Origin of the sequence: Breoghania corrubedonensis (genome assembly GCF_003053845.1) — a bacterium.
Taxonomy (GTDB): Bacteria; Pseudomonadota; Alphaproteobacteria; order Rhizobiales; family Stappiaceae; genus Breoghania; species Breoghania corrubedonensis.
In genome coordinates, this window is sequence record NZ_QAYG01000003.1 from 1 (window position 1) to 56,656 (window position 56,656).

The following is a 56,656-nucleotide window of genomic DNA, read 5'->3' on the forward strand; positions in this document are numbered from 1 at the left end:
TATTCCAGGCATCCCTCCGGCGTGCCGGGATTGAGTGAGACGCCTGCCTTCTTGCCAAGATTGCGGATGGCCTGCAGCGAGCGGTCGAGATGGGCGCCTGCCTCGGCATGCACGGTGATGATGTCTGAGCCGGCCTTGGCGAAGGCCTCCAGATACGCATCGCAGGGCGCAATCATCAGGTGTGTGTCGAAGATCTTGTCGGTGTGCGGGCGCATGGCTGCGATGACGTCGGGCCCGAAGGTGATGTTGGGCACGAAATGGCCGTCCATGACATCGAGGTGGATCCAGTCGGCGCCGGCGCCGTCCACGGCCTTGATCTCGTCGCGAAGGCGCGAGAAGTCGGAGGCGAGCATTGAGGGGGCGATCAGTGTCGAGGTCATGGGCGTGTGCCTTGTCGAACGAGCGGGGACCATTGCCCGCTAGCATGGCAGGGCGCTTCCGGCAATGACAGAAATCAGCGATCCGCCGTTGCCGGGGCGCCATCGGCCGCCGCCATCCGCCGCGCCAGCGGCTTCAGGATCAGCGGCAGCATGTAGATCGGGAACTGGCCGAGTGCGAAGTAGAGCCAGGTGAGATCCGGCACCGCGCCGCCCATGGCGGCCACCATCAGCCCCATGTTGCGGTTGCCCGCGGCCAGCGCGATGGTGAAGGCATCCGCCCGCCCGATCCGGCGAAGGCCGAGGTAGGTCACCGCGATCTGCGCGAAGGCGACAGCGAATGTCAGCGCCGTGATCGCGACGATGAGCATCGGATCGCTCATGAACCGATCCACCACCCCGTCCATCGCCATGACGATGAAGGCGAAGAGCAGGATCACGTTGATCCCGTCGATCTCGCTCCTGGCCGCCGCGATGCGGGTGCGCCCTGCCATCCGCCGAACCGCCCAGGCAACCGCGATGGAACCGACGAGCAGCCCGCCGAGGTTCATCGCCAGCGTCAGCGGTTCCAGCGGCAGCGCGTCGGCGAGCAGGAAGCCGGCGACGAAGGGCGCGGCGAGCGGCGTCAACAGCACGCAGGCGACCATGACGGTCAGGCTCAACGCCCCATCGAGCCCCATCAGGAAGGCGAAGGCCGGGGCCGACATGACGGGCGGGGCGGCGGTCACGATGAAGAGCGCCAGCATCATCTGCGGCGCTAGGGTTTCCAGGTGAAAGGCGTGCGCGACGAGGCCCGCGCCGAGCGGAATGGCCGCCATCATCCAGACGACGGCCACCACGATGATCATCGGCCGGGTCAGCCGCCGCGCCACGCCCGCCGGCTCCACCCGGAGGAAGGCCAGCACCAGCAGCGCGAAGATCGCATATGGAATCCAGGGCCTGAGCGTTGCGGAAAAGGCCGGCAGCATCAGCCCCGCCACCGCGCTTGCCGCTGCCGCACGCGCGCCGTGCCGGCCGAGGAAGTTCAGCGCCGCGCGCGGTGCCGCGAGAGCCTTTCGGGCGGTCGGGGCGATGCTGCGAAAATTCATCGGGTATGTTCCGTAACTGGTTGATCTTGCTCTTGGGCGACGTTTGCGCACACTATCGCAAAACCTCCTGAGGCTTGACGGGATTCTCAATGGTGCAGAAAGTCGATGCGCTTGTGCTTGGCGCCGGCATTGTCGGCGTGTCGGCAGCGCTGCACCTCGCGAAGCGTGGCCGAAACGTTGCGCTCATAGATCGCCGACAGCCCGGCGAGGAGACCTCGCACGGCAATGCCGGGGTGATTGAGCGCGACGGCTTCGTGCCCATCACATTCCCCGATTCGCTGACAAAGCTCATCCGCTATGCGCTCAATCGCGCACCCGAAGTGCATTATCACCGCGCCACCATCCGCTCCGCGCTGCCCTGGCTGATGCAGCTGCGCGCCCATTCCGGCCCCATCGCCATCGACCGTTTCGCCCGTGCCGTCGATCAGCTCGAACGCCATGCGGTGGAGGAGCATCGCGCCTTCGCCCGCGCGGCCCATGCCGGCCGCTATTTCCGTTCCACCGGCTGGCTGCGGCTCTACCGTTCGCCGCTGAGCTTCGCGGCAACGGATACGGAAATGCACTATGCCCGTATCTTCGGCGCCCGCTACGAGGTGATGGAACCGGATGCCGTGCGCGAACTGGAACCGCACCTGCGGCCCGTCTTCCACAAGGCGGTGCACTGGCAGGATACCGAATCCGTTTCAAGTCCCGGTGCCGTCACCAAGGCCTATGCGGAGCATTTCGTGGAAGGTGGCGGCCGGTTCCTGATCGGCGATGCCGCGAGCCTCGAGCCGAAAGCCGGCGGCTGGGTGGTGACGACCAGCGAGGGCCGGTTCTGGGCGGAACAGGCCGTCGTGGCGCTGGGGCCGTGGTCGCCGGACGTGCTGAAGCCGCTGGGCTACGACTTCCCGATGCTGGTCAAGCGCGGCTACCACATCCACTACCGCGCGCTCGGCGGCGCCTATCTCTCGCGCCCCGTCGTCGATGTCGACAACGGTTATGTGATCACGCCGATGGAGCGCGGGGTGCGGCTGACCACCGGCATCGAGTTCGCCGACCGCGACGCCCCGCCCACGCCCGTCCAGATCGCCCGCACCCGGCCGATCGCGCGCACGCTGTTTCCCATCGACTTCGAGGTGGACAGCGCGCCGTGGGTGGGCTCCAGACCCTGCTTTGCCGACAGTCTGCCGATCATCGGCCGCGCGCCCAGCCACGAAAACCTCTGGCTCGATTTCGGTCACGGCCATATCGGTTTCACCACTGGTCCCATTTCCGGCCGTCTCATCGCGGAAATGATGACAGGCATGCCGCCCCTCATCGATCCGGCTCCCTATTCCGCGAGCCGCTTTCTGCAGGTGTAAAAGGCCACGGCCGGCCGGAAGCCATTTTCCGGTCCTGCCCCGATATTGTCCGATAATTGTTTGATATATAAATCAGAAGACGTCGGGAATGGAGATTCGCCATGTCTGAGACGAACCTGACCTCGCCTGTCGGAACACGTCGCATCCAGTTGCGCGCCGGCCTTGTGGAGCGTGCCGCAATGCCCTTTCTCGACATTCCCGTTCCCGCACAGGCAAGTGCCGCCGCCCTGCGCGCCGGCATCGCCGAGGCGTACCCGGAGCTGGCGGATGTGCTTGGCGGATGCCTGCTCATTGCCGGCGACCGCGTGCTCGGAGAGGACGAGACGGTCTCCGCCGGCATGCCGCTTGCGCTGGTGCCGCCGATGCGCGGCGGCTGAGAGCGCGCCGGGCGTGTGTGCTGAGTCGAATGAACGCCGCCGCCGGTCCATGGCGGCATTCCGGTTGAACCCACGATGGAGAACAAGATGGCAGCAGTCGAACGCGAAATCCCCGCAGCAGTGCCCGCGCGGCGCAGCGTGATGGTCGACACCTTCACCAACGGCATTCTCGATCCGGACCAGCCGATGCTTGGCCCTGTTCAGGATGGCGGCACCATCATCGCCAACACCGCGCCCGGCTGCTGGGGGCCGATGATCACGCCGCGCCTTCGCGGCGGCCACGAGGTCACCCGTCCGGTGGCGGTGGAGGGCGCCGAACCCGGCGATGCCATCGCGCTGAGGATCCGCGACATCACCGTGACCTCGCTCGCCACCGCGTCGGGCCACGACACTTCGCCGGAGGGTTACTTCCTGGGCGACCCTTACGTCGCCGCCCGTTGCCCCACCTGCGACAAGCTCTGGCCGGAAACCCATGTCGAGGGCATCGGCCAGAAGGCGGTCATCTGCGACACCTGCGGAAACCCGGTGACGCCCTTCCAGTTCGAGCACGGCTACACGGTCGCCTTTGACGACACCCGCGCCGTCGGCCTGACCCTGCCGAAAAAGGCCGCCGACGAGATCGCCCACGCCGCTCCGCACTACGCGGCGCTGCCGGACAATTCGGCCCAGCACCCGATCCTCACCTTCGCGCCCTCCGACATGGCCGGCGTGATGATCCGCATGCGGCCCTTCCTTGGCCAGCTCGGCTCCACGCCGTCCAAGGCCATTCCCGACAGCCACAACGCGGGCGATTTCGGCTCCGCCCTCATCGGCGCGCCGCACCCCTATGCGCTGACGGCGGAAGAGCTGGCCCAGCACCGCACCGACGGCCATATGGACATCGACGCCGTGCGCGCCGGCTCCATCCTCGTCGTGCCGGTCAAGACCGCCGGCGGCGGCATCTATATCGGCGACATGCACGCCGCCCAGGGCGATGGCGAGATCGCCGGCCACACTATGGATGTCGCCGGCTCCGTCACCATGCAGGTGGAAGTGGTGAAGGGGCGCACGCTGGAAGGCCCCGTGCTGTTCCCATTGGTGGAGGATCTGCCGCCGCTCGCAAAACCGTTCTCGGAGGCGGAAAAGGCCAAGGCCCGGGTTCTGGCGAAGCGCTGGGGCGTCGACGAGGTTGAGGAGAGTGCGCCTATCTCCGTGATCGGCACCGGCCCGGACCTCAATGCGGCGACGACCTGCGGTCTCAACCGCGCGGCCCGGCTTCTCGACATGACGGTGGCGGAGGTGATGAACCGCGCCACGATCAACGGCGCCATCGAGATCGGCCGCGAGCCGGGCGTGGTGCAGGTGACGTTCCTCGCTCCGATGTCGAAGCTCGAGGCCGCCGGCCTGGGGGCCTTCGCGAAGGAACAGTACGGCGCCTGAGGGGTGACGAACCTTGCGGTGCCGCCACCCGGCGGCATCGCTCCTGTTTTTTCTCCCCCGATAACGCTGGACCGCGCTTTCCTCGGTTTGGGCCTGTGCCAGTATCTTCGAACGCCTGTCTTTTCGGTAAATCTCTCGAGTGTCATCCCGGACGCGATGCGGCGCGAAGTGCCGCTTCGCAGATCCGGGATCAACCCTCGGTGCGTGCCGCTCGAGGTCCCGGGTCTGCACAGCAGCACTGACGTGCTGCGGTGCGCCCGGGATGACGCTGGAGAGATCGATTCACCAATAGGGAATTTGAACCGGACAGCAATGGCCGCACGTCTGCGCCGGTGCCGAACTCGGGGCAGCCGGCCTTGCACCCTTCACAGGACTGACAATGCCTTCACTTCGGGGCTTTTCCAACGTGCCCTGAGTTGCGGGGAGCCGCCCCTCAATCCGTCCCGATCTTGCCCGACCTCAGCTTCTTCACTGCTCCGCGCTTGGTTTTTGACTCCAGCCGTCGCCGCTTGGCGGCCTTGGTCGGCTTGGTCTTGACCCGGTAGGCCTGCCGTTCGCTGGCCTTCTGCAACAGCTCCACCAGCCGTTCGATCGCATCCCCCCGGTTCTGCTCCTGCGTGCGGAACCGCATGGCCTGGATGACGATCACGCCATCCTTGGTGAGCCGGGAGCCCGCCAGCACTTCCGCCTTGCGTTTCACGTAGTCGGGAAGCGAGGGCGAATGGCGGATGTCGAAGCGCAATTGCACCGCGCTCGAAACCTTGTTGACGTTCTGACCGCCAGGTCCGGCGGAGCGGATGAAGACTTCTTCGATCTCGCTTTCGTCGATGGCGATGGTGTCGGTGATCGCGATCATGGCTCGACCAGTTGGATGTGCGCGCGAAGGTGAATGAAACGGATGGACGGTCCCGACCTCGCCATTGTGCCGCAACGGCAAGGCTGCCATTCTCGCGAGACAAGGGCCGTCTTTGAACAACCGACAAGCCGGAGCATGCCACCGGCGAAATAGCCCATCGGGAGGAAAAACACCATGACGATCGGGAACGCGGAACGCGAGAGCGACGCGGAGCCGCTAGAGGAGGGCGATGTCGACCTGCCCAAGATCGGTTCGCGGGCGCGTTACGATCCGCTGATGGCGGTGATGAAGAACCGCGTCACCGCGCGTGCCTTCGATCCGGCCTTCACGGTGCCGGCCGAGCACTACGACCTGATCCTCGAGGCCGCGCGTCATGCGCCGTCGGGGGCCAATTCGCAGCCGTGGCATTTCATCGTCGTGCGCGATCCCGAGATCAAGCGCCGCATCGCCGATTATTTCGTCGACGAGCAGCGCGCACGGGCGAAAATGAAAATGAAGTTCCCCACGCCCGATTACCGCGGCCTCGCCACCGCGCCCGGCTTTATCGTCGTCGTTTCGGATTTCCGCTGGGTGCAGGCGTTTCCCGTGCTGAAGGACGATGACAGCGACCTCAACCGCATGTACCGGGAGAACGCCGAGCGCATCCTGTTGCAGTCGGTGGCGGCCGCCACCATGTCCGCGCATCTGGCCGCCGCCAGTCTGGGCTACGCGGTGTGGTGGGTCACCGCCATCGGCCAGGAAAACGCCCAGACCGCGATGAGACCGCTTCTCGGCATTCCCGACGAACTGTCCGTTCTCGACATCTTCGCCTTCGGCCCGCCGGCCCGCCCGCCCTACAAGCGCTGGAAGAAGCCGCTTGAGGAAATCTCCAACGTCGACCGTTTCGACCCCGCCCATTTCATGAGCGACGACGAGATGGAGGACTGGATCCGCAACAAGCGCCACAAGGTGATGTTCAAGGACGCGGGCAAGGTGGATTGAGGGGAAGACGTGACGGGCGAGCAAAGGGAGCGCGGCCCGAAAATCCGTCCATCCCTCACCGGATCAGCAGCGTCACCCCGTAAATCCCGGCCGACAGCAATGCTGCGACGGGCACCGTTACCACCCAGGCGGCGACGATCGTGGTGAAATGGGCGCGGCGCACCAGCTTGCGGCGTTGCAGTTCCTCGTGCGGGGCCAGGCTGTCGTCCCAGCGGTCGGCCGCCCCCTTGCGCTGCTTGCGCATGTATTCGCGCCGGCGCCTGGAATGGGCGGTGTAGTACTCGCGGAAGAAACCCACGCCGAACACCGCTCCCACCGCGATATGAGTGGAGGAAACCGGCAGGCCCAGCGCGGAAGCAAGGATCACGGTGAATGCGGCCGACAGCGCCACGCAGAAGGCGCGCATCGGGTTCATCTTGGTGATCTGCTGGCCGACCATGCGAATGAGGCGCGGCCCGTAGAGAAATAGGCCGAGCGAGATGCCGACCGCGCCGATCAGCATGATCCAGATCGGAATGTTCACCTTCGAGCTGAACTCGCCGAACTCCACCGTATGAACGATCGCGGCGAGCGGTCCGACCGCGTTGGCGACGTCGTTGGCGCCGTGGGCGAAGGAAAGCAGAGCGGCGGAACAGATCAGCGGCAGATGGAAGAGCTTGCGCAGCGACTGGTTGCGGTTCTCCATGCCTTCCGACTGGTAGTAGACCCAGGGCCGGGTGGCGATGAAGGTGAGCGCGAAGACCGACACGCCGAGGATGGCGATTTCCAGCGCATCCGGGTGCCAGACTTTCTTGAGCCCCTTCACGGCGAGATAGCAGGCGAAGGCCGCTGCCATCACCGCCATCAGAAGCGGCACCCAGCGCCGGGCGGCCGCGATCTTGTCGTCCTGGTAGACGATGTTGATCTTGATGACCGCAAGAAAGCCGGCCGCAACAACCCCGCCGAGCAGCGGCGAGATCACCCAGCTTGCCGTGATCGTGCCGACGGTCGCCCAGTTCACGGCGGAAAATCCTGCCGCCGCGATGCCCGCGCCCATCACCCCGCCCACGACCGAATGCGTGGTGGAAACGGGGGCGCCGATCCATGTCGCCACGTGCACCCACATGGCGGAGGAAAGCAGCGCGGCCATCATCGCCCAGATGAAGGTGTCGCTGTCGGGAACGAGCGCGGGATCGACGATGCCCTTCGATATCGTCGCCACCACGTCGCCGCCGGCTACCAGCGCGCCGGCGGTCTCGAAGGTCGCGGCGATGACCAGCGCCCCCACCAGCGTGAGCGCCCGGGCGCCCACCGCCGGCCCGACATTGTTCGCCACATCGTTCGCGCCGATGGTGAGCGCCATGTATCCGCCGAGCACCGCGGCCACCACGATGATCAGCGTGGTGGACGAAAGGCCCATCGTCAACCCGGCATAAAGACCGGCAAGGACGAGGAACACCAGCGCCAGACCGGGCGCGGCAAGGCGGGCGGCAACAGACCGTCCGGCCTGCTCCAGCGTCATGAATTTGTTGAGGTCCTTGTCGAGCGACGTCTTCTTTGTCGCCGCGCGCCTCTGCGGGGCCGTGTCGTTCACGGTCATCCTCATCCGCCTGTTTTCACGCGCCGGCGCATAGCGTGCCGGCATTCCTGCGCCTGTGTAAGGTCGGCCGTCCCGTCGGCGGGGCAGCGTCGGTTGCCACGGTCATAGGCGGATGAAGGTTTTATGACAACGTGTCGATGTTACGGACGTTCGCAATCGACAAGGGCATCGCGTCGCGCTCAGGCGGGGTTGGTGGTCTCGATGCCCAGCAGAAGCGCGGCAAGCTGCGGTTCCTCGACAAGTTGAGCCGCTTCTTCCGGGCTCATCCAGCGCCGCTCGCGTTCCTTTTTTTCCGGCCAGGTCTTGAGTTCGTCCTTCACTTTCATGGGAAAGACGCCGACTCGGCACAGCACATTGTGCCGGTCGTCGAGCCGCTTGATGTAATCGTAATGGCCGATCTCGTCGCGCTCGATCTTGCCGCGCACGCCTGCCTCCTCATAGGCCTCCAGAAGAGCGAGCTTGTGCGGCGCGGTGCTCTTCTTCGGCCAGCCCTTGGGGATGATCCAGCGCCGCGTGTCGCGGCTGGTGACGAGCAGAACCTCCAGCTTGCCCCTGGTCGTGCGGAAGGGCAGGGCCGCAAATTGCCGCTTGCGCTTCATCTCCGGCGCGGTTTCCAGCGTCGCCGGGCGGATGACGGCGGACACGACCTTGAGAAATGAGTTCATGGGCAGTCTGTGTTGTCTTTCGTGGCTGGGAGAACATCCGGCATGCGAACGCAAGGCGCGGGAGCGGACAAAAGGCTTCGAATGAGCGAATTCGTCGACGTGATCCGGCACGTGAAACACACGCGACCGGGGATGCGAAATCCCGCCGGAAAACTCGAATCATCAAAAGCTAGACTGCAATTATGACAGAAGTGCAGGCTTCTGTATTCGCACGTAGATGTGGCGCAAAACCGGGTCTCGGGGGCTCCGGTCAGGCGAGCCCGGGGATGGGAATGCCGAAGGTCTGCACCAGCAGCACGCCGTTGAGCGACAGCACCAGCATGGTGCCGAAGATGGCGATGGCCTGCGTCAGGCGCGAGTTGCGGAACTCGCCCATCACGTCGCGCCGCCCGGTGGCGATCACCAGCGCGATCATCGGGATCGGCAGCACCAGCGACAGGATGACCTGGCTGATGACGAGGGCCTGTGTCGCGTCGACGCCGATGGCGATGACGATGAAGGCCGGCACCATGGTCACGAGCCGGCGCAGCCAGATCGGAATGCGGAAGCCGATGAAGCCCTGCATGATCATCTGCCCCGCCATCGTGCCGACGACGGAGCTGGAGACGCCGGAGGCGATCAGCGAGACGAGGAACACCGCGGCCGCCGCAACCCCAAGAAGCGGCGTCAGCGTGTGATAGGCGGTCTCGATCTCCGCAACGTCGGAATGGCCGAGATGAAAGGCGGCGGCCGCCATGATCACCATCGCCATGTTGACGAGCCCGGCGATCGCCAGCGCGACGATCACCTCGCGGTTGGAATAGTTGACGAGCTTGCGCTTCTGCTCGGTGTCGACAGGACCCGCACGGTGCTGGGTCAGGCCGGAATGCAGGTAGAGCGCATGCGGCATCACGGTGGCGCCGACGATGCCGACGGCGATGGTCAGCGCGAAGGCGTCGGGGATCTGGAACCCGGTCATGCCGGCGGCCGCGCCGCCCCAGTCCACCGGTGCGATGAACAGCTCAACCACGTAGCAGGCGCCGATCAGCGTCACCAGGGCGCCGATGATCAGTTCCATGGCGCGAAAGCCGGATCGTTCGAACAGCAGGATCGCGTAGGTCACCACCGCCGTTACCGCCATGCCCCAGATGAGCGGCATGCCGAGAAGAAGGGCAAGCCCGATGGCGCCACCCAGGAATTCGGCGAGGTCGGTCGCCATGGCCGCGATCTCGCTCGCCACCCACATGAACCAGACGACGGGACGGGGAAACTCGTCGCGGCAGAATTCGGCGAGATTGCTACCCGTGGCGATGCCGAGCTTGGCGGAAAGCGCCTGGAACAACATGGCGACAAGGTTGGCCGCCAGCACGACCCAAAGCAGCGAATAGCCGTAACGGGCGCCGGCCTGGATGTTGGTGGCGAAGTTGCCAGGGTCCATATAGGCGATGGAGGCGATGACGGCGGGGCCGGTGAACAACAGGATCGAGCCACGGGTACGCCCCGCGAGAACGTCGCGAATGGCGGCGGTGGTTCGTGTCGAAAGATCCATACGCTCAACCCGTGAAAAATCGTTCATGCCCATCCTCTGCACGTCGCCGGTTCTCACCGCCCGATACGTTCGCACTGGTTGCCCCTTACGGCATGAGGCATCCAGGAGACGTCGACTTCGGTGCCAGTTTAAGATGGTTCAAATATAGCAATTGCTATGTTACATTGCAAAGCCAATTATCAACCGGTTTCTGAAAACCTGAAGCTGGAGGGTGGGGAGTGCCGGTCGCGGCGGGGAGGCTCGCCAGGGGGTGGTGTAAACCTTGCCGCGGCCGGCCGGTCCGGCTGTGAGGGGCGGGCGATGGATATGCGATACCGGGGATGGTGGCAGCCATTCGTTTCTGGCGCGCGTGGGCGCGCCGCGTTAAAGCTGTCGGCGAATCTGGAACGGTCCACGGTGTGCGTGGCAGCCGCGCCGCCATCGCGGTGCATTCGCGAGCTTGCACGAACGGGACGGATTGCGACCGGGAAGAGAGCGTGCCCGCCGGGGCGCGGGTCGCAGGGAGGGCATTGCGAAGGAAAGGACGGTCGGCATGAGGGCTGACAAGGGGAAGACGTCCCTTGAAAAGACGCTCATTGACGAGGAGGCGCATCGCGCCGGCTTTTGCAAGGTGCGTGCGGCGCGCCGCACCGAACTCGCCGAAGACTATATCGAGCTGATCGACGATCTTCTCACCCATCGGGGCGAGGCGCGCCAGGTCGATATCGCGGCGCGTCTCGGCGTGACCCAGCCCACGGTTGCCAAGATGCTCCGCCGTCTGGCCGAGGAGGGGCTCCTGGAATCACGGCGCTATCGCGGCGTGTTTCTCACTGAGGCCGGCCGGACCATGGCCCGCGAGAGCCGTCGCCGGCATGCGGTCGTCGAGCGTTTCCTCATCGCGCTCGGAGTCAGTTCCGACACAGCCCGCCAGGATGCCGAAGGTATCGAGCATCACGTCTCCGGTGAAACGCTGGCCGCCATGCGCCGTTTCGCCGACGAGCGGGGCTGACGCGCCTGCGCGTCGGCAATGTTTTCAACAGTGACAATTGGCGTAGGGCGATGCCGCAACGGGAGTTGGCCGGCGGCGATTGACCCGGCGCGCCGGGCGGCTAGGTTACAGAACCGGAAAAGTCGCCTTCACTACAGGCGAACCGAGTAAAATGGGGTATCCACCTATGGCCGAAGTGACCAAGGAAGCCGTTCTTGACCGGCTGTCCAAGGTAAAGGGACCGGATCTTGAGGGGGACATTGTCTCTCTCGGGCTGGTCTCGGACATTTTCATCTCCGAAGGACGTGTCATTTTTTCGATCACCGTGCCGGCTGAGCGGGCCGAGGAGCTCGAGCCTCTGCGCCAGGCCGCGGAAAAGGTCGTCTCCGAGATTCCGGGCGCCGGCAAGGTCATGGTCGCGTTGACCGCCGAGAAAAAGCCGGGGGCTCCGCAAGCCGCCGCCGCGCCCGTCCGTCCCGCACCGTCTGCGGCACAGGCCGGCGACGTGCCGCCGCCCATGGCGGGAAAAGCCGCGGCGCGGGGCGAGCCGCAGAGCAATTCGCAAAAGCCGGGCATTCCCGGCATCAAGGCGATCATCGCGGTCGCGTCCGGCAAGGGCGGCGTCGGCAAGTCCACCACCGCCGTCAACCTGGCGCTGGGGCTTCAAGCGAACGGCCTGAAGGTCGGCGTGCTCGATGCCGACATCTACGGCCCGTCCATGCCGCGCCTTCTCCACATCTCCGGCCGGCCGGAACCCGTGGAGGGCCGCGTCCTCAAGCCGATGGAGGGCTATGGTCTGAAGGTCATGTCCATGGGCTTCCTGGTGGAGGAGGACACGGCGATGATCTGGCGCGGGCCGATGGTCATGTCCGCGCTCACCCAGATGCTGCGAGAGGTCGCCTGGGGCGAACTCGACGTGCTCGTGGTCGACATGCCCCCCGGCACCGGCGACGCGCAGCTCACCATGGCGCAGCAGGTGCCGCTGGCCGGCGCCGTCATCGTCTCAACGCCGCAGGATCTGGCGCTGATCGATGCTCGCAAGGGGCTCAACATGTTCCGCCGCGTCGATGTGCCGGTTCTCGGTATCGTGGAGAACATGAGCTACTTCCTGTGCCCCCACTGCGGTGAGCGCTCCGATATCTTCGGTCACGGCGGCGCCAGGGCGGAGGCCGAAAAGCTCGGCATTCCCTTCCTGGGTGAGATCCCGCTCCACATGGACATCCGCGCCAAATCGGACGCCGGCACGCCCGTCGTCATCTCCGATCCCGACGGTGTCCATGCCCGGCTCTACAAGGACGTGGCTTCCGGCGTCTGGGCCGAGGTCGAGCGCAACCGCGAGGGTGGTGAACGTGCCGCTCCGGCGATCGTCTTCGATTAGGTCGCGTGCGTCCGGATCCAAGAGATCCGATCGGCACGACCATGCGCGACACGATGTGGACGGGCGGGCTTCGGCCCGCCCTGCCTTTTCACGACAAGCCATGCCCCCGCGCGCGGACGAACAGGACCGGGCCTGGAGTTTCGCCCGGATCCGGGCCCTGCTTCGCCACACGGATGCGGTTCTTGAAGCCGTGGCGACGGAAAATCCCGCCCCGTTTTCAACTATAGAGAAACGATAGCCGCGATTTTCCCTGCGCCTCGGGCGGTGTGCGGTGTGGTCGTCGCGCTCCTGCGCGCTGTTCCCGCCTGCGTACCGTGTCGTTTTGTTTTCTTTTTTTCGAAAAACCGGCGCAAATGGCAGGAAACGCAGTCACAATCATCGCTGGTATTTTCCTATAAGTCTTTGCAATGCAATATATTTTCGACTTGCCTCAAGGGAATGCCCGCGCCTAGAATTGACGCGGGAGAGATTGAACATGACAGCAACCACCGCGCGAGCGGATGTGGATGGAGCGTCAGGCGCGCTCGCCTTTGCAAGCGAGGAAGATGCGCTGCGTGCGCGTTTCTATGGGCTGATCGCGAATTTGCTGGCCGCGCCGCCGGATGCGGCGATGCTGGCGGAACTCGCGCATCTCGAAGGCGACGAGAGCGATCTCGGCCGCCCGCTTGGCACGCTTGCCGCCGCCGCCCGCGAAACGGTGCCCCAGGCCGTCGCCGGCGAATTCCACGATCTCTTCATCGGAGTGGGGCGCGGCGAACTGCTGCCCTACGCCTCCTATTACCTGACCGGCTTTCTCAACGAGAAACCGCTCGCCAGGTTGAGAGGCGCGATGCGGGCGCTTGGCATCGAGCGCGGTCCCTCGGTGAAGGAACCCGAGGATCATATCGCCGCCATCTTCGACATGATGGCCGGTCTGATCTCTGGCCGGTTCGGCCAACCCGCCGAGCTGGCGACCCAGAAGGCCTTTTTCACCGCCCACCTTGCGGATTGGGGCCCGTATTTTTTCCGCGACCTCGAAAAGGCGTCCGCCGCGCGCTTCTACGCGCCGCTCGGGGCGCTCGGGGGCACGTTCATCGCCATCGAGCAGGCCGCTTTCGGCATGGTCGAATAGACGGACGGAGGAACGCATGACAGGCAGGATGGAGCAGGAGGACGCCATGTCCGAGCGAAACACGCGACCGCACGAGAACCGGGACGGCGATGCCGTGACCGACCGCCGCGGCTTCCTCAGGCTCGCGGGCCTCGGCACGCTGGCTGGTGGAGCGGCTGTCGTCACCGGTGGAGAGACCGTGGCGGGCGAGCCTCTCGAAGAGGGCCGTGCGGGCGGCTACCGGCTCACCGCACATGTGCGCCAAGCCTACGACACCGCGCGCTTCTGACACGGCGCAAACCGGTCGACAAGCCTTTCAGGGAGATTATGCGATGCTCAGGAAGAAGACGAACGGCACCGCCGAAAGGGGCCCTCTTTCCGCGGCCCTGCGCGACATGAGCGCGGGCGCCATCGACCGGCGTAGCTTTCTCAAGCGTTCTGGGGTTGCCGCCGGCGGTATAGCGGCGTTCTCTGGCCTTTCGAGCGGCATGGTGCGCAAGGCCGAGGCGGCGGACTCTTCGAATGTCGATGTGAAGATCCACAAGTCCGTCTGCACCCATTGCTCCGTTGGCTGCACCGTGCTGGCCGAGGTCCAGGACGGCGTGTGGATCGGCCAGGAGCCGGGCTTCGACAGCCCCTTCAATCTCGGTTCGCACTGCGCCAAGGGCGCTTCCGTGCGCGAGCATGCCCATGGCGAGCGGCGGCTGAAATATCCGACCAAGCTCGTCAACGGCAAATGGCAGAAGATCTCCTGGGAACAGGCGATCGAGGAGGTCGGCGACAAGCTTCTCGAGATCCGCGAAAAGTCGGGTCCCGACAGCGTCTACTGGCTGGGCTCGGCCAAGCATTCCAACGAGCAGGCCTATCTCGTCAGGAAGTTCGCCGCCTTCTGGGGCACCAACAACGTCGACCACCAGGCGCGCATCTGTCATTCCACCACGGTCGCGGGTGTTGCCAACACCTGGGGCTACGGCGCGATGACGAATTCCTACAATGACATCCACAATTCGCGCGCGATCTTCGTGATCGGCGGTAACCCGGCCGAGGCCCACCCGGTCTCGCTGCTGCATCTGCTGAAGTGCAAGGAACAGAACAACGCGCCGCTGATCGTCTGCGATCCACGCTTCACCCGCACCGCCGCGCACGCGACCGAATATGTGCGCATGCGGCCCGGCACCGACGTGGCGCTGGTGTGGGGGCTGCTCTGGCACATCTTCGACAATGGCTGGGAGGACAAGGAGTTCATCCGCCAGCGCGTGTGGGGCATGGACGAGATCCGCACCGAGGTTTCCCGCTGGACGCCCGAGGAAACGGAACGCGTCACCGGCGTGCCCGGCTCGCAGCTCAAGCGCGTCGCCCGCACGCTCGCCAACAACCGCCCCGGCACCGTGATCTGGTGCATGGGCGGCACCCAGCATACCAACGGCAACAACAACACCCGCGCCTACTGCATCCTGCAGTTGGCGCTGGGCAACATGGGGCGTGCCGGCGGCGGCACCAACATCTTCCGCGGCCATGACAACGTTCAGGGCGCCACCGATCTCGGCGTTCTCGCCGACACGCTGCCCGGCTATTACGGCCTCACCAACGGCTCCTGGGCGCACTGGGCGCGGGTCTGGGACGTGCCGGTCCAGTATTTCCACGACCGCTTCGCCAAGACCGGTGAAAAGGACAAGGACGGCAAGGATGTCTCGATGATCAACGCGGTCGGCATCCCCGTCTCGCGCTGGTTCGACGGTGTTCTGGAAGCCAGGGAGAACATCGAGCAGCCCGACAATGTGAAGGGCATGGTGTTCTGGGGCCACGCGCCCAATTCGCAGACGCGGCTTCCCGACATGAAGAAGGCGATGGAAAAGCTCGACATCATGGTGGTGATCGACCCCTATCCGACCGTCTCCGCCATTTTGTCCGACCGCACCGACGGCGTTTACCTGCTGCCGGCGGCCACGCAATTCGAAACCTACGGCTCCGTGACCGCGTCCAACCGTTCGCTGCAATGGCGCGAGAAGGTGGTCGAGCCGCTGTTTGAATCGAAGCCCGACCACGAGATCGTCCATCTTTTGGCGAAAAAGTTCGGCTTCGCCGACGAGATGTTCAAGCACATCGAGGTCAATGGCGACGAACCCCTGATCGAGGACGTCACCCGCGAGTTCAACCGCGGCATGTGGACGATCGGCTATACGGGTCAGTCGCCGGAGCGGCTGAAGGCCCACATGGCCAACCAGTACACGTTCGATCGCACGACGTTGAGGGCGAATGGCGGTCCGTGCGATGGCGATTTCTACGGGCTTCCCTGGCCATCCTGGGGCACGGCGGAGATGAACCATCCCGGCACCGCCAATCTTTATGACACCTCGATGCCGGTCGCCGAGGGCGGCCTGTGCTTCCGCGCCCGCTTCGGAGTGGAGCGCGACGGCGACAATCTGCTGGCCGAAGGGTCGTGGCCGACCGGCTCGGAGATCGAGGACGGCTACCCCGAGTTCACCATGGCGATGCTTATCAAGATGGGCTGGGACAAGGATCTGACCCCCTACGAGCGGCGGATGATCGAATGGGTCGCCGGCATGCACGATGCCGAGCCCAAGGCCGAAGAGGTCGGCGAAACCTCGCAGACCGGAGATCTGCCGTCGGACTATGACAAGAAGGTCGGCGGGGTGAACTGGAAGACGGATCTTTCCGGCGGCATCCAGCGGGTGGCGATCAAGCATGGCTGCGCGCCCTTCGGCAACGCCAAGGCCCGTGCGGTCGTGTGGACCTTCCCCGATCCCGTGCCGCTCCACCGCGAGCCGCTCTATACCAACCGGCGCGATCTTCTCGACAAGTACGCGACCTACGACGACAAGACCTTCTGGCGGGTGCCCACGCTCTACAAGTCCATTCAGGAGAAGGACTATTCCGGCGACTTCCCGATCATCCTGACATCGGGCCGTCTTGTGGAATACGAGGGCGGCGGCGACGAGACGCGGTCGAACCCGTGGCTGGCCGAACTGCAGCAGGACATGTTCTGCGAGATCAATCCGTACGACGCCCACAACCATGGCATCCAGGACGGCGACATGGTCTGGGTACACGGGCCGGAGGGCGGCAAGGTCAAGGTCATGGCGATGCTGACCGAGCGTGTCGGCAAGGGGGTGGCCTTCATGCCGTTCCACTTCGGCGGCTGGTACGAGGGCAAGGACCTGAGGTCGAAATACCCGAGCGGGGCCGACCCCTATGTGCTGGGCGAGTCCAGCAACACGGCCCAGACCTACGGCTACGATTCCGTCACCCAGATGCAGGAAACCAAAGCCACGCTCTGCCGGATCGAGCGGGCCTGAGGAGGAGCTGACCCATGGCACGGATGAAATTCCTGTGTGACGCCGAACGCTGCATCGAGTGCAACGCCTGTGTGACGGCCTGCAAGAACGAGAACGAGGTACCCTGGGGCATCAACCGGCGTCGCGTGGTGACGATCCAGGACGGCAAGCCGGGTGAGCGGTCGATCTCGGTCGCCTGCATGCATTGTTCGGATGCGCCCTGCATGGCGGTGTGCCCGGTGGATTGTTTCTATCAGACCGAGGAAGGTGTGGTGCTGCACTCCAAGGACCTGTGCATCGGCTGCGGCTACTGCTTCTATGCGTGTCCCTTCGGGGCGCCGCAGTATCCGCAGGCGGGCAATTTCGGCTCGCGCGGCAAGATGGACAAGTGCACCTTCTGCGGCGGCGGCCCGGAGGCCGACAATTCGGCGGCCGAATTCCAGAAATACGGCCGCAACCGTCTGGCGGAGGGCAAGCTGCCGCTGTGCGCGGAGATGTGTTCCACCAAGGCGCTTCTGGCGGGCGACGGCAACGTGGTTTCGGAGATCTACCGCGAGCGCGTGGTCGCGCGCGGCTTCGGTTCCGGCGCCTGGGGCTGGGGCACGGCCTACGAGAAGAAGGCCGGCACGCTGTAAGGCTTGAAGGCGGGAGCGTCCGTCTTCCGCCTTGAAGGCTCTCTCCACCGTCATCCCCCGGCGAAGTCCGGGGGATTCATTGGCCTCTCCGGTCCTGTCGCACTCGGTGACGGATTGCCTGGACCAAGCCGGGCAATGACGAGCGGGAGGTTTGAGGTCGGCACTGACGCCCTCGCGGGCAGGCTTGCGCGGGGCGTTGCGGGGCTCATCCCATACGTCATCCTGAGGGAGCCTGAAAAGGCGGTCTCGAAGGATGTGCCGCCTGATGAACGCGGGCCTGTCCCGAAATCCGCTCGCGTCCCCATATCTCCTGAAAATCACCACCCGAAATCACCATCCTTATCGCCCTGAGGCCTTGGCTGCGTGGGGGCGGTCAACCGCGCCTGTACCCAATTGCCCTTGCGGCAACCTGCAAATGACTGCACACTGTGCTCCGTCTAGGGAGAGCGCGCACGAAAACACGTTAAAAGAGCGCGCCGACGACCGAAGGGAATGCGATGAGCGTCGAGGGAGAGGGCGTTCTCTCGCGCTGGTCCCGGCTGAAACGCGGCGAAAAGACCGTTCGTGAGCATGCCGGTGAGACCGAACGCGAGGTTGCGCGAGACGCAGGGAAAGACACCGGGAGAGACGCCGGAAGAAGCGCCGGGCGAGGTGGTGTGCAGGAGGCTGCGGGCGACGTTACGCCTGCGGACGTGCTCCCGTCATGCGGGATCGAGGTGCAAGACGCCGGATCTGCCGCCGGGGTGGTGGAAAATGCCGGGTCGGTTCACGATTGCGAGAGCGATGACGATGCGGCGCGCGTGCCGGTCCGCATGCTCGGCGAAGACGATCTTCCCGCTATCGACAGTTTGACGGCTCGCTCCGATTTCACCGTCTTTCTTCAGCGAAACGTGCCGGCGCATCTGCACAAGCTCGCCATGCGCAAGCTGTGGCGCTCCGATCCGGTGCTCGCCAATCTCGACGGTCTCAACGACTACGACACCGATTACACGATCAAGGAAGTCTGGGACATAGCGGCCCAGTCGGCCGACGATCTCGCCCGTGGCGCCAAACGGCTTACCGTCTCCGACTTGCGTGCGAAGGAGACGGAGGCACGCCGCAAGGCCGAATTCGAAAGGCGCGGCAAGCCGGCCGCCTCCGGCCGCAAGGCTGAAGAGGTGCTCAGCAACACCCCGGATCGCGAACCGCGTGCGATCGCCGATGTTGAACCACACATGGCGGAAAACGGGCGGCTTTCGCAAATCGAGCGCGAACCCCCGCCGCAAGCCGATGGAGAGGCCGATGGCTGAGAGTGCGCGCAGCGTTCATGTCCGTAATCCAGGGGCGGGGGCTCTCGCCCTCGAAGCCGACCTGCCGGCGGAGGAGATCGGCCGGGCAGAAAGCTATCGTCTTCTGTCCCTGCTTTTCGCCGGTCCCCTCCCGGGCGATCTCGTCGCCACGCTGGGAAACGCCGACCCGGACGACACCGCCCTCGGCCGCTCCCTCGCCAGGCTCGGGGAATGTGCGCGCGATGCAGGACGCTCCGGCATCGCTGCCGACTATTCGATCCTCTTCATCGGCGCGCCATCGCCCCGGCTGATGCCCTACGCCTCCTATTATCGCGACGGCCATCTGTTCGGTCACACGCTGGCGGATCTGCGAGCCGATCTCACAGATCTGGGCATCGCGGCTTTTGAAGGGGCGAGCGAGCCGGAGGATCATCTGGCCACGCTGTGCGAGGTCATGGCCGGACTCATCCTCGGCAGCTTCGGCGAGCGCGCGCCGATCGCTGCACAGAAGAGCTTTTTCGAGCGCTACCTCCTTTCCTGGTGCGATCGGTTTTTCGACGATCTGGAAGAGGCGGAGGAAGCTGACCGCTTCTACCGCGCAGTGGCCGGCCTGGGGCGCACGTTCTTCAATCTGGAGGCGGAAGGTTTCCGCATGGTCGCATCCGGACGCTGGTCAGAACGAAAATAACATGATAGATTAAACATGCAAAAACATGCGTATTTTTCTCATAAAAGAATAATGTGACGTAAGGGACATGAAGTAACATAGATTTTAATATTGTTGCGATGCACAATATTTTTTCTGTCGACTGTGTGATGTGATTTTGATTCGCGAGAGGGCTGGCGGCAACGGGTGCGTTGTCGTGTTGTTCTGGCAGGGTGGTGCCGAGACGTCCAAGCCGTGTTTCTGGGGCCGGATATTCCGGGGGGCGGAGTGCCGGAGCGTGGGAGCCGCCGGCAGCCGGGCCTGCTGGGGCGGGGGGTTCGGGAGGGGCGTCGGGACGCTCCGTTTTCGAGGTGGAGGAAGCAGGGCGCTCCCTTGCATCCGTACCGCCGATCGAGGGCGAGGAGAGGATTTCAGGATATGGCTGACCAGCAACGGCGCGAAAGCGTCGACAGACGAAGTTTCCTCAAGTTTGCGACCTTGGGCGGCGGCGCGGCCGCCGTTGCGTTCGTCGCCGATAGCGGTGCGGCGGCGGCCGAGGCGGATGCTGCCACACCAGCCGGCGGCTACAGCGAAAGCGCGCATATCCGCGCCTATTACGATTCGGCACGGATGTAGCCCGGCCACGCGAAGGGAGAGATGCGGGGTGGACGGATCGGGTCGGGCCGTGGATCGGGACAGGCGGTCCGGACGCGTCTTCCATTTCCGTGGCGCCTGCCCATTCCGGTAAGTGCCGCCGGTTTTTGAGACAAGGGGCGGCTTCTTGCTGAAGGGGGAGTTTCTCGACCTGAACAGGGAGCTTTTCGGCGAACGTGCCCCGTTTCTTGATGAACAGATGAACTGACGAACTGACCAGATGGCGCGCCGCGTTTTTCGCGCAGCCACGGCCCGAGTGGCGGATCCGCCGGTACGAGGGCCAAAACCACGCATTCAGACGGACGCCCTTTTGTTTTCACATCGCGATGGGCGTCCTCGAGTCGATTGGTGTCCTCAAGTCAAGGTATCCGTGCGGTTCGCTGAAAATTGGCCAGGAGGGGCCGCGAACGCATCCGGAGCCTCAAGCCAAGGGGTGGGAACGATGCTCAGGAAGAAATCCGAACAAGGCGCAGACCGTGCCGGCCAAGGCAGAAACGGCACGCCGGGCCGCATGACGCGGCTTCTCAGCGATGTGGCGGGCGCCGCCATCGACCGGCGCTCGTTCCTCAAGCGTTCAGGCCTTGCGGCGACCGGGCTCGGCCTCGCCGGCCTGCCGTTTTCCCACGTCCGCAAGGCGCAGGCCGCGTCGGAAAATTCCTCCGGCGCGGTGGAGATGAAGACCTCGGTCTGCACCTTCTGCGCGGTCGGCTGCACGGTGAAGGCGGAGGTCAAGGGCGGGGTCTGGATCGGCCAGGAGCCGGCCTTCGACAGCCCGATCAACATCGGCGCCCACTGCGCCAAGGGCGCAGCGATCCGCGACGAAACCATCGGCGAGCGTCGCCTGAAGCAACCGATGAAGCTCGTCGACGGCAAGTGGCAGGCGATTTCCTGGGACGACGCCATCAACGAGATCGGCGACGAGATGCTGAAGATCCGTCAGGAGAGCGGCCCCGACAGCGTCTACTGGCTGGGCTCGGCCAAGGTTTCCAACGAGCAGGGCTATCTCTACCGCAAGTTCGCGGCCTTCTGGGGATCGAACAACGTCGATCACCAGGCCCGTATCTGCCATTCCTCCACCGTCGCCGGCGTCGCCAATACCTGGGGCTACGGCGCGATGACCAACTCCTTCAACGACATGCACAATTCGCGGGGCATCATTACCTTCGGCGGCAATCCGGCCGAGGCGCACCCGGTCTCCATGATGCATATTCTGCGGGCGAAGGAGCGCAACAACGCGCCCTTCATTGTGGTGGACCCGCGCTTCACCCGCACCGCCGCGCACGCGACCGAACATGTTCAGCCGCGCCCGGGCACCGACATTCCGGTGATCTGGGGCATCCTCTGGCACATCTTCGAAAACGGCTGGGAGGACAAGGAATTCATCCGCGCCCGCGTCTGGGGTCTCGATGACGTGCGCAAGGAAATCGCCAAGTGGACGCCGGAGGAGGTCGAGCGCGTTTCCGGCGTGCCGGGCTCGCAGTTGCGCCGGGTGGCGCGCACGCTGGCGCAGTCCAAGCCCGTGTGCCTGACCTGGACGCTGGGCATGACCCAGCACACGATCGGCAACAACAACACCCGCGCCATGCCGATCCTGCAGCTCGCGCTCGGCAATATCGGCAAGTCGGGCGGCGGCACCAACATCTTCCGCGGCCACGACAACGTGCAGGGCTGCACCGACATGGGCGTCCTGTGCGATACACTGCCGGCCTATTACGGGTTGACCGAAGGCGCCTGGAAACACTGGGCACGGGTGTGGGGCGTCAGCTATGATTATCTCGCCGGCCGCTTCGCCTCCAGGGAACTGATGGAGGCCGCCGGCACGCCGATCTCGCGCTGGTACGAACTGGTCAACATGTCGAAGGACGAGATCGACCAACCCGACAACCTGCGTGCCATGGTGTTCTGGGGCCACTCGGTCAATTCGCTGACCCGGCTTCCCGCCCAGCAGGACGCCTTCACCAAGCTCGATCTGCTTGTAATCGTCGACCCTTACGTGCCGGCCTCCGCCCTGATGGGCGAGCGCAAGAACGGCACCTATCTCTTGCCCGCCGCCTCTCAGTTCGAGACCTACGGCGCGGTGACGGCGTCGAACCGCTCCATCCAGTGGCGCGAGAAGGTGGTCGAGCCGCTGTTCGAATCCAGGCCCGACCACACGATCATGCACCTGTTTGCGAAGAAGTTCGGCTTCGCGGACGAGATGTTCAAGAACATCGCGGTGAATGGCGAGGAGCCGCTGATCGAGGACATCACGCGCGAGATCAATCGCGGCTTCTGGACCATCGGCTACACCGGCGCCTCGCCGGAGCGTCTGAAGGAGCACATGAAATATGCGCATACCTTCGACAAGACGACGCTGAGGGCCAATGGCGGCCCGCTCGACGGCGAATATTACGGCCTGCCATGGCCGGTCTGGGGCACGCCGGAAATGAAGCATCCCGGCTCGCCCAACCTCTACGACCCCTCAAAGCCGGTGGCCGAGGGCGGTCTGCCCTTCCGCGCGCGCTACGGCGTGAATGCACCTCAGGACTGGGGCGGGGCCAATATACTGGCCGAGGGCGACGAGGAGGGTGTCTCCTATACTGTCGGCTCGGAAATCCGTGACGGCTATCCCGAATTCACCATGGCGATGCTGATCAAGCTCGGCTGGGACAGGGATCTGACCTCCTACGAGCGCCGGATGATCGAATGGGTCGCCGGCATGCACGACGCCGAACCCGGCAAGGAGGAGGTCGGCGAGGCGTCCGAACAGGGGGAGCGGCCGTCAGATTACGATACGAAGGTCGGCGGGGTGAACTGGAAGACGGATCTGTCCGGCGGCATCCAGCGCGTCGCCATCAAGCACGGCTGTGCCCCCTACGGCAACGCCAAGGCGCGCTGCGTGGTGTGGACGTTCCCGGACCCGATCCCGATCCATCGCGAGCCGCTCTATACGCCGCGGCGCGATCTGGTCGCCGACTATCCGACCTATCCCGACACGCGCCGTTTCCGCCTGCCGGTCAAGTATGCCTCGATCCAGAACCAGGATCACTCCAGGGAGTTTCCGCTGGTGCTCTCGTCGGGCTGTCTGGTGGAAATGGAGGGCGGCGGTGCCAAGTCCTTCGCCAATCCGTGGCTTGCCGAGCTCCAGCAGGACATGTTCGCCCAGGTCAATCCGCGCGACGCCAACAACGCCAACGTACAGAACGGCGACATGATGATGCTGGAGAGCCCGGAAGGCGGTTCGATCAAGGTGATGGCGCGGGTCACGGAGGCGGTGGCGCCGGGCAACATCTGGATTCCGTACCACTTCTATGGCCGCTTCGAGGGCGAGGACATCGCCGCCAAGCTGCCGCAGGGAACCGGGCCTTATGTCGTGGGCGAGTCTGGCAACATCACGCTCACCTACGGCTACGACTCGGTCACCAACATTCAGGAAAACAAGGTTTCGATCTGCCGGATCCGGGCAGCGTAAGGGGGAGACGAGATCATGGCACGGATGAAATTCCTGTGTGACGCCGAACGCTGCATCGAGTGCAACGCCTGTGTGACGGCCTGCAAGAACGAGAACGAGGTACCCTGGGGCATCAACCGGCGTCGCGTGGTGACGATCCAGGACGGCAAGCCGGGTGAGCGCTCGATCTCGGTCGCCTGCATGCATTGTTCGGATGCGCCCTGCATGGCGGTGTGCCCGGTGGATTGTTTCTATCAGACCGAGGAAGGTGTGGTGCTGCACTCCAAGGACCTGTGCATCGGCTGCGGCTACTGCTTCTATGCGTGTCCCTTCGGGGCGCCGCAGTATCCGCAGGCGGGCAATTTCGGCTCGCGCGGCAAGATGGACAAGTGCACCTTCTGCGGCGGCGGCCCGGAGGCCGACAATTCGGCGGCCGAATTCCAGAAATACGGCCGCAACCGTCTGGCGGAGGGCAAGCTGCCGCTGTGCGCGGAGATGTGTTCCACCAAGGCGCTTCTGGCGGGCGACGGCAACGTGGTTTCGGAGATCTACCGCGAGCGCGTGGTCGCGCGCGGCTTCGGTTCCGGCGCCTGGGGCTGGGGCACGGCCTACGAGAAGAAGGCCGGCACGCTGTAAGGCTTGAAGGCGGGAGCGTCCGTCTTCCGCCTTGAAGGCTCTCTCCACCGTCATCCCCCGGCGAAGTCCGGGGGATTCATTGGCCTCTCCGGTCCTGTCGCACTCGGTGACGGATTGCCTGGACCAAGCCGGGCAATGACGAGCGGGAGGTTTGAGGTCGGCACTGACGCCCTCGCGGGCAGGCTTGCGCGGGGCGTTGCGGGGCTCATCCCATACGTCATCCTGAGGGAGCCTGAAAAGGCGGTCTCGAAGGATGTGCCGCCTGATGAACGCGGTCGAAGAGGACGAGACGAAACGGGTCTCTGCAATACCCTCCGTCCGCCGTGGTCCGGATGGAGCTTTGGAGCGCGAAGGACCCCGGGCCTGTCTTTTCCTGCGTTTCGTGCGCCTCGGCCGCAGGGATCGCGCAGGAATGCCATCTTGGAGAGGCGGTGGGCGAACCGGTATACTTCAAGGCAGTGCCGGGATCTTGAACGAAGGCGCGAGACCGCGCGGCAGGAGGAGGCCGACGGAGGCCAATCGGAGCCATGGTTTTCGGGCCCACCGGAACATGACGACGACGCGTGAGGGGAGAAACGGTGTCGGCTGGTTTTTCGAACATGTTGAAGGTGCTGGCGCTTGTCGCGCTGGTTGTCGGGCTTGGTTCGTGCCGCGAGCACGAGCAGGGTCGCCCGCTTGTCTATGAGCAGGGCCAATACGGCGGCAAGAAGGATACGCCGCTGACCGCAGAGCAGGACCGCGCGTTGGAGTTGCGCGGCCGCAAGCAGGATTTCTGAAAGCCGGATCGCCGCCGCTCGGGTGAGGCCTGACGGGGTGAGACGTACAGAACAGGCATGACGGGATACGAAAGGCCCGGCCGGTTTGTTGCGACGGGTGTCGCGCAGCGGCGTTCGGGTCGGTTCACGAGATCGGCGACATCAGAAGGGAGAAGGCTGATGGGGCACGCGTTTGGCAGCGGTCGTCACGGGCGGCGAGAACCCGCGATACAGGCCGGCGGGCTGCGTCTGCAGGCGGGCGGCCGGTTCCAGCGGATCGGGCGGGCGTTGCTGCTGACCCTTGCGGTTTTCGGGGCGGCACTGGCGGGCGGGCTCCTCGCGGGTCCGGCGCAGGCGCAGCGCCAGACCCCGCCGGAACTCCAGCAGAGCCCGACCGGCGGCCATGTGCCGGGCGATGCTCTGGGCACCGCGTCGGACGCCGATCTGTGGCGCGCGGTACGCGGTGGCGTGTCGGGAACCGTCAACATTCCTGACAAGAAGGCGGCGCTCCTCATTCAGTCGCAGGGCGACAACTGGCGGGCCTTTCGCAACGGGCCGCTTTCAACCTACGGCGCGTGGGCGCTGCTCGGCACCGTCATCATCCTGGCGCTGTTCTTTGCGCTGCGCGGGCGCATCATGATTGAAAAGGGCCCCGCCGGCGTCACCATCACCCGCTTCTCCTGGATCGAGCGCACCGGCCACTGGCTGGTCGGCGTCTCGTTCATCGTGCTGGCTGTGACCGGCCTCAACCTTCTCTATGGACGGTATGTGCTGAAGCCCGTCATCGGGGCGGATGCCTTCGCGCTGATCACCCACTGGGGCAAGTACGCGCACAATTACCTGGCCTTCGCCTTCATCGCCGGGCTGGTGATGATCTTCGTCATGTGGGTCTCTCACAACATTCCCAGCCGCATCGACATCGCCTGGATCCTGAAGGCCGGCGGGCTGTTTTCGAAGAACGTCCATCCGGATTCGCGCAAGTTCAACGCCGGGCAGAAGATCATCTTCTGGGCCGTCATCGTGGGCGGCGTGTCGGTGGCGGTGTCGGGGTGGGCGCTGCTGTTTCCTTTCACCACGCACCTGTTTTCGGGCACGTTCGAGGTGGTGAACGCGATCTTCGGCACCAGCCTGCCGACCAACCTCGCGCCCATTCACGAACAGCAGCTCGCTCAAGGCTGGCATGCCATCCTGGCGCTGCTGCTGACCTGCGTGATCCTGGCCCACATCTATATCGGGTCGGTTGGCATGGAAGGCGCGTTCGATGCCATGGGCTCCGGCGAAGTCGATCTCAACTGGGCCAAAGAGCACCACAATCTGTGGGTGGAGGAAGTGCAGGAGCGCGAAGCCGGCCGGGCGGAGGCGCAGCCGGCGGAGTGAAGGGCGAGAGCGGGCCCGCATGAAGGTCCGAGCGAAGGCAATGCGGGGGCGGGCGGATTTGTGAAAAGGCCATGGAGCGGTTTGGGTCGCGCGAAGGTGCTGGTCTGCTTCCCCCGGGCGCGTCTGCTCCTTCGCGCGCTCGGTTTCGCCGTGCCGCCCTTGCCGTGTTTCTGATGCTCGCTCCGGCAGCGGGCAACGCCATGCCGCAGCATTTCAAGGGTCATGGCGGACCGGTGAAATCGGTGGTGCTGTCAAGGGATGGCACCCGGGCGCTGACCGGTTCGTTCGACTATTCGGCCATCCTGTGGCGGATCGAGGGGGACGAAGCCATCGTCGAAAGGCGCCTGATCGGCCACGAAGCGGCGGTCAACGACGTGGCATTCGCCGGGCCGGATCGGGCCGTTTCCGTCTCCGACGACGGCTCGCTGGCCGTCTGGGACCTGCTGACCGGCGGCTTGCTCGCCCGCTTCACGGGGCATGGGCGCAAGGTGCTCGGTGTTGCTGTTTCGCGCGATGCGCACTATGCGGCTTCCGCCGGCTGGGACCATGCGTCCCGGCTCTACGATCTTGAAACCTTGAAGGAAATCGCGGTCCTCGAGGGGCATCGCGGCAACGTCAACGCCGTCGATTTCTCGCCCGACGGCACCCGCCTGTTTACCGCCTCCTATGACGGCACAATCCGCATGTGGTCGGTGCCGGAAGGCCGGCTGATCGCGCAGGTTTACGACAATGGCTGGTCGGTCAACGTCCTCAAGGCGGTGGGGGCGGACCGTCTCCTGTTTGGCGGTCTCGACGGGACGCTGGGCGTGATCGACGTGGCCGCCGCCGATCTTGCCAAGGTGCTGCCGAGGCATGCGCGACCCGTGCTGGCGCTGGCCCTTTCGGCCGATGGCAACCGGGCGGCGAGCGGCGACGGCGATGGGCTCATCCGGGTCTTTTCGACAAGCGACTGGGCGCTTGAGGAGGAATTCGAAAACCCTTACAGCCCGGTCTGGGGGCTGGCGCTTTCGCGTGACGGCAGCGATGCGCTCTATGCCGGGCTCGACGATTTCGTATCGCTGTGGCAGGTCGCGCCGCGAAAGCCGTTCGAGCCTCTGGAGACGACCGTGCCGCGACGCTTCCAGGTTGAGGACGAGGGGCGGGGCAGCGACCCGGGCGCGCTTCAGTTCGCGCGAAAATGCAGTATCTGCCACACGTTGACGCCGGATGACGGCAATCGCGCCGGGCCGACGCTCTATCGGGTCTTCGGCCGAAAGGCGGGGTCGCTTGCGGGCTATCACTATTCGCCAGCGCTGCAAGGCTCCGATATCGTGTGGAACGAGAAGACCATCGGCCGGCTTTTCGACGACGGTCCGGATGTGGTGACGCCGGGCTCCAAGATGCCGATGCAGCGCATCCGCAGCGCGGCGGAACGCGATGCGCTGATCGCCTTCCTGAAGACGGCGACGGCGGGTGGAGACCACCGCTCGAAGGGTGGAACGATCAGGGAAAAGGGGAGGGATCGGGAATGAAGGCGTTTCTGACAGGCGTCGCGCTTTGCGCGGTCATTGGCGTGGGGGCCTGGGTGATCCTGGCCGAGGTGATGGACTTCTCGTCCGCCACCGTCTACCGCAACGAAGCCGACAGCGTCCGGCTCGATCCGGGCATGGGCAAACGCCCCGGAGAAGGATGACCGGAGAAGGATGAAGAGAAGGCAGACGAGCGCGATGACGGCGAAACGGCGCCCACGCGCGGCGGGTTCCGGTGCGCCTCAAATACGCATTTTGCGGCCGATTAACATTTGCTTCGAATATCTTTCGAATTTCGTTCGCGGTTCTCGAAAATGCAAATGTCTCGTGAAAGCGGGGCCTGATGCGGCGCGTTGTCGGCGGCGCTTGACGGTCCGCCCCCGCCGCGCGGGGTTATCCCCGCGCCACGACCCTTGTTTATCCCCGGGTCGCGGCACCCGCCGTCATGCCGGTCAGGATGCGACCATGAAACCGATGCCGCCAAAACCATCCGCCGGGCGGTGGCGCCGGGCGAGCCTTCGCGCGAAAGACGCGCCGGCATGACGTCCTCCACCCCCGACCTGCCGCCGCTGATGAGCGGCCACAAGGTCGCCTCCTCGCAGGTGCCCTTCGCCGAGGCCTGCCGGGGCGCGCAGGCCGGCCGGTTCGGTGCGGGCGATCTTGTCTGGTCGGATGATCCGGCCCGGCTGGATGTGGCGCTGGTCCTGGAGCCGGAGGTCGCGCCGTCACGGGCCCGCGAGATGCTGCTTGTGGCGATGGTGGCAGCCGGCGATGCGATCGGGGCGCTGGTGCCGCCGGAGGTCGCGCTGACCTGGGACTGGCCCGCGAGCCTTTTCGCCAATGACGGCGGGATCGGCGGGGCGGGCCTCAGGCTTTGCGAAAGCCTGGATGCGGATGGCGCGCCCGACTGGATGGTGATCGGCCTGACGGTCGCGCTCCGGCCGGCCCCGCGCGCGGGCGAGCCGGGCCTCGATCCCGACCGCACGACGCTTTACGACGAGGGGTGCGGCGAGATCGCGACGTCCGATCTGATCGCGGCCTTCGCCCGCCATCTCATGACCTGGATCGACACCTGGCAGCAGGACGGTCTGGCGCGGGTCGGCGAGGCCTGGCTTTTTCGCATGCGCACGCGCGACCAAGGCGAGGTGACGGTCGCGCACGAGGGCGCCGCCCTGCGCGGCCGGGTTCGTGGTCTCGACGAACACGGCCGGCTGTTGCTGGAGTGCGCGGACGACACCATCGCGCTGGAGATCCACGACGCGGACCCGGCCTGAGGTGAGGCCCGAATTGGGCCGGATCCGCCGCGGATGACCGGAAGTTCAGGCCTTGAGCGCCGCAGCGATGGTCTCGGCATAAGGCGTCGTCGGCCGGCCGATCAGCTTCGACAGGGTGTGGCTGTCGTCGAAGAGCCCGCCATTGGCGGCCCCAGTGTCGGAATCGGCCAGCATGTCGGCCACCGGTGCCGGCAGCCCCGCCGCGACGAGCGCCGCGCGATAGTCGGCCTCCGGCAGGCTCGTGTAGGTGATCGGCTTTTCTGCCTGCCGCGCGGCTTCGGCCACGAAATCGGTCAGCGTGAAGGCCTCGTCGCCGGCCAGTTCATAGATCGTTCCCGGCTTGATCTCCGCGCCCGTCAGCACGGCCGCCGCCGCCGCCGCATAGTCGGCGCGGGTGGCGGTCGCAAACCGGCCATCGCCGGCGGCGCTGGCATAGACCCCGCTCTCGATTGCATGGGGCAGCGATTGCACGAGATTTTCCGTGTACCAGCCATTTCTCAGCAAAACATAGGGAATGCCGGAGCCCGCCAGCGCCGCTTCGGTGGCGTTGTGTTCATCCGACAGGATTTTCAGCAGCTTGGCATCGGCGTGAAGCAGGCTCGTATAGGCGACAAGCCCGACCCCGGCGCGCTTGGCGGCCGCGATCGCATTGCCGTGCTGCACCTTGCGCTTGCCGACCTGCGACGAGGAGACGAGCAACAGCCGGTCGATGCCCTTGAACGCGGCCTCAAGCGTTTCCGGCTTGTCATAGTCGCCGATGCGCACATCAACGCCCAGCGCTTTCAGCTCGGCGCCTTTTTCCGCACTGCGGACAAGCGCGGCGACATTCGCGGCGGGAACGGTTTTCAGCAGAGCCTCGACGGCAAGGTGCCCAAGCTGGCCGTTGGCGCCGGTGACGAGATACGTGGTCATTGTTCGTGTCCCAATAAAAGGTCTATATTCGAGGTGAGGTCTAAAATAGAGACCGCATCGGGCGATGTGAAGGAGGCACTTTTTCGGTACGAGGGAACAACAATGTGACCTGCGAGACGTGAGAACGGGCGGGACGGAGGAGGGGGAGGCACAAGCAAAGGCGTGGAACCCGACGCAAAGGCCGGGCGCCCGGGGGCGAGCCCGGCTCCGCGACCCGTTCCCTCCATCGTCATCACCCGGCTTTGTCGGGGTGATCCAGCACGCGCCGCGTGTGCCGCAACACGAGGAGACGACATGAGCGAGAACATCGAAACCGGATCCGTCGAAGCGCTGGCGGGGCTCCTGACTATCTGGGAAACGGCGGCAGCCGCGAGCGAGGACGGAGATCCACGGTCCAACCAGGGCTTTCACAACTGCCCGATACGCAACGTTCTCGATCGGCTGGGCGACAAGTGGTCGACGCTGATCCTGCTCAGGCTGTCGCGCGAGCCGTGCCGGTTTTCGGCACTTCATCGCCAGGTGCCCGATATCTCGAAGCGGATGCTGACGCTGACCCTTCGAAATCTGGAGCGCGACGGCATGGTGAGCCGCACGGTCTTTCCAACCAAGCCGCCCAGCGTGGAATACGCGCTGACACCGCTCGGCCGCTCGGTTCTCGGCCCGCTCGGCGCGCTGGTTCTGTGGGCGGACGAACGCTTCGCGGAAATCCGGGAAAACCGCTCGCGCTACGATATGGAAGAGGTCGGTTGACACCGAAAGGCACAGGGAAAAACCGTCGTCCGGGGAGAAGCGCTTCACCTTCCTTGCGCAAACCCCGTTCAATTTTCCAGCCGATCGCGTAGTGTCTGCGTCAAGCCAGCGACCATGAGGGCGCCGCGTGCCGAACGGAGCGCGCGGTGCCCTTGCTTCCAGACAAACCGACCAAACCGACGGAAATCCCACATGCCGCGTTTCCTGCGTACCATCCGCCTCGATCATTCCGACATACAGGTTTTCGAGCGTGCGGCGGAGCCGGGCGAATGGGCGGTGCCGGGCGGCTTCGCCTTCTGCGAGACGGAGCCGGCCGAGATCACCGGAAAGCTCCGCCAGGCCTTCTCCAACGGCTTCCTGTCGCTGGAAAGCTTCGGACGCTCAAGCCTGGTTCAGGTGACGGAAATAGGACAGAGCGAGCTGGAAGGACTCGTGGAGGCGCTGGCGGCTCATTTCGTGGCGATCTACGGTGCGCCGGACATGGCGGCGGCACTGCCTGTGGCGCGCGGGGAGATCGCCTTCGCATGCGAACTGGCGCAGGGCCAGTCGCCCGGTGTGCTGCTGGCCGTTTCCCGTGATTACGAGGAGGAAGGCGGCATCCGCGAGGCGTTCCGGGTGGTGACGCCCTTCGATGCTGCCGAGGACCAGCATGCGCGCGTATGGGACGTGGTGGAGGACGCGAATGGCTGATTTCTGGAAGTCCGCCGGGGGACATCTGGTCGAGCGGACGGAGAACGGTTGGCTGGAGGTCAGCGACGATTACCTGCGCGCCTATTACACGCGCCCGGAAATCCATCCCGTGGAGACATCCTGTGCGATGGAGCATGCGCTGTTCGAAAGGCTGATGGAGGAGCCGCGCGCCGAAGTCGATCCCGACGAGATCGCGGCCATCGTCGATGCGGATGCGGCGGACAACTACCGCTTCATCCTCGGCTTTCGCGATTTCCTGCTGCGTCACGGCACGATCGAGGGCGCCTACCGGGCACTTTTCCGCGATGATGCGCCGCCGCTGCCGGCGATGATCCTCGATCAGATGGTGCACCTGATCGCGAAGAACATCCTGCGCGGCGCCACCGACCCGATCAGGGTGCGGGCGGCCGAATTGCTGTTTCGCGAACAAAGCGTATCGACCGAGGACGGCCGGCTGATGCTGGCCGATACCGAAATCCTTGAAATGCACGCGCAAACGGGTGGGCTTGGCGGCCTGGGGGCGCTGCTGGTGGAAACGGGCACGCCGATGCGCGAGGTGGCGCTCGATGTGCTCGATGAGGACAACAAGTCGATCTATTGGGCGCGGTCCGACCGCTTCGATACGGCAATCGATTTTCGCTTCACCCAGCCGGCACTCGACGCCTTCGCCCGCGTTCTGGAAGCCTGGATCCGGCATTTCCACGCCGTTGAGGTGCGCATACAGCCGCAGCAATCGATCCGCGACGAGCGCTGGAGCTGGCATGCCGGGCTCGATGCGCAAGCAAGCCGCATTCTCAATGCGCTCTATGAGCAAAAGCCGACGGTGCCGGGCGATCTCGACCGCATCGTTGCGCTCTTCCGCCTCGAATTCGAGGATGGCGGCACCGTTATCGAGACCATGCGGGGCAAGCCGGTCTGGCTCGGAATGGCGATGACGGCCGACAATCGGGTGAAGGTGAAGCCGCAGAACCTGCTGACCAACCTGCCGCTCAAGCGGGCAGAGTAGGAAAGGACGCGCATAGGGGAGGGGCGCTTTTCAAGCCATGCGATACTTGAGACCACGCAGATACGGGGCGGTGCTTTTCCCGATAGCTCGATTACGCGCGTAGTCGGGCGGATTTTCCTGGCGCGTTTCTTGCGATTGACTGGGACCAAGGCGAGCCGGATGTCGTGCGGCAACGCCAATCGTGCCTGGGGAGATGGCGCCTGACCGAAAACCGGCCTTGGAAAAAGGCAAGCACCGGATCATCGACATGCTCGTACTCGCACTGTCCGTCTGTCTCGCCCAGTCACCCGCAACCTGCAAGGAGGTCAACCTGACCTACCTCGCGAACAACGCCACGCCGATGCAATGCATGCGCTACGGCCAGCCGGAAATCGCCAAGTGGAACATGACCCACCCCGGCTGGCGCGTGAAGAAATGGCGGTGCGTACCCGCCGACAGACTGGAAAAGGCCATCTGAGGGGCAGCACTGGCCCTCTCCGTTCCTTTCCCGCGTTTCGCTCGCAGAAAAGAGGTGCTCATGCTGATCCTCGCGCTTTCCGTCTGCCTCGCCCAGGAGCCCGCGACCTGCAAGGTCGTGCAGCTTCCCTTCTTCGCCGAGCATGTCCCGGCCTCCGAGTGTACCCGCTACGGCGAGCCCGAAGCGCGGCGCTGGCTGGAAAAGCACCCCGGCTGGACGCTGCGTCGCTCCGCCTGCGTCGCCTCCAGCTCTCCCGAAGGGGCGGCCTAGACCCGCTGCCGGCGGCGTGTTGACGCCCCGCTGACCTTGCGGCTTTCCTTTGCGCTCCGTCCCCGCTAAAGGTCGCGCTGGTCTGCCCTGCGGCGGCCTTCAAGGAGGCGGCGGTCAGGGGCGGCAATGAGCGACTTTGGGAAAAACGGACGCGGAATCGCGGCGATGCTGGTGGCATCCGCCGGCTTCATTCTCAACGATTCCATGGTCAAGTTCGTCTCTCAGGACCTGCCGATCGGCCAGATCGTCTTCATGCGCGGGTTTTTCGCCTGCCTGCTGATCGGCACGATCGCCTGGGCAACCGGCGCGCTGGCCAATCCCAAGGTGCTGCTTCATCCCGCCGTGTTGCTTCGCGCGAGCGCGGAGACCTGTGCCAGCGTCTTCTATCTGGCGGCTCTCGCGCACCTGCCAATCGCCAACGCCACCGCCATTCTGCAAGCCCTGCCGCTGATGATCGTCGCGGCTTCAGCGCTGTTTCTGGGCGAGCATGTCGGCTGGCGGCGCTGGGGCGCGGTGCTGGCGGGCTTTTGCGGCGTGCTGCTGATCGTTCGGCCCGGCTTCTCCGGTTTCAGCGTCTGGTCGCTGTCGGCCATTGTCGGGGTGACCTGCATGTCGGTGCGCGATCTGGCGACCCGCGCCATTCCCGCCGAGGTCAAGACCTTCGCCGCCGCGTTCGCCAGCGTCTTGATGACCACCTGTCTGCTGGGCCCGGTGCTGGCGCCGTTCGAGACGTGGGTCATGCCCGCGCCCCATCTGCTGGCGCTGCTGGTCGGCGCGGCCGTGTTCTTGCTGGTGGGCTTCGTCTTCATCATCATCGCGGTCAGGACAGGCGACATGGTCGTCGTCGCGCCGTTCCGCTATTCGATCGTCATCTGGGCGATCATCATCGGTTTTCTCGTGTGGGGCGACGTGCCTGACTGGCCCACGCTCGCCGGCATCACCCTGTTGATCGCCACCGGCATCTATGCCTTTTTCCGCGAGCGCGCGCTGGCCGCGCGGGGTGAGGACTGAGGCTGCGGCATCCGCCGCGCGGGATAACCGCCCGCGAAGATGCCGCAATGAGAGAGGCGGGCGCCTCTCTCAGGCGGCGCGGATGGTGTTCAGGAAGCGATCGAGCTCGCGGGTCAGGATGCTCGACTGCTCGCCGATGCTCAGCACCGTGGCCTGAACCTGCTCGGCCGAGGCGCTGGAATCCGTCGCGCCCTGGCTGACGCTGGTGATATTGGTGGCGATATCGCTGGAACCGGCCGCCACCTCGTTGGCATTGCGCGCGATTTCGGCGGTGACGGCGTTCTGCTCCTCGACCGCCGAGGCGATGCCGGCGATCTGTTCGTCGATGGAGGCGATGGCCCTTGCCACGCTGACAATCGCTTCCGCCGTCATCTGCGAGCCCGACTGCATCTGCTGGATCTGGTTGCCGATGTCTTCCGTCGCCTGGCCGGTCTGCGAGGCGAGATTCTTCACCTCCGAGGCGACGATGGCGAAGCCCTTGCCGGCCTCGCCGGCCCGCGCCGCCTCGATGGTGGCGTTCAGCGCCAGAAGATTGGTTTGGGAGGCGATGTCCGAGATCAGCTTGACGACCTCGTCGATCTTCGAGGCGGAAGCCGACAGGCCCTCGACGGTTTCGTTGGAATTGCGCGCCTGACTTGTCGATTCATCGGACAAGGCCAGCGCCTTGGTGACCTGGCGGCTGATCTCCTGGATGGAAGCCGACAGTTCCTCCGCCGCCGAGGCGACGGTCTGGACATTGTTCGAGGCCTGTTCGGAGGCGGCGGCCACGGCGGAGGCGCGTTCGCGCGTCAGCGAGGCGTTTTCGGCCATCTGGGTCGCGACCGTCGACAATTCCTCCACCGCCGCGGATAGCTGCATGGCGATCGCCTTGACGGTGTGTTCGAGCTCGTCGGCGAGCCGCAGCATCGCCGCGCGCTTTTCCTGCTCGATGCGCTCTTCTTCCTCCGCCGCTTCCCTCCGCAGTCGCTCCACCTCGATCATGGTCGCCTTGAAGCTCTCGTAGGATCTGGCCAGCTGGCCGACCTCGTCGTCGCTGACGATGCTGACGGTGACGGAGGTATCGCCGCGCGACAGCGCGCCGAGCGCGTTGGAAACGCTCGTGAGCGGGCCGGAGATGCTGCGCCTTGCGAACAGAACGGCGATCGCCATGCCGAGCACGGCGGAGATCGCGGATATGCCGAGAAGCTGCCAGAATGCCGACTTTTCGTGCGCTTCGGCCGTCAAGGTGGCCTTCGCGGTGAAAGCGCGGATCGAGCCGAGGATATCGATGAGGCGGTTGTCCAGTGCCTCTTCCTCCGCCTCGATCGTGACGGCGAGCGCTTCGGCCTCCGCCTGGCGTCCCGCCTCGATCAGCACGGCGATCTCGTCCACATGCTTGTCGAACTCGGAATGCGCCGCCTTGATGTCATCGATCTGGTTGAGAACCGTCTGAAAAGCCGCGGCGTCCGCCTCGCCGTCGGAGTGCTGCAACGCCTTTTCGGCTATGGCCTTGGCGGCCGTGATGGCACGATCGACATCCTCGGCGAGCCTGGCAAAGGAGGCGCGCGTTTCCTTGTAGAGCTGCGCGGAATTCGGGGTCTTGATGTCTGCGAAGCGCAACATGCGCTCCAGCATGATGGCCTGCTCAAGCTGGCCCGTTGTCACCTGGTTGACGGTCTGCGTCAGCGGAATGTCGTTTTCGGCGATGCTCTCGATCTCCCCGCCGATCCGCGACATCTGGAAGATCGCGATGCCGGCGACCACGATCGTGAAGGCCGTGACGATCTCCACGATCAACAGGATCTTGGCGGAAACCGATTTCAGCGCGAACCGCGAGGAAGGAGCGGCTTTCATCGACGCCCCCCGATCGACAGGAACGGACCATGTTCGAAGCGATGTGATGAAGGATAGCTGAGGCCATTCGCGGATACTGGGGAGACGGGAGAAAAGCGAGACTTAATAAGCATATCTTGTAACATCGCACATGGTTTCACGGTGAAGTGAAAATAGTATTCGCCTGTTAAATTGTCGTAAATCGAAATGGACGGAGGGGGTATTACGTAGCGGAGAAAGGTCGAAGGCCAAAAGGGAGAGAGCGTGGTGCCATCGCGAAGTTGATTGACATAATAAATATATGCGGGCACGCGCCCGCCGCTCCAAAGGCCCGGCGCGAGGATGCGTCCATGGTCCTTGCGCCGGGCCTTCAGGTTTGCTTGTCGGCGGGCCGATCAGTGCCTCTTCAGGAAGTCTTCGATCGTCAGGCCCGCCTTGTCCGCCTCGAGATATTCGGCGGTCGTGCGCGGGCGGGGACGTTCGCCCATGCGCATCGGGCTGTCCGGCATCGCCCATTGCGCGGAAACCCGGCAATCGTCGCACATGCGGATCAGGTTGATCTGATCGGCGGAGCGGTACATCCAGTGATTGCCGGAGAGCTTTTCCGCGATACGGTTGATGGTCGATTGCGTGCCGAACGGCTTGCCGCAGGAAATGCAGGTGGCCGGCTTCTCCTCGTTGAGGATACGCGCGCTCATCGCCTCCGCGCCGAGATCATAGCGCGGTTCCAGCGAGATGACCTTTTCCGGGCAGGTATCGGCGCATAGCCCGCACTGAACACAGGCGGCTTCCGTGAAGCGCACCTGCGGCCGCTCGGGATTGTCGGAAAGCGCGCCCATCGGGCAGGCCGCGACGCAGGACAGGCACAGCGTGCAGCCGTCCGTGTCGATGGAAATCCGACCATAGGGCGCGCCGGCGGGCAACGCGATGACGTCCGCCGCCGCATCGCCCGTTGCCCGCAGCTCGCCGATGACGGCGCGTGCCACGTCGCGCTTGCCGCCGAAGGCCGCGATGCGACGCGGTTCACCGCGCCCGGGCTTTGCCTTGAGCCGGTAGAGCTCGTCCTCCACCGCGTCCGGATCGGCCACCTCCAGCACATGGAAACGTCCTTCCGCCTCGTGGCCGAGGCCTGAAAGCAGCGCCTCGGCGAGCGCGATCTGGCTTTCCAGCGGCGGCAGCTCGTCCGATTTCTGCGGATTGGCGAGCCACACGACATCTTGGGCGCCGGCCAGAATGGCGGCCAGCATCACCTCGTGGCCGGTGTGGAAGACCGAATGAAGGCCGACCGGCAGCACGTTGGCGGGCAGGCCGCGCCCCATGCGCGCCATCGTCGCGATCATCTCGTCACCGTAAGTCTCGTCGTGCAGCAGCAGGACCGGGCGCTTGCCGCCGGCGCGCGCATAGGCGGCGATGAGCGTCTGCAACCGGCCGACGAGGTCCGCCCGGCGCGGGTAGGCGTAGGAAACCGCGCCCGTGGGACATGCGGCGGCGCACGATCCGCAGCCCGCGCAGATGCCGTGATCGTAGAAGACCGTGTCGCCGGCGTCGGAAATCGCACCGGCCGGGCAGACGTCGAGACAATTGGTGCAGCCGGTGCGGCCCGAGCGCGAATGGGCGCAGATGCTGGCGTCATAGGAGACGTAGAGCGGCTTTTCGAAGGTGCCGACCATTTCACCTGCTTCGAACAGCACGCGGGCGACCGCCGCCGGGTCCTTCGGATCGGCGCGGAAATAGCCGTCGCGCTTTTCAAAGCCGGTGACGAGCGGGGTGCCGCCGGAAATGTCGACGATGACGGCGCAGTCCGATTTCGCGCCGTCGCGCGCCATCATGAATTGCGGCTCGGTGCGCGCCGATGGCAGAATCGGGGCATAGGAATCGACGGTGACGTCGAACTGGCCGAGTGAGCCGGAAACCGAACGGATGCGGCCGCGATAGACCGCGACGTCCATCACCGAGGGCAAAACCATGTCGGCCGCATCGCTCAAAAGAAGCGTGACCGACAACCGGGCATTGAGCATGCGCGCGGCATCGAGCGCCTGCTGGCCCGCGCCGTAGACGAGGCAGAGGCCGGAACTCTCGATGGTCTTCAGCCCCGTGGGCTCCGGCTCCAGCACGGCTTCCTCGATGAGGGCCGCGATCTTTGCGTGCGGGTCCTGGCCCTTCGCTGTCCAGCCGGCGCGCTCGCGGATGTTGAAGAAGGACACGCGTTCGTCGGCACCGGCATCCTCCGCGATTTCGGAAAACAGCGGCGCCTCCTGCGTACAGGCGACGAGGATCGGCTCGTCACCGGCGAGCGCGCTCTCGAAGGCCGCCATGCCGGTTCGGCACAGGTGCCGGTGGATGGTCGGCGTGCCGTCCTCGCCCACGGCAAGCCGCCGCGCATCCAGATCCATCGTTTCTTCGCAGTTGCAGACAAGGACTTTGCGGCCCTGAACCTTCATCGCGTCTTCCCCTCCGGCCCTTGCGTGTCGCTGGGTGCCGATGCTTCACGCGCATACGACCTCTTTTTTCCCTTATGGAAGTTTTAGGCAGGTCTGCCAGCATTGCCAACTATTTCGCGAGGGTTAGTATTGTCTGCAACCGGGTAAGCCATGCGGGGATACGTTGGAACACGAGAAAGCCGAGGGTCTGAAGGCCGAGATTTCCATTCCTGTCGCCGCGATCGTGGAGCGTCGGCGTGTCGATCACCCCTGGGCGGAGTGGTCGTGGCGTCCTGTGGCCGCCGTCGTCGAGCCGCCGCCGATGGAGGACTGGCACCCGATGGTGAGCGAAGGCACCACCACGCGCTTTCACGCCGGCACAAAGAACGTGACGCTGCACAGGAAGCTGGTGGAGGCCTATCGCATCAATCTGGCGCTGGAGGTGCCCAGCCTGTGGATCATGCTCGATGCGGCCGACCCCGGCGCGGCCCAGCCGTGGGAACTCTCCATCATCACCGCCTGTCCCTATGACGCGCAGGATCTCGCCGACAGCGGCGAGGGCATTCTGGAGCAGGTCCCGATGCCGGAAGATCTGGTCGCGCTGCTGGTGGAATTCGTCCGCGCCCATCCGCTGCCGGAGGAATTCAGGAAACGGCGGCGTGACGAGGTGAAAGTGGAAGACCTGAAATTCGGCAAGGAACCGATCTTCGCGCGCGGACCGGGCGCCCCCAGGCCCGTGGAGGGCGGACCCTCGGCCGACGACGAGGGGTGCAATGGCTGAGGAGCGCTTCCTCTCGCGCTGGGCCCGGCGCAAGAACGCCGCCGCCGTCGGTGCGGCGGACGGGGATGCCGTGCCAGACGAGGGTGCCGTGGCGCAGGTCGCGCCCGATCCCTGTCCCGCCGATCCCTGTCCCGCCGATCCTGGCTGCGCAGCGCCGGAGGTGCCGGACGCGTCTGTCGAAACCGCGCCCGATGAGGAGGAGCTTGCGGCCAACCGTCTTGCCGCCGAAGCGGTGAATCTGGAAACGATCGGCCCTGCGACGGACATGAGCGTCTTCCTCAAGAAGGGCGTACCCGCCGCACTGAAGGCTGTGGCGCTGCGCCGGCTGTGGACGTCCGATCCGGTCTATGCCTGCGTCGATGGGCTGAACGATTACGACACCGATTTCACCGGCAAGGCGGAGGCGCTGAAGACGGTCGCGACCCGCTGGCAGATCGGCAAGGGGTTTGCCAAGGCGGGCGATGGCGCGCCGGAAGGGGGCGGCGAGGCGACCGAGTGTGTGGGGGAGGCTTTGCCGCCGGAGGATGTCGCGCTTGCCGGTGAGCCTGAAGCGGCCTTGGCCGAAAGCCCCGAAGACGCGTCGTCGCGCGACGAGAGCCGGGACGAGGCCACGGGCGAGCCGGAAGAAGGTGCCGCACCGCCGCGCCGCGTCGCGTCGCGCCGGCGCATGACATTCGACATCCCGCAAGACGCCTCCGGCGACGCAGAGGGGTGAGGCGCGCCTGTCATTCTGTTTTCATGTGAGCGGCGCGGCGCGAAGGCACGGCGAACGTGTGGCCTCTATTGAGGCAGGTCCCTCAGGCCGCCTTTTCCGCCGCGAGCTTCAGGCCGAAGCCGATGAAGATGGCGCCGCTGGCGCGGTTGATCCACTTGCCCGCGCGCTCGAACCCGGCGCGCATCTTCGGCACGGTGAGAAAGTACGAGACGCCCACGAACCAGGCGATCAGGCAGCTCGCCATGACGAGGCCGTAGCCGGCCTTGACGAGGGCCGGGGTCTCGTGGCTGATCAGCGTGGAGAAGATCGACAGGAAGAAGAACACCGGCTTGGGATTCAGCGCATTGGCGAGGAAGCCGAGCAGGAACGCCTTGCGGGCGCTCTGGCGCGTGTGGCGGGCGTCGTCCGGCGTGCTGACGGCGATCACCGTCGGTCCGGCCCTCAGCGACTGGATGCCGATATAGATGAGGTAGGCGACGCCCAGCCACTTGATGACGTTGAACAGCAGGATCGACTTGGAAATGATCAGGCCGAGCCCGAGGATCGTGTAGGTGACGTGAAACAGCAGCGACGTGCCGATGCCGAAACTCGTCAGGATGGCTTCGCGGCGACCGTGCAGCACGGCCTGGCGCATCACCATGGCCGTATCGGCGCCGGGCGCGACGATGGCGAAGGAAAACACCGCCATCAGCGAGGCGAGTTCGATCAGGTAGGTGTGCACGCGGGCTGGCTCCATTCCCTATGGTGTCGCGCGAGTTTAGAACGCGGCGCGCCGCAAGGAAAGACGGAACGCAAGGGCGCAGCGGAAGGGCGCGGGCGGTTGTGTCTTGACTGCGATTTCACGTTTGATAGCGTCGCAGGCGATCCGTACGTTCATTTGAACTGTTCTTCCGGCCTGTTTGAAGAAAATCCGTTTTACCTGTCCTTTTGAAATTGAAAGGAAGCCCTATGGCGGACGATAGCGTCCTTCGTTCCCCTGGCGAAAACCAACCCGGTGAGGCGACGGCCCCCAAGGAGGCCGGCGGCAGCGAGGCGGGCGGCAGCGAAGCTGGCCTTAGCCACGTCACCACCGACAAGATCCGCTATGCCGACACAGACCGGCAGGGGCATGTCAACAACGCCGTGTTTTCGACGTTCCTGGAAACCGGACGGGTGGAAATTCTCTATGATGCGCGGGCGCGCAAGCATTGCCACGGCGCCTCGTTCGTCATCGCCACGCTGAGCCTCGAATATCTGAGCTCGCTGTTCTGGCCGGGCACGGTGACCATCGAGACGAAGATCGCGCGGATCGGCACGAGTTCGATCGAGCTTTCGCAAAAGGTCTCGCAGGACGGCACTCTGGCGGCAACCGGCAGGACCGTCATCGTCCAGGTCGACAATGCCACGGAAAAGGCGAAGCCGCTTTCGAGCGGAATGAGAGAGTTTCTCGCCCGCTATCAGGACTGAATGGCGCGAAAGACGTTGCGTGGCGGGACAAGCGAAAAAAGCCGCGGGCTCCGGTGGAACCCGCGGCCTTGATGTGAAACGTGTTGCGGTTCAGCGCTTGACGATGACCTTGGCGCCGACATCGACGCGGTCGTAAAGGTCGATGACGTCCTCGTTGGCCATGCGGATACAGCCCGACGAGACGGCCTGACCGATGGTCCAGGGCTCGTTGGAGCCGTGGATGCGGTAGAGCGAGGAACCCAGATACATGGCGCGCGCGCCCAGCGGATTGTTCGGCCCGCCTTCCATGTAGGACGGCAGCTTGCGGCCCTTGCGGCGCTCGCGCGCGACCATCTGCGGCGGCGGGGTCCAGCCCGGCCATTCCGCCTTGCGGGAGATGTGCTTGGTGCCCGCCCACTGGAAGCCCTCGCGGCCCACGCCGATGCCGTACTTCATGGCCCGCCCGCCCGACATCACGTAATAGAGCCGGCGCTCGCCGGTATCGATGATGACGGTGCCCGGTGCCTGGCCGCCATCATAGGAGACGACCTTCTTGTCGATCGGCGACTTGCCGCTGTGCGCGCCCGGGCCGATCTTCATCCACGTCTTCGTTGCCGGATCGAAGACCTTCGTGTTTGCCGTTGCCGACGTCGCTGCCGCAGTGCCGGCGACCAGTACGGCCGCTGCTATCGTGAGAAGCTTTCGCATTCCCGATCCCTTCGAATGCCTCAGTTCATATTCCGTACCGAAAGGCGGGCGATGCTGCCGCCATCCGGCGATCCAAAGTCTCTCGTCTGCCCGCCCGGCCCGGCGGCGTGTGCCGGAACGCCGGGCTCATCAAGGAACGCGCGCGGTTCGCCACGGCGCTCCCACAAGGATCCGGAAGGGTTGGACCTGCAGGGACGAGCCGCAAGAACGCCGATACACAGCCCTGCGAATACGCTGACGATAGGAAACGCAGGGTTGCATTCTTGTTAACGTTGCGGCCCCGAGGCAAGCCGTGACCCGGATCACGGACGGTCGGTTTTGACGAAACTGTCCGGTTGTTGTCCGCCCGCAACAAGGGGAAAAATACGTAGTGGCGGCGCCTCCTGCGACCCCGGGTGTCAGGCGGCGCCGAGCGGGAGCGGCCCGTCCGGCACGGCAAGCGCCTTGGCGCTCTCGAAGTTGTCGGCGAATATCAGCCGCGCGGCGAGCCCCATGTGGGTGAGAATGGTGAGGGGCTGGTCCTGAATGCCGGAAACGATGATGCGGGTGCCGCGCGCCGTGCAGCGGCTGACGAAGCTCTCCAGCGCACCGACGCCTGTCGCATCGATCAGCGGCACCTCGCGCATGCGCAGGATGAACACCGGCGGTATCGGACCGGCCCGGTCCAGCACCTCGCCCAGCCGCGAGGCCGCGCCGAAGAACAGCGGCCCGCGCAACTGGAACACCTCGACACCGTCAGGCAGCGCGAGGCGCTGGTCGTGCGGGGGCAGCGGCTCGGCGAAATCGTCGATCTCCTCCTCGATCGCGGAGACGCCGAGCGTGACGGCGACGGACTGCGACATGCGGTGCATGAAGGCCATCGCCGCCATCACCACGCCGATCTCGATGGCGAGCGTCAGGTCGACCAGCACCGTCAGCCCCAGCGTGACGAGGAGAATGAGACGTTCCTCGAGCGGCGCATGCAGCAGATGGCGCAGCTTGTCGATCTCGCTCATGTTCCACGCGACGATCACCAGCACGGCGGCGAGGCTCGCGAGGGGGATGAAATTCGCCAGCGGCGCCAGGAACATCATGAAGGCCAGCACGAACCCCGCGTGCAGCATGCCGGCGATGGGCGAGCGCGCGCCGGTGCGGATGTTGGTGGCGGTGCGCGCGATGGCGCCGGTCGCCGGCAGTCCGCCGAACAGGGCGGAGCCGATATTGGCGATGCCCTGCGCCACCAGTTCGCAGTTGGAGCGGTGCCGCCGGCCGGTCATGCCGTCGGCGACCACGGCCGACAGCAGACTTTCCACGCCCGCCAGGAACGCGATGGTGAGGGCGGAGGGCAACAATTCGACAAGCCGGGCCATGCCGATCGCCGGCATCTGGGGCATCGGCAGGGAATGGGGGATGCCGCCGAAGCGCGATCCGATCGTATCGACCGGCAACGCGAAGGCCCAGGCGGCCAGCGAGGCGGCGACGACGGCGATCAGGAAGGCCGGCATTTTCGGCGCGGTACGGCGCAGCACCACGATCAGCGCCAGGGCGGCGAACGCGATGCCCGCGCTCGCAATGGAAAACGTGTCGCGCGCGGCCCAGAAGGCTTCCCACTTGGCGATGAACTCGGCCGGCACCTGCGCCATGTGGAGGCCGAACAGATCCTTGATCTGGCTTGAGAAGATGATGATCGCGATGCCGGTGGTAAAGCCGGTGACGACGGGTTCGGGGATATACTTGACGAAAGTGCCGAGCCGCAGCAGGCCGGCGGCGGTGAGCAGCAGGCCGGCCATCAGCGTGGCCAGCACAAGCCCGTCATAGCCGTGCCGGGCAATGACGTTGAAGACCACCACGACGAAGGCGCCGGTCGGCCCGCCGATCTGGAAGCGGGAGCCGCCGAGCGCGGAGATGAGAAAACCCGCGATGACGGAGGTGATCAGCCCCTTGTCCGGCGTCGCGCCCGAAGCGATGGCAAGCGCCATGGCCAGCGGCAGCGCGACGATGGCGACGGTGAGCCCGGCGATGACATCGGCGCGCAAATGGCCGAGCGAATAGCCTTCGCGCAGCACGGTGATGAGTTTGGGCACGAAGAGGTGCCACGCAGGCGTCTGGCGGTGCGGCATAATGACAGGTCACAATGAAGGGAGGTCCCTCATGCACCCGCGCGCCCCTCCCGGTCAAGGACGACCTTGGCAGAACTGCGCGGGGTGGTATGAGGTAGTCACATGCCTCGAGGGATCACACGTTCCACACCTGGTGGCGGGAAAGGGGAGATGCCCTGATCCGGAAGGCTTTCTGTCATTCAGACCGTCCCGCCTGAAGGCCGGCGTTTCAGAGATCCAGCACCACCCAGGCCGGATCGTGGTCGCTGCCGTCGCCACCGTGACGGGTGCGGCGGTCGATGAAGGCGGCGGCGAGATGCGGCGCCAGCGCCGGGCTCAGCCAGATCTGGTCGTACTGCTCGTAATGCGGAAACTCCGGCCCCGGCGGGTTGTAGCGATGAGTCCAGTTGACGCTCGCCGGCCCGGGGCCCTGGCCGGGCGTCTCCGGCTTGGCCGGCCGTGTCTCGCGTGCATCGGCGAGGCTGTTGACCAAGGTGCCGCCGGCAAACGCGATCATCGGCGCGAGGAAGGGCGAGCCCGGCGGATCGTTCATGTCGCCGAGCAGCACGAAGCGGCTGTCGGGTCCCTCGGTCGCCGCGATGATGGCACCGATCGTCTCCGCCTGCCGCCTGCGGCGCTCGTTCGCCTCCGCGGCGCCGGCCACCGGGTCCATGTGGAAGGGCACGTAGTGGCTTTTCATGTGGGTGTTGTAGACGACCAGGAGCGGTTGCCGGTCCGGGCCCAGGATCTCGATGCGTACGAGATCGCGGCCGAAGACGCGCCTTGCCGGGTCGTCGGGATGCACGGAGGTCTGGAAGGAGGTGATGGCCCCCACCGGCAGCCGCGAGAGCAGGCCGACATCGATGAGGCGCGGATCGTTGCCCTCGATCAGCGCGATCTCGTCGTAGCCGCCGCCCAGATAGTCGCGGTTGAACTGTTTGAGGATTTCGATGTGCTCCACTTCCTGGACGCCGAGCACGTCGACGTCCATCGCTTGCCGGATCCGCCGGGCGATGGTCACCGTCTCCTCCGGGTCCTTCTCCTTCACGAGCCGCCCCATGAAGGTGCGTACCTTTACGGAGCCCTCATCGAAGGTCAGCGTTATGCCGCCCTCGGAGGCTGAAGGAGGACTATCAACCGCGCCTGCGAAGTTGAATCGCGAGAACAGGTTGTTTAGATTGAAGGTTCCAATCTTTATTTCCATAGAGTTTCCCAAAGAAATTATTCAGACGGAAAATAAAAGAGAATATACGCAGGAAAGATAAATCTGCAAAAGAAGAACGGTCAAGGAAACTGCCGTTTCATACTTGCGATTGGCAACGTGTCAGATGTCCGGACGCCTGGGAGCGCTCCGGGTAGGAGATGCGTCGGGGATCACTCCCCCATCCGCCGTGACACGAATTTGGCGATCATCGGCCCGGTGGCGACGATCAGCAGGAAGCGGGCGATCTGCATCGCCATGATGAACGGCACGTCGACTTCAACGTTCGGCGAGGCGGCGATGATCGCCACCGTGTCGGCGCCGCCCGGGCTCATGGCGAGATAGGCGGTGAGCGGATCGACGCCGGCGAACGCGACAAGCAGGCTGGCCAGCCCGCAGCACAGCGCAACCAGAATGACGATGGAGACGAGGATGCGCGGGGTGGCGCGCGCCGCATGCCGCAGCACCGGTTTGTCGAAACGCAGCCCGATGCCCCAGCCGATGGTGACGTAGGCGGCGGCCAGCAACAGCGGCGGCAGCTCGATCGTCAGGAGGCCGATATCCTGCAGCACCGCGCTGGCGATCATGGGCAGCACGAAGGCGAGCGCCGGCACGTTGAGCAGCTTGTGCAGCATGAGGCTGACCGCGACGACGGCGAGCGTGGCGGCGAGGTTCGCCCAGTCGGGCGCGGCGAACCAGGCGGTCGCCACGCTCGCAGTGCCGGTGTCCGCCCAGATGCGGGCGACCGCAGCGGCAAGCCCGGCGACGATGATGACGCGGGTGTACTGCATGAAGGCGACGAGGCGCATGTCGGCGCCAAATTCCTCCGACATGAAGGTCATCACCTGGGCAGCGCCGGGCGAGGAGCCCCAGATGGCGGTAGAGCCGGGCAGGATCTTCAGCCGGGCGAGCGACCAGCCGAGCAGCGCGGCGGCGATAATCACGGAAAGGACTCCGCCGACGAAGACCGGCCAGTCGCGCGCGATCTCCTGCAGCACCGACAGTTCCAGCGTGCGCGCGATCATGCAGCCGACCAGCGCCTGCGCCACCAGGTAGGGCAGCCGGGGCACGGCCATGTCGGCGTTCATCAAGGCCGCGACGATGCTGGCGATCATGGCGCCCAGCAGCAGCGCTGCCGGAAATCCCGTCAGTTCGAGGAGCGTCATCAGCACGAGAGACAGCGCCGCAAGCCCGACCCAGCGCAACGGCGTGCCGTTGGGAGCGCGCTGCGGTGGCGTCGCATCCGCTCCCACAGGGGCTTGCGCATCCGGAGCATCATTCTCCGGCGTCCTGGTCAGCATGGGGCTTGTCCTGTCCTGCAACGCGCTAAATCATCCTTCCGGCGGCCGGCGTCACGCGCCAAGAAGCGCCAGCAGGGCGTCCGTGGTGCCCGTCTCGCCCAGGCGCGGGAAGATGTTCTTCAGCGAATTCTCGTGCGCGTCTGCCTTCATGTCGCTCATCGCATCGGTGACGAGCAACACGTTGAAGCCGGCCTCATAGGCTTGTCGCGCGGTCGATTCCACACCGATGGAGGTCGAGATGCCGGCCAGCACGATGTGGGTGACGCCCCGCTGCTTCAGCCAGGCATCGATGCCGGTCGTCGCGAATGCGCCCCAGCTCTTCTTGGTGAAGAGCGGCTCTTCGGGCCGGCGGGCGAGTTCGGCGACGAGGTCGGCCCAGTCCGCCGGCCTTTCGCCGCCGGGCATGGCCTGCTCGGTGCGGCCCGGCGCGCCGCCGGCGACATTGACGAAGACCACCGGTCGGCCGGCCTCGCGGAAGGCGTCGGCAAGCCGCACCGATTTCGCGACGATGTCGGCTGCCGGATGAACGGTCGGCAGGGCGACGATGCCCTTCTGCAGGTCGATGAGAACGAGGGCAGTCTTGTCGTCGAGGGTGGTGAAGGGCATGGAGGGAACCTCTCGTTGCGTCGTTGTCGGACATGGCGCGGCGGGCTTGCGCACCGCCGGCCCCTGCATCGCTTCCCCCCGCAGCGGCGCGGCTCGGCGGCGTTCGCCGGCCACGGGGCCCGCCGAACGCCGCAAACCGCAACCGGGCGCTACTCGCCCGGTTCCTTGACGTGGCGGCCGAAGTCGGGCGCAGGCGTTTCCTGGCCGGCCTCGATGATGTTGCGCCGGATATAGCGCGTGCGCTCGAACGCCTTGTAGAGCGCCTCGCCGTCGCCCCAGCGCACGGCGCGCTGGAGGGCGGCGAGTTCCTCGGAGAAGCGGCCGAGCATTTCCAGCACCGCGTCCTTGTTGTTGAGGAACACGTCGCGCCACATGGTTGGGTCGGAAGCGGCCAGACGCGTGGAATCGCGGAAACCGCCGGCGGAGAACTTGATCACCTCCGACTGCGTCACCGTTTCCAGATCGTGGGCGGTCCCCACCAGATTGTAGGCGATGAGGTGCGGCAGGTGCGAGGTGATGGCGAGCACCCGGTCATGGCGCACCGGGTCCATCTCTTCCACGTTGGAGCCGAGCGCGGTCCAGAACGCGGCAAGGCGGGCGATGGCGTCGGCGTCGCTGCCCTCGACCGGCGTGATGAGGCACCAGCGGTTTTCGAACAGCTCCGCAAAGCCCGCGTCGGGGCCCGAATGCTCGGTACCGGCGATCGGGTGGGCGGGCACGAAATGCACGCCTTGCGGGATGTGCGGGGACATCGACCTGACGACCGCCTCCTTGACCGAACCGACGTCGGAGACGATGGCACCGGGAGCGAGGCAGGGCGCGATCCATTTGGCGACCGGTCCGCACGCGCCGACCGGCACGCACAGGATGACCAGATCCGCCCCTTCCGCCGCCTCTGCCGCATCGAGATAATATCGGTCGCCGAGCCCCAGCTCGCGGGCGCGGTCAAGCGTCGCTTCGGAGCGCGTGGAGATGACGATCTCCTCCGCCAGCTCCTTGCGGCGCGCCGCCAGGGCAATCGAGGAACCGATCAGGCCGATGCCGATCAGGGTAAGGCGTTTGAAGGGCGGTTTCATTGGTCCATTCGTTCGTGTTGGTGAAAATGCCTGCCCGATTGCAGGCGCGAGGAGGCTCTTACCCGGCATGGCGCGTCGTGGCTAGGGCAAGTTGCGCGGGAAGGGGCAGGAAGGGGCCGGAAGGGGAAGGCCGGGAAGGAAAATGGAGCGCCTGCGGCGCACCTGTTGTGCTGGATTCCGGGTCTGGCCATGCGGCTTTCGCCGCGGACCGCCCGGAATGAGGGAGTATGTGGAGAGCTTCAAGCCAACCCCATGCTCCTCATTCCGGACAAGTGAGGCGAAAGCCGAGCGCTGATCCGGAACCCAGCGCAACAAGCGCGCCGCAGGCGCTCGTCAGCCCTTCGCCGCTTTCTTCACACCCTCAGCCCGCGAAGAAGTCCTTCAGCGCGGCGATCACCCTCATTCCGGGCGGTGTCGCAGGCTCACGCAAAATGACGGTATTGGTTCCGAGAATCTGGCTCCACGCACCCTTCTCCCCCCTTGAGGGGGAGATGTCGGCCGCAGGTCGACAGAGGGGGGTAAGGCGGCAGGTTCGGAACAAGCGGCTCTCCCCCACAAGGGGGGGAGGGGAGCAAGCGGCTGGTCGCGCGGACCGGCCTCAGCCCGCGAAGAAGTCCTTCAGCGCGGCGATCACCGCGTGGTTGGCCTCTTTGGTGCCGATGGTCATGCGCAGTGCGTTCGGCAGGCCGTAATTGTCGACCCGGCGCAGCACGCAGCCGCGTTCCAGCAGGAAGGCGTCCGCATCGGCCGCCCGCTTGCCCGGCACGTCGGGGAAGTGGATCAGGATGAAGTTGCACACGCTCGGCGTCACCGTCAGCCCGAGTGCCTCCATCTCCTTCGTCACCCACGGCAGCCAGCGCTCGTTGTGGGCGATGGCGCTGTCGAGGAAGTCACGGTCCTCCGCGGCCGCCACGCCGGCGGCGATGGCCGCGGCGGAGACGTTGAACGGCCCGCGGATGCGGTTCATGACGTCGATGATGCCTTCCGGTCCGTAGCACCAGCCGATGCGCAGCGCGGCCAGGCCGTAGACCTTGGAGAAGGTGCGCGCCATCACCACGTTCTCGCTCTCCGTCACCAGCTCGATGCCGGCGGCGTAGTCGTTGCGGCGGCAATATTCGGCATAGGCCGCATCGAGCACCAGCACCACGTTGCCCGGAAGACCGGCATGCAGGCGGCGGATCTCGTCGAACGGCAGATAGGTCCCGGTCGGGTTGCTCGGATTGGCGAGGAAGACGAGCTTCGTGCGCTCGTTCACCGCGGCGAGGATGGCGTCGACATCCACGGTGAGGTTCTTTTCCGGCACGACGACAGGCGTCGCCCCGCAGGCCTTGATGGCGATCGGATAGACCAGAAAGCCGTGCTCGGGATAGATCGCCTCGTCGCCGTCGGCGAGATAGGCGCGCGCCAGCATGTTCAGGATCTCGTCGGAGCCGGCGCCGCAGACGATGCGGTCGGGATCGATGCCGTGCATGCGGCCGAGCGTCTCGCGTAGCGCCGAGGCCGTCCCGTCGGGATAGAGCTCCAGGTGGCCTGCCTCGCGGGTATAGGCCGCGATCGCGTTCGGGCTCGCGCCGAGCGGGGTCTCGTTGGAGGAGAGCTTGAAGGTCTGGCCCGTGCCGGTGCCCTTGTGCTTGCCGGGCACGTAGGCGGCGATGTCGAGGACGCCCGGACGCGGCGTCGGGCGAAGGGGGGCGGCTTCGGCCTGATCGGCCGGATCCGCCTGAGCGGAAAGGGTATCGGAACTCGTCATTTTAACGTCTTGCTCCCGATGGCACCGCCTGTCGCGGGCCGGACCGGTCAGTCCGGGTGTGAAACGCCGGATCCGCCGGATCTGTGTCAGAAATCGTCGTCATCGCTGTCGTCGAGATCAATCGCGGCCGCATAGCCGCCGACCTCGCGCAACGGGCCGGGCTCGGCGCCCGCGTCTTGGAGAATGGCGGCGATGGCATCGATGGTCACGTCGCCGGGCACCGCGATGAGCGCATCGGTGCCCTCGCTGGTATGTCGCGCCAGGATCTCGATGCCGGCCTGGGCAAGCGCGTTGTCGGGCCGCTTGCCAGCCATCCATGTCACGCAATAGACGCTGATGTCGGGATCGCCGGGCTCGCTCACCGGCGGGGAGAGCACGAGCGCGGGCATGTCGGCCGGCCGGCCTGTCTCCAGCAGGAAGGGCAGGCGGGCGAGAATGTGCGGGCCGCTTCCCCCGAGCGCGCGCCACCACGGCGTTTCGGCGGCGCGGGTGAGCGCGATCACGCCGAGATCGGTGGTGGAGGCGGCAACGGCGGCGACCACCGCGTCCGGGTCTTCCTCGGTGACGAGATCGAGCGCGAAGCCGAAATAGAAGCGCGCCGCGTCGCGCATGTCGATCGCGTCCGCGCTGCCATCCAGATGCACCACATAGTCGGCCTGGAGCCGCGTGAAGGTGGAGATGATCTCACGCCAGATGTGCTCAACGGTGACCATCGGCAGCGAGCCCTCGTGCCGTTCCACCAGCCGGCGCATCATGTCGGCCTCGCGCAAGGGGCGGAAGGCGGCGCCGGTGGGGGCATCGGAGGGAGAATCGGGGCCGGCGCTCTGCGTGCCCCCGGAATTCTGCGTGCCCTTGGCCTCGACCAGCGCGTCGATGATGTTCGAGCGCTCGATCAGCAGGCCGTGCATCTGCTCGTCGATCTGGTCGATGCGGGAGCGAAGTTCGGCGAGCCTGTCTGTATCGGAGGTCGGCGCGGCGGGCGACGAAGGGGGCATGGAGCGTTCCGGTCGAATTGTCGAGAGTTGCGTTTTCGTGCCGGCGTGCGCGTGTGCGCGATCAGCGACCCGTCGGGGAGCTCGGCGCCGGAGGATCCTTCATAGGCAAGCGCGCCTGCGAAATCAAAAGGAAAACGGCGGGGCCTTGCCGAAGGGACGCGGCGGGGGAGACGGCGGGCGAGGCGATTGTATTGACAGTTCGCCACGCGCCATCCTACGTAAGCGACCGCCCTTTCTGTCAGAGGGGCTTTCAAGGCGAGCGCCTCTGATCCACTCGCAACGCGGGATCCGGACAAGAATGACATCGCAAGACGGCGACGCCCTAACCGACGCGGCAAGGCTGCGCGAGGCGGATGAGCCGTCGAGCCCGGTCATCCGCTTCGGCAAGGACAAACCGCTCCGGCTCGATGCCGGCGTCGACCTCGCCCCCTGGCAGATCGCCTACCAGACCTATGGCACGCTGAACGAGGACAGGTCCAACGCCATCCTCGTATGTCACGCGCTGACGGGTGACCAGTACGTCGCCTCCACCAACCCGCTGACCGGCAAGCCGGGCTGGTGGTCGATGATGGTCGGCCCCGGCCGGCCGATCGACACCGACCGCTTCTTCGTCATCTGCGCCAACGTGCTGGGCGGCTGCATGGGTACCACGGGGCCCGCCTCCACAAATCCCGAAACGGGCAAGCCCTATGCGCTCGACATGCCGCTCGTCACCATCCGCGACATGGTGCGTTCGCAGGCCATGCTGATCGACGAACTGGGCATCGACACGCTGTTTGCGGTTGTCGGCGGCTCCATGGGCGGCATGCAGGTGCTGCAATGGGCGGCGAGCTATCCCGACCGGCTGTTCTCCGCGGCGGTGCTGTGCTCCGGTGCGCGCCATTCCTCGCAGAACATCGCCTTTCACGAGGTCGGCCGTCAGGCGGTGATGGCCGATCCCGACTGGTGCCACGGCAAGTATCTGGAATATGACGTGCGCCCCGCCAAGGGCCTTGCGGTGGCGCGCATGGCGGCGCATGTCACCTACATGTCGGACCAGTCGCTGCACAGGAAGTTCGGCCGCTCGCTGCAGGATCGTGAGCACGTCACCTTCGGCTTCGACGCCGATTTCCAGATCGAGAGCTACCTGCGCCACCAGGGCATGAGTTTCGTCGATCGCTTCGACGCCAATTCCTATCTCTATGTCACCCGCGCGATGGACTATTTCGATCTGGCGGCGGATTACGGCGGGGTGCTGGCGCATGCCTTCAAGGGCTCGAAGACGCGCTTCTGTATCGCCTCGGTGACGAGCGACTGGCTGTTTCCGACCTCCGAAAGCCGGGCGGTGGTGCATGCGCTGAATGCTGCCGCCGGCAACGTCTCCTTCGTGGAGATAGACAGCCCGCGCGGCCATGACGCCTTCCTCCTGAACGAGCCGGAGCTTTTCACCATGGTGCGCGGTTTCCTGACCGGTGGCGCGCGTTCGCGCGGCATCCTGCCGCCCGCGCTCGCCGACGACTGGGAGGCGCATTCCTGATGTCGGACGCCCCCATGACGGAAACCCGCATTGACCACCGGGTGATTGCGGAACTGGTGGAACCCAATTCGCGCGTTCTCGATGTCGGCTGCGGCAATGGCGAGTTGCTGGAGATCCTTGCCACGAGCAAGGGCGCGGATGCGCGCGGCATCGAGATCTCGCAGGTCGGCGTGAATTCCTGCGTGGCGCGCGGCCTGTCGGTGATCCAGGGCGACGCCGACGAGGACCTTTCCGCCTATCCCGACAGTGCCTTCGATTATGTGGTGCTGAGCCAGACGCTTCAGGCGACCTGGGATCCCAAGGAGGTGGTGCGCCAGCTCCTCAGGATCGGCAGCCACGTGATCGTCTCCATTCCGAATTTCGGCTATTGGCAGAACCGGCTTCACCTGCTGTTCAAGGGGCACATGCCGGTCACCGACTACCTGCCGCATTCCTGGTACGACACGCCGAACATCCACTTCTGCACGATCCGCGATTTCGTCGACCTGACGAAGGAGCTGGGCTGCACGGTGGAAAAGGCCGTGGCGCTCAACGGCAACGGCCAGCGCATTCCCATCCAGGCGCCGTGGTGGCTGTGGAACCTGTTCGGCGAACAGGCCGTGTTCCTGCTGAAACGGTAGGGACGGGGAAAAGGAGCGGCCTTTCAGGCCGCGCTTCTTGCGCTGGATTCCGGGTCTGGCCAAGCCGCTTCCGCGGCAGACCGCCCTGAATGAGGGGCAAGGGGCCAGAATGAGGGGCAAGGGGTCGGAATGAGGAGTGTGGAGTTGGCTTGACGCCGACCACACACGCCCTCATTCCGGACAAGCGAGGCGAAGCCGAGCGCTGATCCGCAATCCAGATATCAGCGCGGCAAAGCCGCTCCGTGCTCTCTGATCCGCCCGGCTACTTCCTCGCCACCATGTCGTGCGAGAGCTGGCCGAGCCACGTCTCGCTCAGCACGTCGTCGCCGTGCTTCAGGTAGACGCGCGCCTCCACCGGATCTTCGATCGGCGTCTTGGCGTCGAAGATGACGCGCCAGCGGTCGGTGCCGACGACTGGAAGCACATAGGGCTCGATCGGTTTGCCGCTGGAAAGCTCCACGACCGGCTTCACACCCGATTTCTGCGTCAGGCCCTTGAGCGAGGGGCCCTCGAAATCGATGACGACCTTGATCTGGTCGTCGGGGCGCGGCTGGCCGGGAACACCGCCCTGGCCGACCCGGGTAGCGGCCACCCGCGCACCGCTTTCCGGCAGCGGATGAGTGTCGGACCACGTCATGCGATAGGCGAGCGAAAGCTGATCTCCGGCCGTGGGGTGCTCCTTCGGCGTCCAGTAGGCGACAATGTTGTCGAAGATCTCGTCGTCGGTCGGGATCTCGACAAGCTGGATGGAGCCGGGGCCGAACGGTCTGAGCGGGTGGATCCACACGGACGGACGTTTGTTGTAGAAGACGCCGTCATCCTCGTAATCCTCGAATTTCCGGTCGCGCTGGGCGAGGCCAAAGCCCTCCACGTCCGGCACCTGGAAGGTGGAGGTCCTGACCACATGCGGATTGTTGAGCGGGCGCCAGATGCGCTCACCCGTGCCCGACAGGATGGCGAGGCCGTCCGTGTCATGCACCTCCGGGCGCCAGTCGCGTGCCGTGGAACGGTTGGTCTCGGAATACCAGTACATGGAGGTGAGCGGCGCCACGCCGAGCCGTTCGACGCCCTTTCGGAAGAACAGCCGGCTGTCGACGTCGATGATCTGGCCTTTGCCGTCCTCGTTTGTGAGTGCCATCTTGTAGGCGCCGGTGACCGAGGGCGATTGCAGCAGCGCGTAGATAATGAGCGTCTGGCCCTCATGCTCGGGCGGGGCGAGCCAGAAATCGGAAAAGCGCGGAAACTCCTCAGGCGTGGAAAGCCCGGTGTCGATGGCGAGCCCGCGTGTCGACTGGCCGTATTGCCGTGACTGGCCGTCGGTGCGGAAATAGCTGGCGCCGAGATACGAGATCCAGTCGGTCTTGAGATCGGGACGCATCACCCGGAAGCCGGCGAAGCCGATATCGTGCGGCAGCGCCTTGGCAGGGCTGTCGTCGGGCATGTCGAAGGCGTCCGGCGAATACACGATCTCGCGCGCCTGGCCGCCGGCGACCTCATACATCCGCACGGGCTCCTTGAAGTAGCGGCCCATGTGGAAGAACTGGATCGGCGCGTCCTTGCCGATGGTGATCGTCTCCGACCGCTTGAACCGGATTTTCCAGTGGGCGTCGTAGTCGATCCTTTCAAGCGTGTCGGCGGCGCGCACGGCGGGCGCCTTGTAGGGCTCGCCGGCAAGCGTGCGGGCGCGTTCGATCAGGCTGTCGAAGCTGAAGGGTTCGGGCGCGCCAAGCTTGAGCGCGGGGTCCGCCGCCTGGGCGGCGATGATGGAGCCGGCGAGGAGGGTGCCGGCGATGAGGGAGGGGGCGATGAGCGCGGGGGCAAGGCTCGTCAGGATGCGAAGCATGAAGAAGGCCTCGGGTCTGGCTGGGAGGGCGGCATGCACCAAGAAAACAAGGGGATACGAGCAGGGCGCCGGTGATAAACCTGCATCCGCTCGCGATGGCGGGGTAGGAAGACGGTTCAAAATGGCCGCAACAAGGCAGCCGCCTGGGGCGATGATACGAGGGGCGGCAGGCCCGCGAAGGCACGCCGAAGCGGTGCTATAATGCGCAAGAACGCATCCCGTTCCCCGCAAATCGTCGCGCCGGCACGGTATCCGCGCCTTTCGCGATGCTTGCGAGCGAACTGCAACCGCCCTCTTGCGCCGCCGCCACGCTTGGCTACAGTGCGGCGCGAATTTCCAGAACACGGGGCGATCCCAACGCCCCTCGCATCAGAACGGACGATTTTAATGGCGCATGGCGACATCAAGAAGGTTGTGCTGGCCTATTCGGGTGGGCTTGACACATCCATCATCCTGAAATGGCTGCAGATCGAGTATGGCTGCGAGGTGGTGACGTTCACCGCCGACCTCGGCCAGGGCGAGGAGCTGGAGCCGGCGCGCCGAAAGGCCGAGATGCTCGGCATCAAGGAAATCTACATCGATGACCTGCGCGAAGAGTTCATCTCCGATTTCGTTTATCCCATGTTCCGCGCCAATGCCGTCTATGAGGGCGTTTACCTGCTCGGCACCTCCATCGCCCGGCCGCTGATTTCCAAGCGCCTAATCGAGATCGCGCACGAAACCGGCGCCGACGCCATCGCCCACGGGGCGACCGGCAAGGGCAACGACCAGGTCCGCTTCGAGCTGTCGGCCTATGCGCTCGACCCCGACATCAAGGTGATCGCGCCGTGGCGCGACTGGACGTTCAAGTCGCGCACCGACCTCATCGAGTTCGCCGAGAAGTACCAGATCCCCGTTCCGCACGACAAGCGCGGCGAGGCACCGTTCTCGGTCGATGCGAACATGCTGCACTCGTCGTCGGAAGGGAAGGTGCTCGAGGATCCGGCCGAGGAGCCGCCCGCCTACGTCTACCAGCGCACCGTCTCTCCGATGGAGGCCCCCGACGAGGCGACGGAAATCGAGATCGGCTTTGAAAAGGGCGACGCGGTCAGCCTGAACGGCGAGAAGATGTCGCCGGCCACGCTGTTCGCCAAATTGAACGATTACGGCCGCGACAACGGCATCGGTCGTCTCGATCTGGTGGAAAACCGCTTCGTCGGCATGAAGTCGCGCGGCGTCTACGAGACGCCGGGCGGCACGATCCTGCTCACCGCCCACCGGGCGATGGAATCGATCACGCTCGATCGTGGCGCCGGCCACCTCAAGGACGATCTGATGCCGCGCTACGCGGAGCTGATCTACAACGGCTTCTGGTTCTCGCCCGAGCGCGAGATGCTTCAGGCCGCGATCGACCATAGCCAGCAGAAGGTGACGGGCACGGTCAGACTGAAGCTCTACAAGGGCAACGTGATCGTGGTGGGCCGCGCCTCGCCCTATTCGCTCTATTCGGAAGAGCTGGTCACCTTCGAAGACGACCAGGGCGCCTACGACCAGAAGGATGCCGCCGGCTTCATCAAGCTGAACGCCCTGCGTCTGCGCACGCTGGC

General features: G+C 65.3%; 51 protein-coding genes (1 of these 51 cut by a window edge). 32 read left to right on the plus strand and 19 right to left on the minus strand.

What is annotated here, in order from left to right:
• Window positions 1–380: ribulose-phosphate 3-epimerase (locus C8N35_RS10550; protein WP_146177376.1), on the minus strand; the 380-nt coding region annotated here is incomplete at its 3' end.
• 74 nt (window positions 381–454) lie between these two features.
• A complete protein-coding gene (locus C8N35_RS10555) occupies window positions 455–1,465 on the minus strand; it encodes a sodium:proton symporter (protein WP_107989669.1) in 1,011 nt (336 codons plus the stop codon).
• 89 nt (window positions 1,466–1,554) lie between these two features.
• Between C8N35_RS10555 and C8N35_RS10560 the strand changes: the two genes are divergently transcribed.
• The 3 genes from C8N35_RS10560 to C8N35_RS10570 all read left to right on the plus strand — a co-directional run bounded on the left by C8N35_RS10560 (window position 1,555) and on the right by C8N35_RS10570 (window position 4,604).
• A complete protein-coding gene (locus tag C8N35_RS10560) occupies window positions 1,555–2,808 on the plus strand; it encodes an NAD(P)/FAD-dependent oxidoreductase (RefSeq protein ID WP_107989670.1) in 1,254 nt (417 codons plus the stop codon).
• A gap of 101 nt (window positions 2,809–2,909) precedes the next feature.
• A complete protein-coding gene (locus C8N35_RS10565; protein ID WP_107989671.1) occupies window positions 2,910–3,185 on the plus strand; it encodes a ubiquitin family protein in 276 nt (91 codons plus the stop codon).
• Window positions 3,186–3,272: 87 nt separating this feature from the next.
• The gene (locus C8N35_RS10570) at window positions 3,273–4,604 is read left to right on the plus strand and encodes an acetamidase/formamidase family protein (RefSeq protein ID WP_210203484.1); all 1,332 of its coding nucleotides are present in this window, start codon (window positions 3,273–3,275) and stop codon (window positions 4,602–4,604) included.
• Between the two features lie 433 nt (window positions 4,605–5,037).
• On the opposite strand, the gene arfB is transcribed toward C8N35_RS10570, so the two are convergent.
• Window positions 5,038–5,460, minus strand: a complete 423-nt coding sequence (gene arfB, locus C8N35_RS10575) for an alternative ribosome rescue aminoacyl-tRNA hydrolase ArfB (RefSeq protein WP_107989672.1) — start codon at window positions 5,458–5,460, stop codon at window positions 5,038–5,040.
• Between the two features lie 174 nt (window positions 5,461–5,634).
• Between arfB and C8N35_RS10580 the strand changes: the two genes are divergently transcribed.
• Window positions 5,635–6,441 carry a nitroreductase family protein gene (locus tag C8N35_RS10580; protein WP_107989673.1) on the plus strand — a complete coding sequence of 269 codons (807 nt, stop codon included), beginning with the start codon at window positions 5,635–5,637 and terminating at the stop codon, window positions 6,439–6,441.
• A 55-nt stretch (window positions 6,442–6,496) separates the two neighbouring features.
• Here the strand turns inward: C8N35_RS10580 and C8N35_RS10585 are convergent, their stop codons facing one another.
• The 3 genes from C8N35_RS10585 to C8N35_RS10595 all read right to left on the minus strand — a co-directional run bounded on the left by C8N35_RS10585 (window position 6,497) and on the right by C8N35_RS10595 (window position 10,240).
• Window positions 6,497–8,020 (minus strand): inorganic phosphate transporter, encoded by a 1,524-nt coding sequence (locus tag C8N35_RS10585; protein WP_107989674.1) that lies wholly within the window; start codon window positions 8,018–8,020, stop codon window positions 6,497–6,499.
• Window positions 8,021–8,199: 179 nt separating this feature from the next.
• A complete protein-coding gene (locus C8N35_RS10590) occupies window positions 8,200–8,685 on the minus strand; it encodes an NUDIX hydrolase (RefSeq protein ID WP_245926755.1) in 486 nt (161 codons plus the stop codon).
• Window positions 8,686–8,935: 250 nt separating this feature from the next.
• On the minus strand, window positions 8,936–10,240 hold the full coding sequence (locus tag C8N35_RS10595) for an Nramp family divalent metal transporter (RefSeq protein ID WP_107989963.1): 1,305 nt from the start codon (window positions 10,238–10,240) through the stop codon (window positions 8,936–8,938).
• A gap of 505 nt (window positions 10,241–10,745) precedes the next feature.
• On the opposite strand from C8N35_RS10595, the gene mntR reads away from it, so the two are divergent.
• The 16 genes from mntR to C8N35_RS10665 all read left to right on the plus strand — a co-directional run bounded on the left by mntR (window position 10,746) and on the right by C8N35_RS10665 (window position 29,127).
• Window positions 10,746–11,201, plus strand: a complete 456-nt coding sequence (mntR, locus tag C8N35_RS10600; protein WP_107989675.1) for a manganese-binding transcriptional regulator MntR — start codon at window positions 10,746–10,748, stop codon at window positions 11,199–11,201.
• A gap of 166 nt (window positions 11,202–11,367) precedes the next feature.
• Window positions 11,368–12,558, plus strand: a complete 1,191-nt coding sequence (gene apbC, locus C8N35_RS10605; RefSeq protein WP_107989676.1) for an iron-sulfur cluster carrier protein ApbC — start codon at window positions 11,368–11,370, stop codon at window positions 12,556–12,558.
• 475 nt (window positions 12,559–13,033) lie between these two features.
• Window positions 13,034–13,669 (plus strand): TorD/DmsD family molecular chaperone, encoded by a 636-nt coding sequence (locus C8N35_RS10610; protein WP_107989677.1) that lies wholly within the window; start codon window positions 13,034–13,036, stop codon window positions 13,667–13,669.
• A 16-nt stretch (window positions 13,670–13,685) separates the two neighbouring features.
• On the plus strand, window positions 13,686–13,937 hold the full coding sequence (locus tag C8N35_RS10615; RefSeq protein ID WP_210203485.1) for a hypothetical protein: 252 nt from the start codon (window positions 13,686–13,688) through the stop codon (window positions 13,935–13,937).
• Between the two features lie 43 nt (window positions 13,938–13,980).
• On the plus strand, window positions 13,981–16,965 hold the full coding sequence (locus C8N35_RS10620) for a formate dehydrogenase subunit alpha (RefSeq protein WP_107989678.1): 2,985 nt from the start codon (window positions 13,981–13,983) through the stop codon (window positions 16,963–16,965).
• A 14-nt stretch (window positions 16,966–16,979) separates the two neighbouring features.
• Window positions 16,980–17,579, plus strand: a complete 600-nt coding sequence (fdh3B, locus tag C8N35_RS10625) for a formate dehydrogenase FDH3 subunit beta (RefSeq protein WP_107989679.1) — start codon at window positions 16,980–16,982, stop codon at window positions 17,577–17,579.
• Between the two features lie 497 nt (window positions 17,580–18,076).
• The gene (locus C8N35_RS10630) at window positions 18,077–18,868 is read left to right on the plus strand and encodes a DUF3306 domain-containing protein (protein ID WP_107989680.1); all 792 of its coding nucleotides are present in this window, start codon (window positions 18,077–18,079) and stop codon (window positions 18,866–18,868) included.
• On the plus strand, window positions 18,861–19,535 hold the full coding sequence (locus C8N35_RS10635; RefSeq protein WP_107989681.1) for a TorD/DmsD family molecular chaperone: 675 nt from the start codon (window positions 18,861–18,863) through the stop codon (window positions 19,533–19,535). The genes C8N35_RS10630 and C8N35_RS10635 overlap by 8 nt, the downstream gene beginning before the upstream one ends.
• Before the next feature lie 396 nt (window positions 19,536–19,931).
• Window positions 19,932–20,129 carry a formate dehydrogenase gene (locus C8N35_RS10640; protein ID WP_107989682.1) on the plus strand — a complete coding sequence of 66 codons (198 nt, stop codon included), beginning with the start codon at window positions 19,932–19,934 and terminating at the stop codon, window positions 20,127–20,129.
• Window positions 20,130–20,589: 460 nt separating this feature from the next.
• On the plus strand, window positions 20,590–23,598 hold the full coding sequence (locus C8N35_RS10645) for a molybdopterin-dependent oxidoreductase (RefSeq protein WP_107989683.1): 3,009 nt from the start codon (window positions 20,590–20,592) through the stop codon (window positions 23,596–23,598).
• Window positions 23,599–23,613: 15 nt separating this feature from the next.
• On the plus strand, window positions 23,614–24,213 hold the full coding sequence (gene fdh3B / locus C8N35_RS10650) for a formate dehydrogenase FDH3 subunit beta (RefSeq protein ID WP_107989679.1): 600 nt from the start codon (window positions 23,614–23,616) through the stop codon (window positions 24,211–24,213).
• Between the two features lie 578 nt (window positions 24,214–24,791).
• Window positions 24,792–24,989, plus strand: coding sequence for a hypothetical protein (locus C8N35_RS23635; RefSeq protein ID WP_146177377.1), 198 nt, complete (start codon window positions 24,792–24,794; stop codon window positions 24,987–24,989).
• Between the two features lie 159 nt (window positions 24,990–25,148).
• Complete coding sequence (locus C8N35_RS10655) at window positions 25,149–26,345, plus strand: formate dehydrogenase subunit gamma (protein WP_107989684.1); 1,197 nt, start codon at window positions 25,149–25,151, stop codon at window positions 26,343–26,345.
• A gap of 173 nt (window positions 26,346–26,518) precedes the next feature.
• The gene (locus C8N35_RS10660) at window positions 26,519–27,856 is read left to right on the plus strand and encodes a c-type cytochrome (RefSeq protein WP_170122072.1); all 1,338 of its coding nucleotides are present in this window, start codon (window positions 26,519–26,521) and stop codon (window positions 27,854–27,856) included.
• Window positions 27,853–28,017 carry a hypothetical protein gene (locus C8N35_RS23855; protein WP_170122073.1) on the plus strand — a complete coding sequence of 55 codons (165 nt, stop codon included), beginning with the start codon at window positions 27,853–27,855 and terminating at the stop codon, window positions 28,015–28,017. The genes C8N35_RS10660 and C8N35_RS23855 overlap by 4 nt, the downstream gene beginning before the upstream one ends.
• A 375-nt stretch (window positions 28,018–28,392) precedes the next feature.
• Window positions 28,393–29,127, plus strand: a complete 735-nt coding sequence (locus C8N35_RS10665; RefSeq protein ID WP_146177378.1) for a biotin/lipoate--protein ligase family protein — start codon at window positions 28,393–28,395, stop codon at window positions 29,125–29,127.
• A 45-nt stretch (window positions 29,128–29,172) separates the two neighbouring features.
• Here C8N35_RS10665 and C8N35_RS10670 read toward each other — a convergent pair whose 3' ends face one another.
• The gene (locus C8N35_RS10670) at window positions 29,173–30,039 is read right to left on the minus strand and encodes an SDR family oxidoreductase (protein ID WP_107989687.1); all 867 of its coding nucleotides are present in this window, start codon (window positions 30,037–30,039) and stop codon (window positions 29,173–29,175) included.
• Between the two features lie 294 nt (window positions 30,040–30,333).
• Here C8N35_RS10670 and C8N35_RS10675 point away from each other — a divergent pair, with 294 nt between their 5' ends.
• From C8N35_RS10675 to C8N35_RS10700, 6 genes are all read left to right on the plus strand, one after another.
• Entirely contained in the window at window positions 30,334–30,789 is a 456-nt protein-coding gene (locus tag C8N35_RS10675; protein WP_107989688.1) for a winged helix-turn-helix transcriptional regulator, read from the plus strand.
• Between the two features lie 192 nt (window positions 30,790–30,981).
• Window positions 30,982–31,479 carry a DUF6505 family protein gene (locus C8N35_RS10680; protein WP_107989689.1) on the plus strand — a complete coding sequence of 166 codons (498 nt, stop codon included), beginning with the start codon at window positions 30,982–30,984 and terminating at the stop codon, window positions 31,477–31,479.
• Complete coding sequence (locus tag C8N35_RS10685; protein ID WP_107989690.1) at window positions 31,472–32,485, plus strand: DUF6352 family protein; 1,014 nt, start codon at window positions 31,472–31,474, stop codon at window positions 32,483–32,485. Before C8N35_RS10680 ends, C8N35_RS10685 begins: the two co-directional genes overlap by 8 nt.
• A gap of 247 nt (window positions 32,486–32,732) precedes the next feature.
• The gene (locus C8N35_RS10690; RefSeq protein ID WP_107989965.1) at window positions 32,733–32,942 is read left to right on the plus strand and encodes a hypothetical protein; all 210 of its coding nucleotides are present in this window, start codon (window positions 32,733–32,735) and stop codon (window positions 32,940–32,942) included.
• Between the two features lie 60 nt (window positions 32,943–33,002).
• Complete coding sequence (locus C8N35_RS10695) at window positions 33,003–33,212, plus strand: hypothetical protein (RefSeq protein ID WP_107989691.1); 210 nt, start codon at window positions 33,003–33,005, stop codon at window positions 33,210–33,212.
• Window positions 33,213–33,338: 126 nt separating this feature from the next.
• Window positions 33,339–34,223, plus strand: coding sequence for a DMT family transporter (locus tag C8N35_RS10700; protein ID WP_107989692.1), 885 nt, complete (start codon window positions 33,339–33,341; stop codon window positions 34,221–34,223).
• A 69-nt stretch (window positions 34,224–34,292) separates the two neighbouring features.
• On the opposite strand, the gene C8N35_RS10705 is transcribed toward C8N35_RS10700, so the two are convergent.
• Both C8N35_RS10705 and C8N35_RS10710 read right to left on the minus strand, forming a co-directional pair.
• Window positions 34,293–36,056 (minus strand): methyl-accepting chemotaxis protein, encoded by a 1,764-nt coding sequence (locus C8N35_RS10705; RefSeq protein WP_107989693.1) that lies wholly within the window; start codon window positions 36,054–36,056, stop codon window positions 34,293–34,295.
• Between the two features lie 374 nt (window positions 36,057–36,430).
• Window positions 36,431–38,476 carry a 4Fe-4S binding protein gene (locus C8N35_RS10710; RefSeq protein WP_107989694.1) on the minus strand — a complete coding sequence of 682 codons (2,046 nt, stop codon included), beginning with the start codon at window positions 38,474–38,476 and terminating at the stop codon, window positions 36,431–36,433.
• A gap of 163 nt (window positions 38,477–38,639) precedes the next feature.
• Here C8N35_RS10710 and C8N35_RS10715 point away from each other — a divergent pair, with 163 nt between their 5' ends.
• Window positions 38,640–39,236, plus strand: coding sequence for a DUF3305 domain-containing protein (locus C8N35_RS10715; RefSeq protein ID WP_170122074.1), 597 nt, complete (start codon window positions 38,640–38,642; stop codon window positions 39,234–39,236).
• Window positions 39,229–39,951 carry a DUF3306 domain-containing protein gene (locus C8N35_RS10720; RefSeq protein WP_107989696.1) on the plus strand — a complete coding sequence of 241 codons (723 nt, stop codon included), beginning with the start codon at window positions 39,229–39,231 and terminating at the stop codon, window positions 39,949–39,951. Before C8N35_RS10715 ends, C8N35_RS10720 begins: the two co-directional genes overlap by 8 nt.
• Window positions 39,952–40,033: 82 nt before the next feature.
• Here the strand turns inward: C8N35_RS10720 and C8N35_RS10725 are convergent, their stop codons facing one another.
• Window positions 40,034–40,672: a LysE family transporter gene (locus tag C8N35_RS10725; protein ID WP_107989966.1), complete on the minus strand. Its 639-nt coding sequence runs from the start codon at window positions 40,670–40,672 to the stop codon at window positions 40,034–40,036.
• 227 nt (window positions 40,673–40,899) lie between these two features.
• Here C8N35_RS10725 and C8N35_RS10730 point away from each other — a divergent pair, with 227 nt between their 5' ends.
• On the plus strand, window positions 40,900–41,397 hold the full coding sequence (locus C8N35_RS10730) for an acyl-CoA thioesterase (RefSeq protein WP_107989697.1): 498 nt from the start codon (window positions 40,900–40,902) through the stop codon (window positions 41,395–41,397).
• Between the two features lie 90 nt (window positions 41,398–41,487).
• Here C8N35_RS10730 and C8N35_RS10735 read toward each other — a convergent pair whose 3' ends face one another.
• From C8N35_RS10735 to C8N35_RS10770, 8 genes are all read right to left on the minus strand, one after another.
• Entirely contained in the window at window positions 41,488–42,084 is a 597-nt protein-coding gene (locus tag C8N35_RS10735; RefSeq protein ID WP_107989698.1) for a L,D-transpeptidase, read from the minus strand.
• Between the two features lie 398 nt (window positions 42,085–42,482).
• Window positions 42,483–44,183, minus strand: a complete 1,701-nt coding sequence (locus C8N35_RS10740; RefSeq protein WP_107989699.1) for a SulP family inorganic anion transporter — start codon at window positions 44,181–44,183, stop codon at window positions 42,483–42,485.
• A 208-nt stretch (window positions 44,184–44,391) separates the two neighbouring features.
• The gene (locus C8N35_RS10745) at window positions 44,392–45,366 is read right to left on the minus strand and encodes an endonuclease/exonuclease/phosphatase family protein (protein ID WP_107989700.1); all 975 of its coding nucleotides are present in this window, start codon (window positions 45,364–45,366) and stop codon (window positions 44,392–44,394) included.
• A gap of 170 nt (window positions 45,367–45,536) precedes the next feature.
• Window positions 45,537–46,664: an AbrB family transcriptional regulator gene (locus C8N35_RS10750; RefSeq protein ID WP_107989701.1), complete on the minus strand. Its 1,128-nt coding sequence runs from the start codon at window positions 46,662–46,664 to the stop codon at window positions 45,537–45,539.
• Window positions 46,665–46,715: 51 nt separating this feature from the next.
• Window positions 46,716–47,270, minus strand: coding sequence for an isochorismatase family protein (locus C8N35_RS10755; protein ID WP_107989702.1), 555 nt, complete (start codon window positions 47,268–47,270; stop codon window positions 46,716–46,718).
• A gap of 149 nt (window positions 47,271–47,419) precedes the next feature.
• Window positions 47,420–48,346: a prephenate/arogenate dehydrogenase family protein gene (locus C8N35_RS10760; protein WP_107989703.1), complete on the minus strand. Its 927-nt coding sequence runs from the start codon at window positions 48,344–48,346 to the stop codon at window positions 47,420–47,422.
• Between the two features lie 598 nt (window positions 48,347–48,944).
• Window positions 48,945–50,096: a histidinol-phosphate transaminase gene (gene hisC, locus C8N35_RS10765; RefSeq protein ID WP_107989704.1), complete on the minus strand. Its 1,152-nt coding sequence runs from the start codon at window positions 50,094–50,096 to the stop codon at window positions 48,945–48,947.
• 86 nt (window positions 50,097–50,182) lie between these two features.
• Entirely contained in the window at window positions 50,183–51,091 is a 909-nt protein-coding gene (locus tag C8N35_RS10770) for a chorismate mutase (protein ID WP_107989705.1), read from the minus strand.
• 298 nt (window positions 51,092–51,389) lie between these two features.
• Here C8N35_RS10770 and metX point away from each other — a divergent pair, with 298 nt between their 5' ends.
• Both metX and metW read left to right on the plus strand, forming a co-directional pair.
• Entirely contained in the window at window positions 51,390–52,607 is a 1,218-nt protein-coding gene (gene metX, locus C8N35_RS10775) for a homoserine O-acetyltransferase MetX (RefSeq protein ID WP_107989706.1), read from the plus strand.
• Complete coding sequence (gene metW / locus C8N35_RS10780) at window positions 52,607–53,227, plus strand: methionine biosynthesis protein MetW (protein WP_107989707.1); 621 nt, start codon at window positions 52,607–52,609, stop codon at window positions 53,225–53,227. The genes metX and metW overlap by 1 nt, the downstream gene beginning before the upstream one ends.
• A gap of 262 nt (window positions 53,228–53,489) precedes the next feature.
• On the opposite strand, the gene C8N35_RS10785 is transcribed toward metW, so the two are convergent.
• On the minus strand, window positions 53,490–55,070 hold the full coding sequence (locus tag C8N35_RS10785) for an OpgD/OpgG family glucan biosynthesis protein (protein WP_107989708.1): 1,581 nt from the start codon (window positions 55,068–55,070) through the stop codon (window positions 53,490–53,492).
• Window positions 55,071–55,457: 387 nt separating this feature from the next.
• On the opposite strand from C8N35_RS10785, the gene C8N35_RS10790 reads away from it, so the two are divergent.
• Window positions 55,458–56,656, plus strand: the 5' portion of a protein-coding gene (locus C8N35_RS10790) for an argininosuccinate synthase (RefSeq protein WP_107989709.1). The gene runs 22 nt beyond the window's last position; 1,199 of the gene's 1,221 nt are visible here — the first part of the coding sequence; its start codon is at window positions 55,458–55,460; its stop codon lies beyond the right edge, outside the window.

What these genes read in the sequence shown, in the direction of transcription:
- C8N35_RS10620 (WP_107989678.1), top strand. Translation starts at nt 13,981, where the DNA reads ATGCTCAGGAAGAAGACGAACGGCACCGCCGAAAGGGGCCCTCTTTCC.
- arfB (WP_107989672.1), bottom strand. Translation starts at nt 5,460, where the DNA reads ATGATCGCGATCACCGACACCATCGCCATCGACGAAAGCGAGATCGAA.
- metW (WP_107989707.1), top strand. Translation starts at nt 52,607, where the DNA reads ATGTCGGACGCCCCCATGACGGAAACCCGCATTGACCACCGGGTGATT.
- C8N35_RS10595 (WP_107989963.1), bottom strand. Translation starts at nt 10,240, where the DNA reads ATGAACGATTTTTCACGGGTTGAGCGTATGGATCTTTCGACACGAACC.
- C8N35_RS10570 (WP_210203484.1), top strand. Translation starts at nt 3,273, where the DNA reads ATGGCAGCAGTCGAACGCGAAATCCCCGCAGCAGTGCCCGCGCGGCGC.
- C8N35_RS10740 (WP_107989699.1), bottom strand. Translation starts at nt 44,183, where the DNA reads ATGCCGCACCGCCAGACGCCTGCGTGGCACCTCTTCGTGCCCAAACTC.
- C8N35_RS10695 (WP_107989691.1), top strand. Translation starts at nt 33,003, where the DNA reads ATGCTGATCCTCGCGCTTTCCGTCTGCCTCGCCCAGGAGCCCGCGACC.
- C8N35_RS10685 (WP_107989690.1), top strand. Translation starts at nt 31,472, where the DNA reads ATGGCTGATTTCTGGAAGTCCGCCGGGGGACATCTGGTCGAGCGGACG.
- C8N35_RS10675 (WP_107989688.1), top strand. Translation starts at nt 30,334, where the DNA reads ATGAGCGAGAACATCGAAACCGGATCCGTCGAAGCGCTGGCGGGGCTC.
- C8N35_RS10720 (WP_107989696.1), top strand. Translation starts at nt 39,229, where the DNA reads ATGGCTGAGGAGCGCTTCCTCTCGCGCTGGGCCCGGCGCAAGAACGCC.
- C8N35_RS10665 (WP_146177378.1), top strand. Translation starts at nt 28,393, where the DNA reads ATGACGTCCTCCACCCCCGACCTGCCGCCGCTGATGAGCGGCCACAAG.
- C8N35_RS10640 (WP_107989682.1), top strand. Translation starts at nt 19,932, where the DNA reads ATGGCTGACCAGCAACGGCGCGAAAGCGTCGACAGACGAAGTTTCCTC.
- C8N35_RS10770 (WP_107989705.1), bottom strand. Translation starts at nt 51,091, where the DNA reads ATGCCCCCTTCGTCGCCCGCCGCGCCGACCTCCGATACAGACAGGCTC.
- C8N35_RS10615 (WP_210203485.1), top strand. Translation starts at nt 13,686, where the DNA reads ATGACAGGCAGGATGGAGCAGGAGGACGCCATGTCCGAGCGAAACACG.
- C8N35_RS10555 (WP_107989669.1), bottom strand. Translation starts at nt 1,465, where the DNA reads ATGAATTTTCGCAGCATCGCCCCGACCGCCCGAAAGGCTCTCGCGGCA.
- C8N35_RS10785 (WP_107989708.1), bottom strand. Translation starts at nt 55,070, where the DNA reads ATGCTTCGCATCCTGACGAGCCTTGCCCCCGCGCTCATCGCCCCCTCC.
- C8N35_RS10710 (WP_107989694.1), bottom strand. Translation starts at nt 38,476, where the DNA reads ATGAAGGTTCAGGGCCGCAAAGTCCTTGTCTGCAACTGCGAAGAAACG.
- C8N35_RS10560 (WP_107989670.1), top strand. Translation starts at nt 1,555, where the DNA reads ATGGTGCAGAAAGTCGATGCGCTTGTGCTTGGCGCCGGCATTGTCGGC.
- C8N35_RS10635 (WP_107989681.1), top strand. Translation starts at nt 18,861, where the DNA reads ATGGCTGAGAGTGCGCGCAGCGTTCATGTCCGTAATCCAGGGGCGGGG.
- C8N35_RS10610 (WP_107989677.1), top strand. Translation starts at nt 13,034, where the DNA reads ATGACAGCAACCACCGCGCGAGCGGATGTGGATGGAGCGTCAGGCGCG.
- C8N35_RS10645 (WP_107989683.1), top strand. Translation starts at nt 20,590, where the DNA reads ATGCTCAGGAAGAAATCCGAACAAGGCGCAGACCGTGCCGGCCAAGGC.
- C8N35_RS10755 (WP_107989702.1), bottom strand. Translation starts at nt 47,270, where the DNA reads ATGCCCTTCACCACCCTCGACGACAAGACTGCCCTCGTTCTCATCGAC.
- C8N35_RS10590 (WP_245926755.1), bottom strand. Translation starts at nt 8,685, where the DNA reads ATGAACTCATTTCTCAAGGTCGTGTCCGCCGTCATCCGCCCGGCGACG.
- C8N35_RS10705 (WP_107989693.1), bottom strand. Translation starts at nt 36,056, where the DNA reads ATGAAAGCCGCTCCTTCCTCGCGGTTCGCGCTGAAATCGGTTTCCGCC.
- fdh3B (WP_107989679.1), top strand. Translation starts at nt 16,980, where the DNA reads ATGGCACGGATGAAATTCCTGTGTGACGCCGAACGCTGCATCGAGTGC.
- mntR (WP_107989675.1), top strand. Translation starts at nt 10,746, where the DNA reads ATGAGGGCTGACAAGGGGAAGACGTCCCTTGAAAAGACGCTCATTGAC.
- apbC (WP_107989676.1), top strand. Translation starts at nt 11,368, where the DNA reads ATGGCCGAAGTGACCAAGGAAGCCGTTCTTGACCGGCTGTCCAAGGTA.
- fdh3B (WP_107989679.1), top strand. Translation starts at nt 23,614, where the DNA reads ATGGCACGGATGAAATTCCTGTGTGACGCCGAACGCTGCATCGAGTGC.
- C8N35_RS10700 (WP_107989692.1), top strand. Translation starts at nt 33,339, where the DNA reads ATGAGCGACTTTGGGAAAAACGGACGCGGAATCGCGGCGATGCTGGTG.
- C8N35_RS10745 (WP_107989700.1), bottom strand. Translation starts at nt 45,366, where the DNA reads ATGGAAATAAAGATTGGAACCTTCAATCTAAACAACCTGTTCTCGCGA.
- C8N35_RS10585 (WP_107989674.1), bottom strand. Translation starts at nt 8,020, where the DNA reads ATGACCGTGAACGACACGGCCCCGCAGAGGCGCGCGGCGACAAAGAAG.
- C8N35_RS10630 (WP_107989680.1), top strand. Translation starts at nt 18,077, where the DNA reads ATGAGCGTCGAGGGAGAGGGCGTTCTCTCGCGCTGGTCCCGGCTGAAA.
- C8N35_RS10660 (WP_170122072.1), top strand. Translation starts at nt 26,519, where the DNA reads ATGCTCGCTCCGGCAGCGGGCAACGCCATGCCGCAGCATTTCAAGGGT.
- C8N35_RS10730 (WP_107989697.1), top strand. Translation starts at nt 40,900, where the DNA reads ATGGCGGACGATAGCGTCCTTCGTTCCCCTGGCGAAAACCAACCCGGT.
- metX (WP_107989706.1), top strand. Translation starts at nt 51,390, where the DNA reads ATGACATCGCAAGACGGCGACGCCCTAACCGACGCGGCAAGGCTGCGC.
- C8N35_RS10735 (WP_107989698.1), bottom strand. Translation starts at nt 42,084, where the DNA reads ATGCGAAAGCTTCTCACGATAGCAGCGGCCGTACTGGTCGCCGGCACT.
- C8N35_RS10760 (WP_107989703.1), bottom strand. Translation starts at nt 48,346, where the DNA reads ATGAAACCGCCCTTCAAACGCCTTACCCTGATCGGCATCGGCCTGATC.
- C8N35_RS10565 (WP_107989671.1), top strand. Translation starts at nt 2,910, where the DNA reads ATGTCTGAGACGAACCTGACCTCGCCTGTCGGAACACGTCGCATCCAG.
- hisC (WP_107989704.1), bottom strand. Translation starts at nt 50,096, where the DNA reads ATGACGAGTTCCGATACCCTTTCCGCTCAGGCGGATCCGGCCGATCAG.
- C8N35_RS10580 (WP_107989673.1), top strand. Translation starts at nt 5,635, where the DNA reads ATGACGATCGGGAACGCGGAACGCGAGAGCGACGCGGAGCCGCTAGAG.
- C8N35_RS10680 (WP_107989689.1), top strand. Translation starts at nt 30,982, where the DNA reads ATGCCGCGTTTCCTGCGTACCATCCGCCTCGATCATTCCGACATACAG.
- C8N35_RS10655 (WP_107989684.1), top strand. Translation starts at nt 25,149, where the DNA reads ATGGGGCACGCGTTTGGCAGCGGTCGTCACGGGCGGCGAGAACCCGCG.
- C8N35_RS23855 (WP_170122073.1), top strand. Translation starts at nt 27,853, where the DNA reads ATGAAGGCGTTTCTGACAGGCGTCGCGCTTTGCGCGGTCATTGGCGTG.
- C8N35_RS10670 (WP_107989687.1), bottom strand. Translation starts at nt 30,039, where the DNA reads ATGACCACGTATCTCGTCACCGGCGCCAACGGCCAGCTTGGGCACCTT.
- C8N35_RS10690 (WP_107989965.1), top strand. Translation starts at nt 32,733, where the DNA reads ATGCTCGTACTCGCACTGTCCGTCTGTCTCGCCCAGTCACCCGCAACC.
- C8N35_RS10750 (WP_107989701.1), bottom strand. Translation starts at nt 46,664, where the DNA reads ATGCTGACCAGGACGCCGGAGAATGATGCTCCGGATGCGCAAGCCCCT.